This is a genomic window from Nonomuraea sp. NPDC003709 (assembly GCF_040610775.1).
GTDB classification, from domain to species: Bacteria; Actinomycetota; Actinomycetes; order Streptosporangiales; family Streptosporangiaceae; genus Nonomuraea; species Nonomuraea angiospora_A.
In genome coordinates this window covers 1-57,671 of sequence record NZ_JBEXMW010000007.1, presented here as the reverse complement: position 1 = coordinate 57,671, position 57,671 = coordinate 1, and the positions used below count along the sequence as shown (strand labels likewise).

50 protein-coding genes and 2 tRNA genes are annotated in these 57,671 nt (G+C 70.0%); 32 read left to right on the top strand and 20 right to left on the bottom strand.

Translation table 11 applies throughout. The annotated features are described in order from the left end of the window. Window positions 1–245: 245 nt before the first annotated feature. The gene (locus tag ABZX61_RS22085; protein ID WP_355197145.1) at window positions 246–584 is read left to right on the top strand and encodes a hypothetical protein; all 339 of its coding nucleotides are present in this window, start codon (window positions 246–248) and stop codon (window positions 582–584) included. A 341-nt stretch (window positions 585–925) separates the two neighbouring features. After that, window positions 926–1,282 carry a hypothetical protein gene (locus ABZX61_RS22080; protein ID WP_355197143.1) on the top strand — a complete coding sequence of 119 codons (357 nt, stop codon included), beginning with the start codon at window positions 926–928 and terminating at the stop codon, window positions 1,280–1,282. Between the two features lie 497 nt (window positions 1,283–1,779). Here the strand turns inward: ABZX61_RS22080 and ABZX61_RS22075 are convergent, their stop codons facing one another. Continuing rightward, window positions 1,780–2,118, bottom strand: coding sequence for a hypothetical protein (locus ABZX61_RS22075; RefSeq protein WP_350725434.1), 339 nt, complete (start codon window positions 2,116–2,118; stop codon window positions 1,780–1,782). A gap of 394 nt (window positions 2,119–2,512) precedes the next feature. Next, window positions 2,513–2,899 carry a hypothetical protein gene (locus ABZX61_RS22070; RefSeq protein WP_355197141.1) on the bottom strand — a complete coding sequence of 129 codons (387 nt, stop codon included), beginning with the start codon at window positions 2,897–2,899 and terminating at the stop codon, window positions 2,513–2,515. A gap of 884 nt (window positions 2,900–3,783) precedes the next feature. Between ABZX61_RS22070 and ABZX61_RS22065 the strand changes: the two genes are divergently transcribed. The 9 genes from ABZX61_RS22065 (at window position 3,784) to ABZX61_RS22025 (ending at window position 13,702) form a co-directional block, all read left to right on the top strand. Then, window positions 3,784–4,689, top strand: a complete 906-nt coding sequence (locus ABZX61_RS22065; RefSeq protein WP_350725430.1) for an alpha/beta hydrolase — start codon at window positions 3,784–3,786, stop codon at window positions 4,687–4,689. 43 nt (window positions 4,690–4,732) lie between these two features. Further along, window positions 4,733–5,914: an adenylyltransferase/sulfurtransferase MoeZ gene (gene moeZ, locus ABZX61_RS22060; protein ID WP_350725428.1), complete on the top strand. Its 1,182-nt coding sequence runs from the start codon at window positions 4,733–4,735 to the stop codon at window positions 5,912–5,914. A gap of 45 nt (window positions 5,915–5,959) precedes the next feature. Further along, the gene (locus ABZX61_RS22055) at window positions 5,960–6,676 is read left to right on the top strand and encodes a hypothetical protein (protein WP_355197139.1); all 717 of its coding nucleotides are present in this window, start codon (window positions 5,960–5,962) and stop codon (window positions 6,674–6,676) included. Continuing rightward, window positions 6,670–7,905, top strand: coding sequence for a S8 family serine peptidase (locus tag ABZX61_RS22050; RefSeq protein ID WP_355197137.1), 1,236 nt, complete (start codon window positions 6,670–6,672; stop codon window positions 7,903–7,905). The genes ABZX61_RS22055 and ABZX61_RS22050 overlap by 7 nt, the downstream gene beginning before the upstream one ends. Window positions 7,906–8,112: 207 nt before the next feature. Then, window positions 8,113–8,913, top strand: a complete 801-nt coding sequence (locus ABZX61_RS22045; RefSeq protein WP_350725422.1) for a hypothetical protein — start codon at window positions 8,113–8,115, stop codon at window positions 8,911–8,913. Then, complete coding sequence (locus ABZX61_RS22040) at window positions 8,907–10,061, top strand: S8 family serine peptidase (protein ID WP_355197135.1); 1,155 nt, start codon at window positions 8,907–8,909, stop codon at window positions 10,059–10,061. Before ABZX61_RS22045 ends, ABZX61_RS22040 begins: the two co-directional genes overlap by 7 nt. Window positions 10,062–10,083: 22 nt before the next feature. Further along, window positions 10,084–10,443 carry a hypothetical protein gene (locus ABZX61_RS22035; protein WP_350725418.1) on the top strand — a complete coding sequence of 120 codons (360 nt, stop codon included), beginning with the start codon at window positions 10,084–10,086 and terminating at the stop codon, window positions 10,441–10,443. Next, window positions 10,431–10,745, top strand: a complete 315-nt coding sequence (locus tag ABZX61_RS22030; protein WP_355197133.1) for an MGMT family protein — start codon at window positions 10,431–10,433, stop codon at window positions 10,743–10,745. Before ABZX61_RS22035 ends, ABZX61_RS22030 begins: the two co-directional genes overlap by 13 nt. 209 nt (window positions 10,746–10,954) lie before the next feature. Further along, window positions 10,955–13,702 carry a CDP-glycerol glycerophosphotransferase family protein gene (locus ABZX61_RS22025; RefSeq protein ID WP_355197131.1) on the top strand — a complete coding sequence of 916 codons (2,748 nt, stop codon included), beginning with the start codon at window positions 10,955–10,957 and terminating at the stop codon, window positions 13,700–13,702. A gap of 311 nt (window positions 13,703–14,013) precedes the next feature. Here ABZX61_RS22025 and ABZX61_RS22020 read toward each other — a convergent pair whose 3' ends face one another. Then, window positions 14,014–14,631, bottom strand: a complete 618-nt coding sequence (locus tag ABZX61_RS22020; protein WP_355197129.1) for an NUDIX domain-containing protein — start codon at window positions 14,629–14,631, stop codon at window positions 14,014–14,016. A gap of 76 nt (window positions 14,632–14,707) precedes the next feature. Continuing rightward, on the bottom strand, window positions 14,708–15,364 hold the full coding sequence (locus ABZX61_RS22015) for a class I SAM-dependent methyltransferase (RefSeq protein WP_350725409.1): 657 nt from the start codon (window positions 15,362–15,364) through the stop codon (window positions 14,708–14,710). 242 nt (window positions 15,365–15,606) lie between these two features. On the opposite strand from ABZX61_RS22015, the gene ABZX61_RS22010 reads away from it, so the two are divergent. Both ABZX61_RS22010 and ABZX61_RS22005 read left to right on the top strand, forming a co-directional pair. Then, the gene (locus ABZX61_RS22010; RefSeq protein WP_355197127.1) at window positions 15,607–18,714 is read left to right on the top strand and encodes an ATP-dependent DNA helicase; all 3,108 of its coding nucleotides are present in this window, start codon (window positions 15,607–15,609) and stop codon (window positions 18,712–18,714) included. After that, window positions 18,708–21,995, top strand: coding sequence for an ATP-dependent DNA helicase (locus tag ABZX61_RS22005; protein WP_355197125.1), 3,288 nt, complete (start codon window positions 18,708–18,710; stop codon window positions 21,993–21,995). The genes ABZX61_RS22010 and ABZX61_RS22005 overlap by 7 nt, the downstream gene beginning before the upstream one ends. Here ABZX61_RS22005 and ABZX61_RS22000 read toward each other — a convergent pair. The 4 genes from ABZX61_RS22000 to ABZX61_RS21985 are packed head-to-tail and all read right to left on the bottom strand — an operon-like array spanning window position 21,955 to window position 27,187. Then, window positions 21,955–23,025 carry a type III PLP-dependent enzyme gene (locus ABZX61_RS22000; protein ID WP_355197123.1) on the bottom strand — a complete coding sequence of 357 codons (1,071 nt, stop codon included), beginning with the start codon at window positions 23,023–23,025 and terminating at the stop codon, window positions 21,955–21,957. The genes ABZX61_RS22005 and ABZX61_RS22000 overlap by 41 nt on opposite strands. Continuing rightward, window positions 23,022–24,566, bottom strand: a complete 1,545-nt coding sequence (locus tag ABZX61_RS21995) for an IucA/IucC family protein (RefSeq protein ID WP_355197121.1) — start codon at window positions 24,564–24,566, stop codon at window positions 23,022–23,024. The genes ABZX61_RS22000 and ABZX61_RS21995 overlap by 4 nt, the downstream gene beginning before the upstream one ends. Then, entirely contained in the window at window positions 24,567–26,051 is a 1,485-nt protein-coding gene (locus ABZX61_RS21990) for an IucA/IucC family protein (protein WP_355197119.1), read from the bottom strand. It abuts the gene before it with no gap. Then, window positions 26,048–27,187, bottom strand: coding sequence for a siderophore biosynthesis protein (locus tag ABZX61_RS21985; RefSeq protein ID WP_355197117.1), 1,140 nt, complete (start codon window positions 27,185–27,187; stop codon window positions 26,048–26,050). Before ABZX61_RS21985 ends, ABZX61_RS21990 begins: the two co-directional genes overlap by 4 nt. Window positions 27,188–27,333: 146 nt before the next feature. Here ABZX61_RS21985 and nudC point away from each other — a divergent pair, with 146 nt between their 5' ends. Continuing rightward, window positions 27,334–28,308, top strand: coding sequence for an NAD(+) diphosphatase (nudC, locus tag ABZX61_RS21980; protein ID WP_350725396.1), 975 nt, complete (start codon window positions 27,334–27,336; stop codon window positions 28,306–28,308). On the opposite strand, the gene ABZX61_RS21975 is transcribed toward nudC, so the two are convergent. Together ABZX61_RS21975 and ABZX61_RS21970 are read right to left on the bottom strand one after the other, a co-directional pair. Beyond that, window positions 28,309–28,557: a mycoredoxin gene (locus tag ABZX61_RS21975; protein ID WP_185068413.1), complete on the bottom strand. Its 249-nt coding sequence runs from the start codon at window positions 28,555–28,557 to the stop codon at window positions 28,309–28,311. 99 nt (window positions 28,558–28,656) lie between these two features. Continuing rightward, window positions 28,657–29,553, bottom strand: coding sequence for an alpha/beta hydrolase (locus ABZX61_RS21970; RefSeq protein ID WP_350725394.1), 897 nt, complete (start codon window positions 29,551–29,553; stop codon window positions 28,657–28,659). Between the two features lie 151 nt (window positions 29,554–29,704). Here ABZX61_RS21970 and ABZX61_RS21965 point away from each other — a divergent pair, with 151 nt between their 5' ends. From ABZX61_RS21965 to ABZX61_RS21945, 5 genes are all read left to right on the top strand, one after another. Beyond that, entirely contained in the window at window positions 29,705–31,741 is a 2,037-nt protein-coding gene (locus tag ABZX61_RS21965) for an ATP-dependent DNA helicase UvrD2 (RefSeq protein ID WP_350726191.1), read from the top strand. Between the two features lie 76 nt (window positions 31,742–31,817). Beyond that, window positions 31,818–32,687, top strand: a complete 870-nt coding sequence (gene tesB / locus ABZX61_RS21960; protein WP_355197114.1) for an acyl-CoA thioesterase II — start codon at window positions 31,818–31,820, stop codon at window positions 32,685–32,687. 159 nt (window positions 32,688–32,846) lie between these two features. Further along, window positions 32,847–33,110, top strand: a complete 264-nt coding sequence (locus ABZX61_RS21955; protein ID WP_355197112.1) for a hypothetical protein — start codon at window positions 32,847–32,849, stop codon at window positions 33,108–33,110. Between the two features lie 130 nt (window positions 33,111–33,240). Then, window positions 33,241–33,510, top strand: a complete 270-nt coding sequence (locus tag ABZX61_RS21950) for a WhiB family transcriptional regulator (RefSeq protein WP_350725390.1) — start codon at window positions 33,241–33,243, stop codon at window positions 33,508–33,510. Window positions 33,511–33,574: 64 nt separating this feature from the next. Continuing rightward, entirely contained in the window at window positions 33,575–33,739 is a 165-nt protein-coding gene (locus tag ABZX61_RS21945; RefSeq protein ID WP_350725388.1) for a hypothetical protein, read from the top strand. A gap of 329 nt (window positions 33,740–34,068) precedes the next feature. Here ABZX61_RS21945 and ABZX61_RS21940 read toward each other — a convergent pair whose 3' ends face one another. Further along, window positions 34,069–34,668 (bottom strand): hypothetical protein, encoded by a 600-nt coding sequence (locus ABZX61_RS21940; protein WP_350725386.1) that lies wholly within the window; start codon window positions 34,666–34,668, stop codon window positions 34,069–34,071. Between the two features lie 78 nt (window positions 34,669–34,746). Between ABZX61_RS21940 and ABZX61_RS21935 the strand changes: the two genes are divergently transcribed. Then, entirely contained in the window at window positions 34,747–35,376 is a 630-nt protein-coding gene (locus ABZX61_RS21935) for a TetR/AcrR family transcriptional regulator (protein ID WP_355197109.1), read from the top strand. A 95-nt stretch (window positions 35,377–35,471) separates the two neighbouring features. Here the strand turns inward: ABZX61_RS21935 and ABZX61_RS21930 are convergent, their stop codons facing one another. Both ABZX61_RS21930 and ABZX61_RS21925 read right to left on the bottom strand, forming a co-directional pair. Continuing rightward, window positions 35,472–36,395, bottom strand: a complete 924-nt coding sequence (locus tag ABZX61_RS21930) for an RNA polymerase sigma-70 factor (RefSeq protein WP_355197107.1) — start codon at window positions 36,393–36,395, stop codon at window positions 35,472–35,474. Between the two features lie 310 nt (window positions 36,396–36,705). Then, on the bottom strand, window positions 36,706–37,089 hold the full coding sequence (locus ABZX61_RS21925) for a DoxX family protein (protein ID WP_355197105.1): 384 nt from the start codon (window positions 37,087–37,089) through the stop codon (window positions 36,706–36,708). A 227-nt stretch (window positions 37,090–37,316) separates the two neighbouring features. Between ABZX61_RS21925 and ABZX61_RS21920 the strand changes: the two genes are divergently transcribed. Next, window positions 37,317–38,036 carry an SDR family oxidoreductase gene (locus tag ABZX61_RS21920; RefSeq protein WP_355197103.1) on the top strand — a complete coding sequence of 240 codons (720 nt, stop codon included), beginning with the start codon at window positions 37,317–37,319 and terminating at the stop codon, window positions 38,034–38,036. A gap of 755 nt (window positions 38,037–38,791) precedes the next feature. On the opposite strand, the gene ABZX61_RS21915 is transcribed toward ABZX61_RS21920, so the two are convergent. Continuing rightward, on the bottom strand, window positions 38,792–40,126 hold the full coding sequence (locus ABZX61_RS21915; protein WP_355197821.1) for an AarF/ABC1/UbiB kinase family protein: 1,335 nt from the start codon (window positions 40,124–40,126) through the stop codon (window positions 38,792–38,794). 62 nt (window positions 40,127–40,188) lie between these two features. Continuing rightward, window positions 40,189–41,724, bottom strand: a complete 1,536-nt coding sequence (locus tag ABZX61_RS21910; protein ID WP_355197101.1) for a thiamine biosynthesis protein ThiF — start codon at window positions 41,722–41,724, stop codon at window positions 40,189–40,191. A gap of 827 nt (window positions 41,725–42,551) precedes the next feature. Between ABZX61_RS21910 and ABZX61_RS21905 the strand changes: the two genes are divergently transcribed. Together ABZX61_RS21905 and ABZX61_RS21900 are read left to right on the top strand one after the other, a co-directional pair. Next, window positions 42,552–43,067, top strand: a complete 516-nt coding sequence (locus tag ABZX61_RS21905) for a M48 family metallopeptidase (protein WP_350725375.1) — start codon at window positions 42,552–42,554, stop codon at window positions 43,065–43,067. After that, window positions 43,064–43,648, top strand: coding sequence for a hypothetical protein (locus ABZX61_RS21900; protein ID WP_355197099.1), 585 nt, complete (start codon window positions 43,064–43,066; stop codon window positions 43,646–43,648). Before ABZX61_RS21905 ends, ABZX61_RS21900 begins: the two co-directional genes overlap by 4 nt. Here the strand turns inward: ABZX61_RS21900 and ABZX61_RS21895 are convergent. The 3 genes from ABZX61_RS21895 to ABZX61_RS21885 are packed head-to-tail and all read right to left on the bottom strand — an operon-like array spanning window position 43,635 to window position 46,434. Beyond that, window positions 43,635–44,621 carry an endonuclease/exonuclease/phosphatase family protein gene (locus ABZX61_RS21895; RefSeq protein ID WP_350725371.1) on the bottom strand — a complete coding sequence of 329 codons (987 nt, stop codon included), beginning with the start codon at window positions 44,619–44,621 and terminating at the stop codon, window positions 43,635–43,637. The two genes, ABZX61_RS21900 and ABZX61_RS21895, sit on opposite strands and share 14 nt — an antisense overlap. Window positions 44,622–44,653: 32 nt before the next feature. Then, the gene (locus ABZX61_RS21890) at window positions 44,654–45,214 is read right to left on the bottom strand and encodes an NUDIX domain-containing protein (RefSeq protein ID WP_355197097.1); all 561 of its coding nucleotides are present in this window, start codon (window positions 45,212–45,214) and stop codon (window positions 44,654–44,656) included. Beyond that, the gene (locus ABZX61_RS21885) at window positions 45,211–46,434 is read right to left on the bottom strand and encodes a zinc-dependent metalloprotease (protein WP_355197819.1); all 1,224 of its coding nucleotides are present in this window, start codon (window positions 46,432–46,434) and stop codon (window positions 45,211–45,213) included. Before ABZX61_RS21885 ends, ABZX61_RS21890 begins: the two co-directional genes overlap by 4 nt. Window positions 46,435–46,564: 130 nt before the next feature. Between ABZX61_RS21885 and ABZX61_RS21880 the strand changes: the two genes are divergently transcribed. From ABZX61_RS21880 to ABZX61_RS21840, 9 genes are all read left to right on the top strand, one after another. Further along, window positions 46,565–47,638 carry an NAD-dependent epimerase/dehydratase family protein gene (locus ABZX61_RS21880; RefSeq protein ID WP_355197817.1) on the top strand — a complete coding sequence of 358 codons (1,074 nt, stop codon included), beginning with the start codon at window positions 46,565–46,567 and terminating at the stop codon, window positions 47,636–47,638. A gap of 86 nt (window positions 47,639–47,724) precedes the next feature. After that, complete coding sequence (locus tag ABZX61_RS21875; RefSeq protein ID WP_350725367.1) at window positions 47,725–48,150, top strand: molybdenum cofactor biosynthesis protein MoaE; 426 nt, start codon at window positions 47,725–47,727, stop codon at window positions 48,148–48,150. 10 nt (window positions 48,151–48,160) lie between these two features. Continuing rightward, window positions 48,161–49,207 (top strand): PDZ domain-containing protein, encoded by a 1,047-nt coding sequence (locus tag ABZX61_RS21870; protein ID WP_355197094.1) that lies wholly within the window; start codon window positions 48,161–48,163, stop codon window positions 49,205–49,207. 129 nt (window positions 49,208–49,336) lie between these two features. Next, window positions 49,337–52,285, top strand: coding sequence for a UPF0182 family protein (locus ABZX61_RS21865; RefSeq protein WP_355197092.1), 2,949 nt, complete (start codon window positions 49,337–49,339; stop codon window positions 52,283–52,285). A 58-nt stretch (window positions 52,286–52,343) separates the two neighbouring features. Beyond that, window positions 52,344–52,420, top strand: a tRNA-Met gene (locus ABZX61_RS21860). Between the two features lie 211 nt (window positions 52,421–52,631). Then, window positions 52,632–52,708: transfer RNA gene (locus ABZX61_RS21855), tRNA-Met, on the top strand. A 96-nt stretch (window positions 52,709–52,804) separates the two neighbouring features. Next, entirely contained in the window at window positions 52,805–53,263 is a 459-nt protein-coding gene (locus tag ABZX61_RS21850) for a group II truncated hemoglobin (protein WP_350725362.1), read from the top strand. Between the two features lie 9 nt (window positions 53,264–53,272). Beyond that, complete coding sequence (locus tag ABZX61_RS21845; protein WP_355197090.1) at window positions 53,273–55,768, top strand: DUF4118 domain-containing protein; 2,496 nt, start codon at window positions 53,273–53,275, stop codon at window positions 55,766–55,768. Beyond that, window positions 55,765–56,448, top strand: a complete 684-nt coding sequence (locus ABZX61_RS21840) for a response regulator (RefSeq protein ID WP_355197088.1) — start codon at window positions 55,765–55,767, stop codon at window positions 56,446–56,448. Before ABZX61_RS21845 ends, ABZX61_RS21840 begins: the two co-directional genes overlap by 4 nt. Here ABZX61_RS21840 and ABZX61_RS21835 read toward each other — a convergent pair. Together ABZX61_RS21835 and ABZX61_RS21830 are read right to left on the bottom strand one after the other, a co-directional pair. Then, window positions 56,415–56,588, bottom strand: a complete 174-nt coding sequence (locus tag ABZX61_RS21835; protein ID WP_355197086.1) for a hypothetical protein — start codon at window positions 56,586–56,588, stop codon at window positions 56,415–56,417. The two genes, ABZX61_RS21840 and ABZX61_RS21835, sit on opposite strands and share 34 nt — an antisense overlap. 121 nt (window positions 56,589–56,709) lie before the next feature. Beyond that, window positions 56,710–57,108 carry a hypothetical protein gene (locus ABZX61_RS21830; protein ID WP_355197084.1) on the bottom strand — a complete coding sequence of 133 codons (399 nt, stop codon included), beginning with the start codon at window positions 57,106–57,108 and terminating at the stop codon, window positions 56,710–56,712. Window positions 57,109–57,671: the final 563 nt, after the last annotated feature.

Below are 57,671 nucleotides of genomic sequence, written 5' to 3'. Positions count from 1 at the left end.
GGGTCTCCTCGGCGCCATCACCGAATAGGACATATCCGGATAAGTCGTGTCATTTCGCTCTATAAATCTTTAATGCAAGCAATAAGATTGTTAATGCATAGCAAAACCGGCTAGGTGCCGTTTGTTGGGCTGCTGTCTGGAAATGACACATCATGGATGGCTCTTCGGCAGGCGTCCAAGACCTCTTTCCGGGATAACCGGAAATGTCGAGAACGGGGCAATCGATCCTTTAGGGGGAAAACGCAATGCCCAAGCTCAAGACTGTTTTCGCGGGTCTCGCCGTCAGCACGGCGCTGACCGGTGGCGTGGTAGCCGCGGGCGCGGCCACGACTTCGGCCAGCGCCGGCGCCGCCGCTCAGGTCAAGTCCGCCGCCTCCGTCCTCGCCAATGGCTGCGGCGGCGGGGGCTGGCGCCGCTGCGGCTGGGGCGGCGGCGGCTGGGGCGGCGGCTGGGGCTGGCGTCGTCACCACCAGAACAGCCGCGTGCGGGTCAACGTCCACAACCGGAACATCAACATCAACCGGTTCGAGCGCGAGCGCGAGCGCGAGCACCACCACCACAACAACGGCGACAACTGGTCATAGCCGTGTGCTGACGGCGCGGGGATGACCGCGTTCTCGCGGTTGGGGGATTTTCCCCCGCGCCTCCACGGCGGCCTTTCGACAAGGGCTCCCCAGACCTCAGGGCTGGGGAGCCCTGCTGTGTCCGGATCTATGTGAGGTGCGGCGTTTGCGCAGAATCATGGGGATGTCTGTGGTGGGCCAAATGACGGCAATTCCAGTTTGCTTGCTGTTTCAGCCGGAAATATGCATGATGCGGATGATTCGTTAAGGATCATCCGGGGCGTTTCCTAGTCGATCGGGTTTTTGGGGATTGGCCGGGGACGTGAGGAACGGGGCAATCGAACCTGTAGGGGGAAAACGCAATGCCCAAGCTCAAAAGTGTTATGGCCGGCCTCGCCCTGAGCACGGCCTTCTCCGGCGGCGTGGTCGGCGTGGGCGCGGCCATGTCCGCGGCCGACGCGGCGACCCAGGTCGGCACCGCCACCTCCGTCCTGGCCGGGGGCTGCGGCGGCGGGGGCTGGGGCCGCGGGGGCTGGGGCCGCTGTGGCTGGGGCGGCGGCTGGGGCGGCGGACGCTGGGCCAACTGGCGCCACCACCGCATGCCCCGCATCAAGATCATCATCATCAACACGAACCGCAACCGCAACGTGCAGCAGCGCATGGACGAGCGCCACGAGATGGACCACCACGAGGACAACAACCAGCCCACGTGGCAGTAGGGCTCACCGCACAGGCGAACCGGTGGCGCGGGCCGCGCCACACCAGGAGTCCCCTGAGCGATGAAGCTCCGGCCACGCCGATCGAGTGCCCGTATTCACCGGGTCCCGACGTCTGCCCCGACAGCGACGACGTCGACCCACCGAATACGGGCACTCGACGTGTCTCCTACCGCCGGCGCCCGAAGACGGGCCCAGTCCGGGGCGACCCCGAAGAGGGTCGGGACCGCCCTCTTCTCGGGGAACGGACGGTCCATGGCGATGACGGCCGCGCCGGGGGACAGGGGCGCTCGGCTTGTGGGGGCCGCTTGAGACGGAGCGACGACCGTAGAAAACAGAAGTGAGTGCCCGTATTCGCTTGGGCGGCGCCGGTCGGAGGGTGGCGCCGGTCCCGATGAATACGGACACTCGTTTGGCGTGGGTGGAGTGTTATCGCTCGGGGACTCCGCCCGCTACGGCGGCCTCAGAGGCGCGCCAATGCTCAGCTCAGCGTCTGAGTCCTACCACTCCTCGCCACGGTGGCCACCGTTGATGTTGTGGTTCTGGTTGACGATGACGATCCGGACCCGGGCGCCCCTGTTGTGACGGCCCCAGCCGCCGCCCCAGCCGCGACCGCCCCAGGCCCAGGGGCCGCCCCAGGGGCCGCCCCAGCGGCCGCCCCAGCCCCCGCCGCACCGGCGCCAGCCCCCGCCGCGGCAGTTGCCGGCGAGGACGGGGGCGGCGGACTTGACCTGGACGGCCGCGCCGGCCGGCGACGTGGCCGCGCCCGCGGCTACCACGCCACCGGTCAGCGCCGAACTGACGGCGAGACCCGCGATAACACTCTTGAGCTTGGGCATTGTTTTCCCCCTAAAGGTTCGATTGCCCTGTTTCACGCCCCCCGGCACAGGCGGATACAGATCCGGCCGCATCGGGGAAACGCTACGGACGATTCCTAGGAATCTCCCGCACGCTGCATATTTCCGGACAAATCACCAGCAAACCGGAACTGCCTTGATTTGGTGGACCACGGACCCCCTCATGGTCGAAACAAAAGATTCCACCCCGCTTAGCCCCGTTCCCTGCCGTACTGGTATAAGTCCGCCGGCACTGCCACCTCGCCGTACAACGCAGTGAGGGCTCCCCCGGCCAAAGGCCGGGAGAGCCCTCACTAAACCCCCCGCGGAAGACGAGAAGATTGGACCTACCCGAAGGTGCGGACGTTCATCCTCCCGCCATTAACACAAGGCTTTGTTACCAGGTACGCCGGCGGCGCTCCGGCCTGTTGTCGTTGACGTTGTCGTTGCGGATGACGACGCAGACCTCGCCGCCACGGCGGTGGCGACCCCACCAGCCGCCGCCCCAGCCGCCGCCCCAGCCGCCGTGGTGACGGCGGCACTGCCGGCGGTGACGGTCACGGTCGCGACGGTCGATGACGATGTTGCGGCCGAGGTCGTCATCGAGAAGGCCGTCGTCGATGCCCTCGTCGAAGTCGTCGTCGGTGCCGGTGAGGATGGATGAGGTGTTGAGCTTGATGGCGTCGGCGCTGACCGCAGTGGTGGCCGCGCCCGCGCTGACCATGCCGCCGGTCAGCGCCGTGCTGACGGCGAGGCCTGCGATAACACTCTTGAGCTTGGGCATTGCGTTTTCCCCCTAAAGGATCGATTGCCCCGTTCTCGACGTTTCCGGGTACCTGAAAACAGGTCTTGGACGGCTGCTGAAGAGTCATCCATTGAATGTCATTTCCGGGGCGACGGGCGGGCAAACTGGAGAGACCCTATTTTGCTATGCATTAACAATCTTATTGCTCGCATTAAAGATCTATCCAATGAAATGGCATGATATGTCCGATTGTGGCGCAATTGATAGGGCGGCCACGCATGGCAATGCTCGCGCGCCGGCCTGGCCTGTCGTCATCGGCCCTGCCGGTTCTGCGAGTGGTGATTTGCCTGCTGCGGTGCCGCCCTCGGACCGATGAAAGTCCGCGAACATATCGATGGCCATTACCCCGGACGCTTCGCCGACGCCCGGCGTCATTGTTCGGCGGGCGCCATTGTGCGCCCTCCGAAAATGTCTCCCGCTTTTTGCGGCACCCGGCGGTGGTGCGTTCGAGGCTGGTCTGTCCCGCCATTAACGGTGCGTTCCTCAACCGTCACGCTAAGTGCTGCTGGTTGTCATGCTTTCCGACCTTGGTGCGCCATAAACGATGAACGGTGCCTTTTGCCACACTCTTGGCATGCGATGAGATCGATTAGACCTCTAAGCCGCGATATATGGCGATATGTCCGAACACGGCGATGATCGCCACCGATCCGCCCGCCGGCCCGGATCCGGGTGCCGCGCCGGGCCCCGAGACGCCACCACCCTCGCTGGGGATCGCATCAGCGGGGTGTTTGAGGCATGTGTGACGGTGTGTACCTGATGCCGGAAAAGGTGATGTAAGCGGGCTTCTGTACGGAATCCAGACCCCACCCAGACGGGGTGGTTATCGTTGAGAGAACGAGAAGGAACGGCGGGGAGGACGCATGATGGCGAAGCCGGTCCCGGACTGGCCGGGTCGCATGATCGGCTCGGTGCACGTCCGATCGACGAGTGACCACCGGGGGCAACGTGAGCAGGCCGTCTTCGTGCACGGCCTGGCCGGGTCGGCCACCAACTGGACCGACCTCATGGACGAGCTCAAGGACACGGTCACCGGCCACGCCCTCGACCTCCCGGGCGCGGGCTTCTCGCCCGCCCCGGCCGACGGCGACTACACCGTCGCCGGCCACGCCAGAGCCGTGGCCGAGCTGATGGAGCACACGGGCCCGGCCCACCTGTTCGGCAACTCGCTCGGGGGCGCGGTCGCCGTCCGGGTGGCCGCCACCCGGCCCGACCTGGTCCGCTCGCTCACCCTCGTCTCCCCGGCCCTGCCCGACCTGCTCCCCAGGTACGGCCCCGTCCGGGTGGCCGCCGCCGCGGTGCCCGTACTGGGCGAATGGGTGGCGAGCAGGCTCCGCCTGGTGCCCGCCGAGCATCGCGTCAACGCCTCCGTGGCCATGGTCTGGGCCAACACCGACTCCGTCCATCCCGTACGCCTGCGCGACGCGATCGACGAGCTCCGCAGGCGCGACGACCTCCCCTACTCCGGCGAGGCCATGATCGGGTCGGCCAGGGGCATCGTGGCCGAATACTTCCGCCGCGGCGAGGACAACCTGTGGCGCCAGGCGGCCAACGTCAAGGCCCCGACCCTGATCGTGCACGGCAGGCATGACCGGCTGGTCCGGCCCGCCATGGCCGCGAAGGCATACCGTACGTTCCCGCAGGTCCGGCTCGTCTTGCTGCCGACGGCGGGCCACGTGGCGATGATGGAGATGCCGCAGGTCGTGGCGGCGGAAGCACGCCGTCTGATCCGTGAGACTCGATTGGGGAATGCCCCACTCGCCAGCTAGGTTTCAAGGTGAGATAGGACCCCCTGGAACGGGAGCGTAGAAAGTGTCGTTGCCACCGCTGGTCGAGCCGGCCGCAGAGCTGACCGTCGACGAAGTGCGCCGCTACTCGCGCCACCTGATCATCCCCGATGTGGGTATGGCGGGGCAGAAGCGGCTGAAGAACGCCAAGGTGCTGTGTGTGGGCGCCGGGGGCCTGGGCTCGCCCGCGCTGATGTACCTCGCGGCGGCGGGCGTCGGCACCCTCGGCATCATCGACTTCGACGTGGTCGATGAGTCCAACCTGCAGCGCCAGATCATCCACGGCCAGTCCGACGTGGGCAGGCTGAAGGCCGAGAGCGCCGCGGCGTCCGTCCGCGAGATCAACCCCCTGGTCGACGTCGTCATCCACAACACGGCGCTGACCACGGAAAACGTCATGGAGATCTTCTCCGGCTACGACCTCATCGTCGACGGCACCGACAACTTCGCCACGCGCTACATGGTGAACGACGCCGCGGTGCTGCTCGGCAAGCCGTACGTCTGGGGCTCGATCTACCGGTTCGACGGCCAGGCCAGCGTGTTCTGGGCCGAGCACGGGCCCTGCTACCGCTGCCTCTACCCGGAGCCCCCGCCTCCCGGCATGGTGCCGTCGTGCGCCGAGGGCGGCGTGCTCGGCGTGCTGTGCGCGTCGATCGGCTCCATCCAGGTCAACGAGGCCATCAAGCTGCTGACGGGCATCGGCGACCCGCTGGTCGGGCGGCTGATGATCTACGACGCCCTGGAGATGAAGTACCGCGACGTCAAGGTCCGCAAGGACCCCGAGTGCGTCCTGTGCGGCAAGAACCCGACGGTCACGCAGCTCCTCGACGACTACGAGGCCTTCTGCGGCGCCATCTCGGACGAGGCCGCCGAGGCGGCCAGCGGCTCCACGATCACCGCGGCGGAGCTCAAGGGCATGCAGGACCGCGGCGAGAGCATCTTCCTCGTCGACGTCCGCGAGCCCAACGAGTACGAGATCGTCTCGATCCCCGGCGCCACGCTGATCCCCAAGGGTGAGTTCCTCAACGGCTCCGCCCTGGAGAAGCTGCCGCAGGACAAGCGCATCGTGCTCCACTGCAAGTCCGGCGCGCGCTCGGCCGAGGCCCTGGCCATCGTCAAGAACGCCGGGTTCTCCGACGCCGTGCACGTCGGCGGCGGCGTTCTGAGCTGGGTCAAGACCGTGGACCCGAGCCTGCCCTCCTACTGATGGTTTCCGGAGTGTTATCCGGAAGGCCCGGTTAAGGTCGGTGGCGTGAACACTGCCCGTCCGTGGCCGACGCTCGTGGTGGCCTCCGCGCTGACCCTGGTCTGCGCGGTGGCCGCCGGGGTGTCGGGCAGCGCGGCGGGCACGGAGCTCACCCGGGGCCCCAGCGCCGCCGAGCTCCAGGCGGCGGCCAGACGCGAGGTCGCCGAGCGCTGGCGCACCTGGCCCAGCGGACGTATCTTCCCCGCCACATTGCCGTACTCCGCCGAGCAGGGCGGCCGGGAACGTGCCAGCCGGATCGGCATCTCGCCCGGGACCGCCTGCGACCCGGTCGACCCCAAGGCGGTCAAGGCCCTGCGCAAGGCGGGCTGCAAGGGCCTGCTGCGGGCCACCTACATCGACGCGCTGCGCGGCGTGCTCGTCACGATCGGCGTGGTCGCGCTACGTGACGAGCCGGACGCCGTACGCGCGAAAGCCGCCTTCTCCGACAGCGGCAAACCTGTGCCGGGCCTGTATCCGCTGGCCTTCAGCGGCACGGTCGCCGACCGCTTCACCCCCGGCGTTCGCCAGGCCGGCTCGGTGCGGCAGGCGGGGCCGTACCTGGTGCTGACCACGGCGGGCCAGGTGGACGGCCGGCCCGCGGACGCGGCGGACGAGCAGCGGCCCTCGATCTTCGCCTTCGCGACCGAGATCTCCGAGCGGGTGCTGACCGACCTGAGCACGCCACGGATGCCCGATTGCGCGGCCGAGGAGTGGCGGTGCTGAGCCGGGGCAGTACGGGGGTCATGCTCAGGCGGGGAACGGCGGCCGTGGCGGCCGGGATGCTGCTGTACGCCGCCGCGCCGGCGTGGGCGGACGACGTACGCGGCGGGCAGCGGCCGGTCATCAAGACGCTCGCACTGACCCAGGCGTGGCGCACCAGCAAGGGCGGCGGCGTGACGGTGGCGGTGCTCGACTCCGGCGTCGATCCGCACCATCGCGACCTGGCCGGCTCGGTGCGGGTGGGCAAGGACTTCACCGAGGGCGCGAACCCGCCGGGGGTCGCCCCGAGCCGCCTGCACGGCACGTACATGGCCTCTCTGATCGCCGGACACGGCCATGGCGATGGGGGAAATCTGGGGATCATCGGCGTTGCGCCCGAAGCGGACGTACTGTCAGTAAGGGTCATCCTTGAGGATGAGGAGCCGGGTTTCCGGGAGTTCAACTCGGCGGAGCGCTTCGAGGACGTGGTGGCCCAAGGCATTCGCTACGCGGTGGACGAGGGTGCGGACGTGATCAACATGTCGATCTCCAAAGAGCTGGCGACCAGGGAGGAGCGGGCGGCCATCCGCTACGCCATCTCCAAGGGCGTCGTGCTCGTGGCCGCCGCCGGCAACGACGGCGACCGGAAGATCGACGGCGACTTCGCCCCCTACTCCTATCCGGCCGCGTTCCCCGGGGTGGTCTCGGTGGGGGCGACGGACCGGCGGCTGCGGCGGGCCACGTTCTCCAACTGGAACTCCTCCGTGCTGGTGGCCGCCCCGGGCGTGGACATCATGGGCGCGGGCCCGGGCGACGAGTACTGGGTCGGCAGGGGCACCTCGCAGGCGACCGCGCTGGTCTCGGGCATAGCCGCCCTCATCAAAGCCAAATATCCGGGCATGTCGCCGCCGCTCGTGGCCCGCGCCCTGACGGCCAGCGCCACCGACAGGCCCCCGGGCGGGTACGACACCGGCACCGGCTTCGGCGTCGTGAATGCGGCCAGAGCCCTTTCCGAGGCCCGCAAGCTGGCCGGCTACACCGAGACCGCCGCGGGCGACCAGGCCCACGACCCGGCCGCGCCGCTGGCCGGCGGCCGGACGGCCCCCATCCAGGTCATCGTCAGGGACGAGAGGCGCGTCACCGTCTACGCGGCCGTCGCCGCCGCGGCGGCCGTCGGCGCGTTCGCTTCCCTGGGCGTCATATTCATCCTGGTCAGGCGCGTACGTCGGGTGTACAGCTCACAAGACGCATGATCCGCCTACTAAGGGGGACGAAATAGACACGGGACGCCAACGGCTCCCCAGCCCGCCCCACGCAGTGAGGCAACGGGCAGGGAGGACGGCGAGGATGAGGCGGTGGTGAGGGCTCGTAGGTCGACTTCAGGGCTACCGCGTTCCGAGGGCGGGGCCACGCCGGAACGGAGGAATCCGCTCGGCGCCACCACCGGCCGGCGGTCGCGTGTGCGTACGTGGCCGGCCGCGGGTTCACGCACGCGTGCGGCCGCCAGGGACCGCGTCGAGAGGGAGGCGCTCCAGCAGGGCGTCCGGTATCGGCGCATCTTCGTGATGCTGCTGAGCGTCATCGTGGTCGTGTCGTCCGTGGTCGTGCTGCTCGGCACGGTCGGCCTGTTCGCCGAGACCCGCTCGCGCCCCCTGACCCCCTCAGAGCAGAACCAGTACAAACAGGAGGAGATCGCCAGGCGCTGGCAGGCGTGGCCGGCGACGGGCGTCTTCCCGGAAGAGGTCAAGTACCTCGGGCTCGACCGGGCCCAGCAGTACGCCAGGCGCGTCGGCATCGCCCCCGAGACCGAGTGCGGCAAGGGAGTGGACGCCTCCGTGGCCGGGGTCCTGGAGAATCACGGCTGCGTCACGGTGCTGCGGGCCACGTACGTCGACCAGACGGCCTCGTTCGTGATCACGGTCGGGGTGGCCGTGCTGAAGGACGAGGCGTCCAGGGTCTCGGCGAGCGAGGAGCTCACCCAGGACGACCGCGTGGGCGTGCTGCCCGTCGCCTTCCCCGGCACGGTGACCGAACGCTTCGGCCCCGACCAGCGCCAGCGCACCGGCTGGGTGGGCGCCGGGCCGTACATCGTGTTCTCCACGGCCGGCTACGCCGACGGCCGGACCAGGGCCGCGATCCCGCCGGAGGAGATCCTGCACTCCGAGCTGTGGCCGGCCGCGAAGTCCGTCGGCAACCAGATCGCCTACTTCCTCGCGGACCCGCCCAAGGTGCCGCCCTGTACCCAGGGGAACGTGTGCTAGCGACCGTACGCGCGCTCACCGCGGTCCTCCTCGTACTGGTCGGACCCACCGCCGACCCCGTGCGGGAGCAGCAGCAGTGGGTGCTCGACGCCCTCAACGTCGAACAGGCCTGGACCGTCACCAAGGGTGAGGGCGTCACCGTCGCCGTCGTGGACAGCGGCGTGGATGACCAGGTCAAGGAGCTGAAGGGCCGGGTGACCGCGGGCCCCGACATGACCGCGGGCGCGGTGGCCAAGGAGACGGCGCCGGGCCGGCACGGCACCGCCATGGCCGGGCTGATCGCGGCATCGGGGCAGGACGACGGGCTGGTCGGCGTCGCCCCCGAGGCACGCATCCTGTCGCTGCCCATGGTCACCGACGACAACCCCGAGGTGGGGGTCCCGCCGCTGGACGACGAGGAGCAGACCTCGGAGAGCCCCCTCGCGCGGGCCCTGCGGTACGCGGCCAACCACGGCGCCAAGGTCATCAGCATGTCCATCGGCTCCTACGGCCCGCTCAGGTCCGAGCGCGAGGCCGTCTCGTACGCGCTCGGCAAGGGCGTCGTCCTGGTCGCCGCCGTGGGCAACGACGGCCTGACCAACTACGCCAGGGAGAACGGCACCTCCTACTGGAGCTTCCCGGCCGGCTATCCGGGGGTCATCGGCGTGGCGGCCACCGACAAGCAGGGCAAACGGGCCACGTTCAGCAGCGACAACCTCTCCGTGCTGGTCGCCGCGCCCGGCGTGGGCGTGCCGGTGGTCAAGCGCAAGAGCGGCTACGAGCTCTCCGAGGGCACCAGCTCGGCCGCCGCGCTCGTGGCGGGCGTGGCCGCGCTCGTCAAGTCGCGCTATCCGGACCTGCCGCCCGAGCAGGTCGCCCAGGCGCTGGCCTCCAGCGCGCGGGGCCGGCCCGCCCCGGGATACGACGACCAGACCGGGTTCGGGGTGGTCGACGCGGCCGCGGCGCTCAACGCCGCCGAGCGGCTGACCGGTGAGCAGCGCAGCGTCATGTCAGGTCAGGACCACTTCGGGCAGGGCGAGGACTCACCCGTGCCGACCAGGCCGGGGCCCGATCCGCTGCGGCTGTGGTTGTACGGGGGAGGCGTGCTGGTCGCGCTGGTCATGTTCTGCGGCGCGATCATCGTGCTCAATCAGCGCAAGGAACAGTAAAGATCCGCTATGGTCCCGCGTCATGGGATACGAGCTGCGGGTGGTGCGCGAGTCGCCACTCGCCTTCGCGGAGCTCGCGAGGGCCATCGCACCGGCCGGTTTCGGGCTGCGCGGAGATGATGAGATCGTGGCCGCGCACAGGGGCGGCACGCACGCGGTGGCGCGCTGGCAGGGCCACCTGGTCGGCGAGCCCGGCTCCGACTGGCAGGTCGCGCAACTCGTCCGGCTCTCGGCCGCGCTCGGCGCCCGGCTCGTGGGCGAGGACGGCGAGGTCTACGCGCTGCGCGACGGCGTCATCGAGGTCGTGACGGGCGGCAGCGCGATGGAGATCGGCAAGTTCGAAGAGATCATCGAAGCGGGCCCGGCGGCATGGACCCCCTGAACCCCTTCGCCGAGCGGGTGCTCGACCTCGTCGAGCGCATCCCGCCCGGCAAGGTCATGGCCTACGGCGACATCGCCGAATACCTCGGCGAGGGCGGCCCTCGCCAGGTCGGCAAGGTGATGTCGACGTGGGGCGGCGGCGTGCCGTGGTGGCGCGTCGTCCACGCCGACGGCACCTGCGCGGCCCCTGACCACCTGCAACGCTGCCTGGCCCATTGGCGCGAGGAAGGCACCCCGTTACGGGGCGAACGGGTGAACATGAGAGAAGGTCGCTGGGACGGGCCTTCAGCGGATTTTCAGTAAGGGTCATGACCTGCCGTTTTGCCGAACCGGCGAATTTGTGACATGTGACTCGCATTACCATGGGCAGAACACTGAATGGCGGCCCGAAAGGCGGTGCCACCCCAATGGCCACCGGCGTCACAGCCCAGAGCCAGGGCGGCGATTCGCTCGCCGACCGCCTCAAGGCTGTCCAGGATCTTTGCGATCGTGGAGAGCCCCTCGAAGCGGTCATGCGAGCCGTCGGCCCCGGCGGTCGCGACGCGGCGTACGACACCGAGGTGCTGAGCGGCCCACTCGGGTCCCGCATGGACCTCGCGGTCAAGCGCGGCGCGGCACGGCGGCGCGAGATGCTCGACCTCGTCCGGCCCTACCTCGCGGCCGTGGACGCGCGCGTCAAGCACGACCTGCCGGTCGCGCGGCGTGTCATATGTCACCTGATCGAGCACCGGCCCGACGAGGAACTCGTCGAGGGCGAGACGCTCGCCAAGGTCGTGACGGCCGCCGCCGAACCGTCCAAGCGCATCCGCAAGGGCCTGCGCTGGTACGCGGACCTGCCCTTCCGCGACGAGCTCTCACCCGACCTCTACCGGCTGCGGCGCGCCGACATGGTGCCGGTGACCCACATCGACGACATCGTCTGGGTCGACGGCAAGCTGCGCGTCACCGGGTTCGCGTACCTGGCGGGGCTCTCCGTCCGCAGCCGCAGGTTCAACTGGGCGACCGTGGTGCTGCGCGGGCCGCGCTGGCTGCCGCCCATCCGCATGCGCACGCGGCGCGTGCTCGCGCCCGAGGCCACCCATGGCGCGCGCGAGCCCGGCTGCAACTACGACTGGTCCGGGTTCAGCGCCGAGCTGAGCCCGTGGCCGCTGCGCTGGCGCGGCGCCGTACGCGATGTGGTGTCCGCCGTGCGGCGGCGGATGCGGCACCGCCCGTCCGTGCCCGACACGACCACCTGGCGGGCCGAGATCGTGTTCTGGAGCCGGGGCGCGCGGGCCACGGGCCTGCTGCGCGGCTCCTCGGTCGGCCGTCCCGAGCGTCCCACCGGGCTCAAGCTGAAGCCGGGCCTGTGGATCCGGCCGGTGTGGACGTCCGACCGGGCGCTGCAGATCGTGCTCCAGCCCAACCGGGCCGAGCTGAAGGGCGTGTCCGTCGAGGGCGAGCGCCTGGAGCTGAAGATCTCCCTGCCCGGCCGCACGGTGACCAAGGGTCACGCCCGCCTGGGCGGCCACCGCATCGCCGCCGACTTCACCCCGGCCGGCGACGGCACGGAGGTCACGGTGGGGCTGGCCGTGCCCACCCTGCTGCAGGAGAAGGACGGGCGGCGGCTCTGGGTCGAGCCCAAGGGCGATCCGGCGGCCTCCGTCATGCTCGCCGACCTCGTGGAGACCCGCACGCCCGTGGGCGACCGCGAGATCACCGTGCTCGGCGACCGCCGTGACCGCGTGGTCGTCTCCGCCCACCGCATCCGGCCGGTGATCACCTCGGCCGTCTGGGAGGGCTCCGCGCTCCTGCTGCGCGGCCACTATCCCGACGCCCCGGGCCCCCGCACGCTGACGCTGCGGCACCGCTCCGGGCTGTCCTATTGGCTTCCTATGGAGCGCTCCGGCGAGGAGTTCTCCGTACGCGTCGAGCCCTCGGCCATGGACCGCTTCGGCGAGCCCGTGCCGCTCGCCTCCGGCACCTGGAACATGTCGATCCGGCACCCGTCGGGCGAGATCGTGCCGTTGCGCATGGACCACGCGGCCCTGCCGGGGCTCGACGAGGAGCCGCGCACGCTCGACGGGCACACGTACCGGATGATCTCCACCCGGTTCGACGTGCCGGTCGTGACGGTCGAGGAGGCCCGGCCCGCCGACGAGCGGGGCGTGGCCGGCACCCACGTGCTGCGCCGCGTGTTCTACCCGGCCCAGCGCAGCGAGCCGCTGAACGACGCGACCGTCTACGTCGTCAACGACGGCCGCCTCTACGCCGACAGCGTCCGCGCCATCTACGAGGAGCGGCTGCGGCGGGGCGACGACCGCGAGCACATCTGGGTCGTCAAGGACGGCGCCTTCGTGCCGCCCGGCGGCGCGACCGTCATCCGCGCGGGCAGCCGCGAGCACCACGCCGCGCTGGCCAGGTCCCGCCACATCGTGACCAACTCGTTCCTGCCGGTCTGGTTCAGGGCCCGCGAGGACCAGGTCGTGCTGCAGACCTGGCACGGCACCCCGGCCAAGCACATCGGCAACGACCAGTCCCACATGGCGCGCGACCCGAGGCCGCCGATCTGGCACCGCCAGGCGGCGGAGGTGCGCGGCTGGGACCTGCTGCTGTCGCAGTCGCCGTGGGCCACGCCGGTGCTGCGCAAGGCGTTCGGCTACAAGGGCGAGATCCTGGAGAGCGGGCTGCCGCGCAACGACGTCCTCAACTCGCCCGACCGCGAGGCGCTGGCCGCCGCCGTGCGCGAGCGGCTGGGGCTCGTGGAGGGCAAGCGGGTGATCCTGTACGCGCCCACGTGGCGGGACTACGACCGCAAGAACGCCATGGTCAAGCTCGACCTCGCCAAGGCGCGCGAGGACCTCGGGGCCGATCACGAGATCCTGGTGCGGGCGCATCCGATGCAGGCGGTGCCGGCCGTCCCGGACATTGCCCACGACGTCACCACTTATCCCGATATTGCCGACTTGCTGTTGGTGGCGGATGTGCTGGTGACGGACTACTCGTCGGTCATGTTCGACTTCGTGTGCACCGGCCGGCCGATCGTGTTCTACGGCTACGACCTGGCCAAATACTCGACCAAGCGAGGGCTCTACCTGGACCTGGCCGAGCAGGCGCCGGGGCCGGTGCTGTCGACGTCGGCCGACGTGATCGAGGCCCTGCGCGACATCGACTCCGTGTCGGCGGCCCACGCCGACCGCTACGAAGCCTTCCGCGCCACCTTCGCCCCCCGCGACGACGGCAAGGCCACGGCGCGCGTCGTCGATCACCTCTTCTCCTAGTCGCCGCTTAACGGGCGGGTCGCTTCCCCGCCCGTCAAGCCCTTCGTTCTTTACGGCTGCGCCCGGTGGGCCGCACGCGCCGACGTCGGTGGCCGTCCGTCATGGCCGGTCGTGAAGGCTCCCGGGCTGCTCGCCGTGACGACGCGCATCCTTGACCGGCTCCATGGTCAAGGACGCGCCACTCCCCGCCCCCACCCACCCGCCCGGGGACCGTCCCCGTCAGCGCCCGTTCGCCGTACGACGTCCAGCCCCTTCAACGCGAGCTCTCCGTACGGCGCCTCACCCTGTCCTGGCCGTCCTGAGCGGTGGCGTTAGAAGAGGTTTGGGAGGTCGGGGAGGAGGAAGCGGCGGTTGGGGTCGTAGTCGGAGGTGAGGTCTTCGGTGCGGTGGAATCCGCCGTTCGGGAGGTTCTCCACCAGGAGGTAGAGAAGGGATGACATGGTGGTGCCGCAGACGATCTCGCCGTTCTCGATGAGCTTGCGGAGGCGCGAGGCGTGCACCCACTCCACCCGCTCCGCCTCGTACGGGTCCGACGGAGGGCCGATGCGGGTGGCCGAGTCGGCGCGGTAGATGTGGTGCAGGCTGTCGGTGAAGCCGTTGGTCGGCTGGATCGACAGCAGCGGGCGCAGGGGGCCGGGACGCCAGCCCGTCTCCTCCTCGACCTCGCGCGCGGCCGCCGCCTGAGGCATCTCGCCCTCGTCCACCTGGCCCAGCGGGATCTCCCAGCCCCACGTGTCGGTGATGAAGCGATGCCGCCAGATCAGCAGCACCCGGTCCTGGTCGTCGGTGACGACCGCCCCCGCGCCGGGTGCGATACGTATGAGCCGGTGGTCGAGGCGGCGCCCGTCGGGCAGCTCCACATCCGCCACCCGGATGTCCAGCCACGGGTCCGCGTACAGCGACCTCTCGGAGTGGACCTGCCACCGCATGCGATCAACCCCCACACCGAGGCGAAATGTTGACCCTACGTTACAAGCCGGAACGCTCCGTGGGCGAGGTTGTCGATCACTTCCGCAGTTCGATGTCGAGCGCCAGGGGCGACGTGTGGATGTCGTACGTACGGAAGCGCGTCCGCGCGATGAAGTCCTCGAACTCCGGCTTGGTGTACGCCCGCCGAGGCAGGAAGGACCGCAGGGCGAACTTCGTGAAGAGTCTGGACAGGCCGCTCATCCCCATCCGGGCCACGTCGGCGTCCACGGCCTCCTTGGACACGTCCCTGCGCAGATCGATGACGAGAGCGTGGCCGCCGGGCCGCAGCACCCGGTGCATCTCGTGGAGAGCCCCGACGGGGTCGGAGAAGTTCTTGAACGCGGCGCAGCAGACGACGAAGTCGAAGCTCCCGTCCTCGAACGGCATCGCGGAGGCGTTCCCGCGGCGGAAGTCCACCCGGACCCCGGACTCGGCGGCCTTCGCGCGGGCGATCTCGACGAACGTCTGGCTGATGTCGAGCCCCGTGACCGTGTAGTCGCCGGTCCCGGCCAGGGCGATCGACAGGTTGCCGGGCCCGGGGGCCACCTCTAACACCTCGCTGCCCGGCTCGGCCAGCTCGCGCACCCGTTCGACCTGGTCGGAGAACCGGTCGGGCGACCTGTCGTTGCTCGCGGCGTACCAGCGGGCGATCGCGCCCTCCATGCCGACGCCCTTGTATCCCTTGTCAGTCATAGAAACACGATATGTCGCGTCTGAGAGAAGTCAAGATATATCGCGGCAACGCCGTCGGCGAACATGAGGGCGGCGTGTCGCGCGAGAAAGTGGAGATTCGCCCCGATACGGTAGGCGGATCGCGTGGGGAGACCGGGCAAGTCGGCACGATCTGTCCCTGTGGTCTGGTGGAATCTAGTGCTGTGAGTGGTCAGACCTGGCGGTTGGTGCGACGCGGCAACAGTGGACCTGTTGCGCCCCCTGTGCTCGATGAGCACCAGCGTGCCGTGGTCGCCCACCGGAGCGGCCCGCTGCTCGTCCTCGCAGGTCCGGGCACCGGCAAGACCACCACGATAGTCGAGAGCATCGTCGACAGGATCGAGCGCCGCGGCGTCGACCCCGAGCGCGTGCTCATCCTCACCTTCAGCCGCAAGGCCGCCGAGGAGCTGCGCCAGCGGGTCACCGCCCGCCTGCGCCGCACCACCCGCACGCCGCTGGCCCTCACCTTCCACTCCTACGCGTACGCGCTCCTGCGCCGCGAGGCCGTGCTCGAGGGCAAGGCCCCGCCGCGCCTGCTGACCGGCCCCGAGCAGCTCCTGGAGATCCGGCGGCTGCTCCACGGCGAGCTGGAGAGCGGCGCGCTCGACTGGCCGGTGTCGCTGCGCGAGCCGCTCAAGACGCGGGGTTTCGCCGAGGAGCTGCGCGACTTCCTGTCCAGGGCCGGCGAGCGCGGGCTCGACCCCGAGCGGCTGATCGCCCTCGGCAGGCTGCACGGCAGGGGCGACTGGGCGGCGGCGGGCAGGTTCGCCGAGCGCTACCAGGACAGGTTCGACCTCGACCCGGAGGAGACCTACGACTACGCCGAGCTGATCGGGGCCGCCTCGGCGTTACTGGCCCGGCCGGAGGTGCGCGAGCGGGAGCGGGCGGCGCACGACGTGGTGTTCGTGGACGAATACCAGGACACCGACCCGGCACAGGAGTTCCTGCTGGCCCAGCTCGCCGGCGACGGGGCCGACCTGGTCGCCGTCGGCGACCCCGACCAGTCGATCTACGGCTTCAGGGGCGCCGACGTGCAGGGCATCATGAAGTTCCCCGAGCGGTTCAAGACCAGGGACGGCCGCGAGGCGCCGGTGCTGGCGCTGCGGGTGTGCCGCAGGAGCGGGGCCGACCTGCTGGAGGCCTCCCGCCGGTTGGCGGCCAGGCTGCCGGTGGCGCCCATGCCCGACCACACGTACGGGCACGAGCACGACCACCGCGACCTGGCGCCGCTGCCCGACGCGGACGCCGGCGACGCGCGGGTGCTGCTGGCCGACAGCACCAGCCAGGAGGCGGCGATCGTGGCCGACACGCTGCGGCGCGCGCACCTGATCGACGGGGTGCCGTGGCACCGGATGGCGGTGCTGGTCCGCTCGGCCAAGCGCCAGGTGCCGCTGCTGCGCCGGGCGCTGGTCAACGCGGGCGTGCCGACGATGATCGCGGGCGACGAGGTGCCGATCGCGCAGGAGCCCGGCGTGCGGCCGCTGCTCACCATGCTCCGCGTGGCCATGGACCCCGCCCAGCTCGACGAGGGCGTGGCCGAGGAGCTGCTGACGGGGCCGCTCGGCGGCACGGACATGATCGGCGTACGCCGCCTCCGCCGCGCACTCAAGATCGCCGAGAACGAGGCGGAGGGCACGCGCTCGTCCGGCGAGCTGCTGGTCGCGGCCGTGCAGGACGTCAGGGAGCTCATCCGCGTCGAAGATCACGTCGCCGTCCCCGCCGAGCGCGTGGCCAAGCTCCTTGCCGCCGCCCGCCAGGCCGCGCAGGAGGAGGGGACGGCGGAGGACCTCCTGTGGGCCGTCTGGCACGCCAGCGGCCTGGCCGGGCGCTGGACCGAGCAGAGCCTGCAGGGCGGCCCCAGGGGCGCGCAGGCCGACCGCGATCTCGACGCCGTGGTGGCCCTGTTCGACCACGCGGCCCGGTTCGTGGACCGGATGCCCAAGGCGGGCCCCGAGGTGTTCATCGACGATCTGGCCGCCCAGGAGATCCCCGGCGACACGCTGGCCGACCGGGCCCCCGACGGCGACGCCGTACGCGTGCTGACCGCCCACCGCTCCAAGGGCCTCGAATGGGACGTCGTGGTCGTCGCGGGCGTGCAGGAGGGCGTCTGGCCGGACCTGCGGCTGCGCGGGTCGCTGCTCGGCGTGGAAGACCTCGTCGAGGTGGTCGAGGGCACCAAGCCCAACGCCGCCTCGCTGGTCTCCAAGCTGCTGGCCGAGGAGCGCAGGCTGTTCTACGTGGCCGCCACCAGGGCCAGGCGCAGGCTGGTGGTGACCGCGGTGGGCGGCGAGGACACCGACGAGCGCCCGTCCAGGTTCCTGTCGGAGCTGATGCCGGGAGCGGTGGAGTCGGCCACGGTGGACGACCGGGCCCGCTGGCTGAACATGTCCGCCCTGGTGGCCGACCTGCGCAGCGCGGTGACCGACCCCACCAAGCCCAGGAAGATGCGGCAGAAGGCGGCCAGGCAGCTCGCCCGCCTCGCCGCCGCGGGCGTCCAGGGGGCCCACCCCAACGACTGGTACGCCCTCACGCCCATCTCCGACGACCGCCCGCTGAGCTGGCCCGACGACGTCGTCAGCATCTCGCCCTCGGCGGTCGAGAGCTTCACCAAGTGCGGCCTGCGCTGGCTGCTGGAGACGGCCGTCGGCGCCGCGGGCACCAGCACCGCCCAGGGCCTGGGCAACATCATCCACGCACTGGCCGTCCTGGCGGCCACCGACCTGCCCAGCGAGGACCTCCTGGGCGACCGCCTCAACCAGGTCTGGGACGACCTCGACTTCGGCGGCGTCTGGTACAACCGCAAGCAGCGCCAGGTCGCCGAGCAGATGATCGGCAAGTTCCTGCGCTGGCACAAGGAAAATCCGCGCGAGCTGGTGGCCATGGAGGAGGCGTTCACGGCGATGGTCACCGAGGGTGTCCAGATCAAGGGCCGCGTCGACCGGGTCGAGCGCGACTCCGACAACCGCGCCGTGATCATCGACCTCAAGACCGGTGGCTCCAAGCCCAAGGCCGGCGACCTCGACCGCCACCCCCAGCTCGGCGTCTACCAGCTCGCCGCGCTGCTCGGGGCCTTCGCGCGCCACGGCATGACCGAGCCGGGCGGTGCCGCGCTCGTCCAGGTCGGCAAGGCGGCGGGCAAGAATGACGCGCTGGAGCAGGCGCAGCCCCCGCTGGCCGACGACAAGGACCCGGGCTGGGCCGCGGACCTGGTCGACACGGTGGCGACCGGCATGTCGGGCCCGTTCTTCCAGGCCAAGGTCAACGACGGCTGCCGCACGTGCGCGGCCAGGGCGAGCTGCCCGGTCAACGACAACGGGGGCCAGGTGTGCTGACCCCCGCCGAACTCGCCGGCAAGCTCGGCATCCTGCCCCCCACCCGTGAGCAGGCCACGGTCATCGAGTCCCCGCTGGAGCCCATGGTCGTCATGGCCGGCGCGGGCTCGGGCAAGAGCGAGACCATGGCCGGGCGCGTGGTCTGGCTGGTCGCCAACGGCCTGGTCAAACCGGAAAACGTGCTGGGCCTGACCTTCACCCGCAAGGCCGCCGCCGAGCTGGCCAACCGGGTCAGGGAGCGGCTGAACGGCCTGGCCGAGGCGGGCCTCGTGGAGCCGGGCGCGCTCGACAACGAGCCGACCGTGTCCACCTACCACGCCTACGCCGCCCGCCTGGTCACCGACCACGCCCTGCGCGAAGGGCTGGAGCCCACCATGCGCCTGGTCACGCCGGCAGTGTCGTGGCAGCTCGCGTCGCGGGTGGTGGCGATGTACGACGGGCCGATGGACCGGATCGAGCTGGGCCCGCCGTCGGTCACCGCCGCGGTGCTGGAGCTGGCCGGCGAGCTGTCGGAGCACCTGCGCTCGGCCGGCGACGTGCGGCGGATGGGGGAGTGGCTGCGGGGCAGGCTCGACCTCCTGCCCGGCAGGACGACCGTGGCCCAGCGCAAGCCGCTCGTCGTCCAGTCCGCCAGGGAGCAGCTGCTGCCGATGGTGGAGGCGTACGAACGGCTCAAGCGCGGCCGGGAGGTCATCGACTACGGCGACCAGATGTCGCTGGCCGCCAGGATCGCCGCCAACCACAAGGAGGTCGGCGAGATCGAGCGAGGCCGCTACTCCGTGGTCCTGCTCGACGAATACCAGGACACCAGCCACGCCCAGCTCGTCCTGCTGCGCTCCCTTTACGGCGGCGGCCATCCGGTCACCGCCGTTGGCGACCCCTGCCAGTCCATCTACGGCTGGCGCGGCGCCTCCGCGGGCAACCTGCGCCGCTTCCCCCAGGACTTCCGCGACAGCTCCGGCGACGCCGCCGAGGTCCGCCAGCTCAGCGTCAGCTTCCGCAACGGCGACCGGGTGCTCGACGTCGCCGCCCGCGTCCAGCTCCCGCTGCGCATGGAGGCCCGCGAGGTGCCGGTCCTGGTCCCGGGCCCCAACCGGGTCGACCGCGGCCGGGTCACCTGCGCCTTCCACGAGACGGCAGAGGACGAGGCGAAGTGGGTCGCCGACGGCATCGCCAGGATCCTCGGCACGGAGACGGCGCCCGACGGCCTGCCCTGGGGCGAGAAGGAGCGCAAGAAGACGCTCGCCGTGCAGCCCCAGGACGTCGCGATCCTGGCGCGCAAGCGCTCGCAGTTCCCCGCGCTGCGCAGGGCGCTGGAGGAGCGCGACATCCCGGTCGAGGTGGTCGGTCTCGGCGGCCTGCTGACCGTGCCCGAGGTGACCGACATCGTGGCCACCCTGCGCGTCCTGTACGACGCGACGGCCGGCGACGCGCTGGCCAGGCTGCTGGCCGGGCCCCGCTGGCGGATCGGGCCCGCCGACCTGCGGGTGCTGGGCGAGCACGCCAGGCTGCTGGCCCGCGAGCTGAGCGAGAGCGGCCGCGAGGAGGACCCGCTCGACCAGGTGGTGGCCGATCTGGCCGAGGAGCGCGGGAGCCTGGTGGACGCGCTGGACGAGCTGCCCGACCGGGAGGAGTGGCTGGAGGCGTTCTCGCCGCTGGCCCGCACCAGGCTGGTGGCGCTCGCCCAGGAGCTGCGCCGGCTCAGGGCGCACACCGCGCAGCCGCTGCCCGACCTGATCAGCGAGGTCGAGCGCACGATCGGCCTCGACGTCGAGGTGGCCGCGCGCAGCGGCACGACGAGCACGTTCGCGGCGCGGGCCGACCTCGACGCGTTCCTCGACGCCGCGTCCAGGTTCGCGGGCGACGCGGAAGACCCGACGCTGGGCGCCTTCCTGGCCTACCTCCAGGCGGCGGAGAGCGAGGAGTTCGGGCTGGAGGCGGGCCGGGTCGGCGACAGCAACAGCGTCAAGCTCATGACCGTGCACGCCTCCAAGGGTTTGGAGTGGCCGATCGTGGTCGTGCCGGGCCTGTCGCAGCTCGTCAGCTCGAAGGGGACGATCGCGACGGGCAGCATCTTCCCCGCCACGCCGGTCATGAACAGCCGCTGGACCGAAAACCCGCGCAAGCTCCCCTACCCGCTCCGCGGCGACGCCGCCGACCTGCCGAGGCTGAGCGGGCTGAGCAAGGAGGAGTTGGGCGCGTTCGACGAGCACTGCCGCGAGCGCGACCTGATGGAGGAGCGCAGGCTGGCGTACGTGGCCGTGACCCGCGCCCATTACCACCTGATCGCCTCCGGCTACCGCTGGGGGAGCGCCACCAAGCCGCTGGAGCCGTCCGACTTCCTGCTGGAGATCCGCGACACCGCCGACCGCGTCTCGGTCTGGGCCGGCGACCTGGCCGACGGCGCCACCAACCCGCTGCTCGCCGAGCCCGCCGAGGCCATCTGGCCGGTCACGCCCGAGGGCCTGCGCTACGAGTCCGTGCTCGACGGCGCCCGCCTGGTCGAGGACGCCCTGGCCGGGGCGCTCGCCGACGACGAGGAGGACGACGAGCAGCTGCGGGCGTTCGAGGAGGAGCGGCTGCGGGCCTGGGAGCGCGACACCGACCTGCTGCTGCGCGAGCGGGAGCTGCACCGGCGCCGGCCCGCCACGATCGTCGAGCTGCCGGTCAAGCTGACCGTGTCGTCGCTGGTCACGCTGGCCGGCGACCCGCGCGAGCTGGCCCGCAGGATCCGCCGCCCCGTCCCGGTCAAGCCTGCGCCGCTGGCGCGCCGGGGCACGTCGTTCCACAAGTGGCTGGAGACGCGGTGGGACCAGCAGCGGCTGATCGACGATCTGGAGCTGTACGACGAGGAGCTCGAAGAGGCGGATGTGCGCCTCGCCGAGCTGCAGGAGCGGTTCGAGCAGAGCGAGTGGGCCGATCGTCGGCCGGTCGATCTGGAGGTGCCGTTCGAGACCATGATCGCCGACCGGCTCGTGCGCGGGCGGATGGACGCGGTCTTCGAGCTGCCCGACGGCGGCTACGAGGTCGTCGACTGGAAGACCGGCGAGCCGCCCAGGGGGAAGAAGGCCACCCGGGTGGCGGCGGTGCAGCTCGCGGCGTACCGGCTGGCCTGGTCGCACCTGGCGGGGGTGCCGCTGGAGAAGGTGCGGGCGGCCTTCCACTTCGTACGCGCCAACCGCACCGTGCGCCCGGTCGACCTGCTCGACGCCGACGGCCTGGTCGCGCTCATCGAGGGGGTCAGGCTCGTAGATGGTGGAAAGCCGGCTTCGGATGCATGAGGAAGTCGTGGTGGGAGATGTTCCAGGCGTAGGCGCCGGCCATCTCGAAGACCACGGTGTCCCCGACCCGAGCCGAGGTCACGATTTTTCGGGAAAAAACGTCCTTTGGGGTGCATAGCTGGCCGACGAACGTGATCGGCTCGTCCGCCAGGCCCGGCCCCTTGCCCGTGGGCAGGATCGTGAACGGCTGGTCGTGGCCCTTGGTCGCCGGCGTCCGCAGGTGGTGGGTGCCGCCCAGCAGGATCGCGTACGCCTCGCCGCGCACCCGCTTCACGTCCACGACCCTGGTCACGTAGGAGCCGCAGTACGCCGTCAGCGCCCGGCCGGGCTCGATCCGCAGGCGTTTCCCGCCCCGGACGGCCGCGAGGCCCGCCCCGTACGCCGCCCAGTCGAACCTGGACTCCGGCGCCGCGTACGACACCGCCATGCCGCCGCCCAGGTTGACCTCCTCGTGGCCGTTGTCCAGCAGGGCCTTGGCGAGGGTCAGGAGCTGAGGGGCGTCCAGGCCGCTGGCCAGGTGGGTGTGCAGGCCGCGCAGGCGTACCCGCTCGGTGAACAGCGGCAGGCACTCCGCCACGCCCTGCTCGTCCATGCCGAACGGCCCGCTCATCGTGAGCGCGGCGCCCTCGACCGGCAGGTCGGGGTTGAGCCTGAGCAGCACGTCGGCCTCCAGGCCGGTGGCGAGGAGGCGGCGCAGCTCGTTCGGGGACTCGACGTGGATGCGGTGGTGCGGCAGGCGCAGCTCGGCGTCGGTCTTGCCGGGGCCCCCGAGCGCGACCGGCTTGCCCGGGAACAGCGTCGTGACGTGCGCGTGCTCGCCCGCCGACGACGCCTCGAACCCGTCCACGTGCCCGGCCAGCACGCGCAGCAGCTCGGCGTCCGGATTGGCCTTGACGGCGTAGTAGAGCTCGACCCCGCCGAGCGCCCGCCGTACGGAGGCGGCGTGCTCGTCCAGCGCGGGCAGGTCGTACAGGTAGGCGGGGGCCGCACCGAGGCGCAGCGCGGCGTCCTGGACGCGGTCGGTGATCATGCGAGCGGGTTCGCGATCGGGACGTAACCGGCGGCGCGGTCGGCCGCCCGCGCCCAGCGGACGCCCAGGTTCGCCTTGGCGGGCAGTGGCGCGCCGGCCAGCAGGTCCGACAGGGGCAGCGGCCGGCCGAGCTCGTCCGCCTGGCCGGCGAGCAGGTCGCGGGCGATCCGCCACAGCTCGCGCAGCAGCCCGTCGTCCAATCCCGCGACGGTGGCGGCGATCTCGGTGAGGTGGTTGACGAGCAGGCAGTACACCACGCGGGCCCAGCCGCGCTCGGCGTCGTAGGTGAGGGCCGCGGCCACCTTGGGGTGCAGGCCGGCGAGGTCGTGGCGGCCGGCGACGAGCTTGGTGCCCTCCAGGTCACGGAAGACGGCCTCCGCGGGGAGCCCGTCCGCGTCCAGGCCGACCAGGACGTTCTGCAGGTGGGGCTCCAGAACGACGCCGTACGCGAAATACAGCTCCAGGACGGGCAGCGCGACCGCCGCCACGTACGCCCGCCACCAGGCGAGCGGGTCCTTGACCGGCGCGCCGAGGGCGAGCGCGGCGGCCAGCACCGGGGTCACGCCGGGGGAGCAGGCGGCCCAGGGGCTCTGCCGGACGATCACGCCCAGGCCCTCGTGGAGCCGGGTGCCGAGGGCCGCGGAGCGGTAGCCGGGCTCGGGGAGCCAGCGGGTGGCGGGGTGCCTGTTGGCGACCTCCTTGAGGATCGGGCCCAGGCGGGAGGTGAGCTCCACGGCGCCGGCCAGCTCGTACCAGGCGTTCTTGCGCACGCAGTTCGTGATCCGGACGTCCAGGGAGAACTTCAGGCACGCCTCCGCCCCGGGCGCGTACACGGTCCGCACGGACGAGGTCGGCAGGACCACCGGCCCCGGTCCCAGGTCGATCAGCTCGGCCCCGAACGCGGGCCTCAGCAGCTCCACCTGCCACGGGTGCGCCGGAAGCAGCCGGTAGCCGCGCGGTGCCTCGCCCATCGTGTCGAGCACCGACGCGTCGCCGCCCTCGGCCAGCACGTCCTCGCGCACGCCGAGCAGCCGGACGGGGAACTCGGCGTGCGCCTCGGGCGCGTAGCGCAGCCAGCCGTCCCCGCCGCGCGCCTTGGGGCTGGGGTGGAAGGGATGGCCGAACACCAGCGACTGCTCCGAGGCCAGCCACGGATCGGCGGGCGGGACGGCGTCCTCCCGCGCGCGCAGGATCATGGCCACCGCCTCGCGGCTGGCCGCCACCTGCTCGGCGAACTCGCCGTTCGCCCCGTGGAGGTCGGACTCGACCATCCGTACCAGCTCGCCGGTCGTCAGCGGCTGCCAGGCGCCCTCCTCCAGGCGCTCAGGCCGGCCGTCGAAGCGCAGCGCCGCACCGCCGTGGGTGCGGACCCGCAGCAGCGTGCCCGCCACCCGCAGCAGCAGGTACGGCGGCGCGGGCCAGACCAGACCGCGCGGCCCGGCCACCTCCCGCACGCAGCAGCGCAGCAGGGCCGCCAGCGTCGCCTCCTCGGCTGTTTCCTCAGCCGGCGCAGAGGGTGCGTCGAGGGCCGGAGCGTGCATTCAAGCTCTCCTCAGGTAGTTGGGCCCGCTGGTGCCGTAGAACTTGTTGACGTCGCGGGCGCCGGAGCGTTCCTTCGCGACGAGCGTCCCAGCGGTGATCATGGACTTGCCGGTGAGCCTGGCCGCGTCCAGAGTCCTGGCGCGCAGGATCCTGGCCATGGGGTCCGCGCCGTACTCGTCGAGGGCCTCGGCCAGCGTGCCGCGCAGCAGCGCCACGGCCTCGGCGTGCGGCATCGCCCCGAACGCCACGGCGGCGGCGGCCAGATGCAGTGTGATGGTCACGAACACGTCGGCCAGCGCGTGCGGGTCGTCGTTCAGCATCCGCTCGTCGGCGAACGCGGGCACGTCGATCCCGGCCGCCCGCAGCCTCGCGGGTGAGGCCAGCAGCCCGTCGTTGTCCTTGACGAGCAGCCGCGTCCGGTCGCCTTGGAAGACGAGGGCGAGGTTCTGCTGGTGGGCTTCGAGGGCGACGCCGTAGCGCACGAAGAGCCGTACGTTCCAGCGCAGCAGCAGCCGCAGGTAGGCGGGGACGACGTCGCCCACCTCGTCGAGCACCCCGGGCGCGCCCAGCGCGGCCACCGGCACGATCTTGCCCTCGGGCAGCCGCCTGACCATCCAGGCCAGGTACTCGTGCCCGGCGTGCGCGTGGACCTGCTCGTCGGCCGGCACCACGTCCGGGCCGGCCAGCTCCCGGAGCAGCAGCTCGGCCTTCGCCCCGTCGCCGAGCGTGCCCGGCTTGATCGACCGCCTGTTCCGGGCGCCCAGGGTGCTGATGGGGAGGGGCAGCTTGAGATGGGTACGGGGGTCGATCTCGACGGTCCGCATGGACAGGGTGGGCCGCACGGTCAACCGCGTCTCGTCGAGCAGCCGTACCCCGTCGATCTTCCGCACCTCGCCGACTGTCAGCGGGTGGACGGGGAACAGCACCTCGTCCGGCCCCACCTCCCACCCGCCCGCGTCGGCGGGGAAACGCTCGGCGGAGCCCGGCGCGAGCGCCCGGCGGGGCACGGCAGCCCACCGTAGCTCGAACGAGGGCGCGAACTCCGGCGCGTACGCCAGCAACTCCTCCTCCGACAGCCCCACCCGCGCCCGGGACGTCGGATAGACGGGATGGTCCACGAAGGCGGCCAGCGCCTCATAGGACGGCCCTCGCGCGAGCACCTCGCCGGCATGGGAGTCGTGCAGCTCCAGAGCGGTCAGCGCCGCCAGGCACTCCTCGAAGAAGGCCGCGACCCCCTCCGAGTCCGCCGGGTCCGCCACCTCGACCAGCGTCTCCAGCACCTGCTCCAGCCCGAGCCGCTCCTCCGAGGCCACCACGAAGTCCTGGAACAGCGCGCCGGGCTCCAGGCGCACCCACCGGCCGTCCGCCAGAAGCAGCCCCGCGCCGTCCTTGGTGCGGCTGATCCGGGAGGACAGCCCGCCGTAGTCCTCGCGCAGCAACGCGTTCAGGACCCGGGCGGCCAGATAGGCCTCCCGATCGCTCATTCGACCACCCACGGCCGCGCGGCCCGGTAGGCCTCGACTGCCGCGTCCACGGCGGCCCGGGAGGGCCCGACGGCACGTACGACGCCCAGATAGTCCCGGTTCGTGTGAGTGAGCGAGATGACGTCCCCGACGGCCCGCAGCGGCCGGTGCCACAGCCGGACGTCCCCTTCGACGAAGGTCTCGGCCCCGGGGGCGTCCTTGACGGTCCCGGCCCGGTCGGCGACGAGGCTGACCGCACTCCCGTACGACGAAATTTCCGGAATGTCGGGCACGGCCTCCCCGAGATGCACCCGCAGGATCCACTCGAACAGCGGCACCCCGAGCACATCGCCGAGCAGGAAGTCGCAATGGTCGCCGATCACCCGGTAGTTCACCTCGACGATCCGGGGCCCTCGCGGAGTGACCACGTACTCGGTGTGGCACGCCCCGAACCCGACCCCCAGCGCCCGCAGCGCCGCCAGCACGTGCTCGTGCGTCCCGTCCCGCGGCGCCCAGTCGAGCCGTTCCTCGATGAAGTACGGCAGCGCCCCCAGCGTCGTCTCGAACCCGCCGAGCACCCGCGTCCCGGACGCGTCCCCCAGCGTCTCCAGCGTCCGCAGCGGCCCTTCCAGGTACTCCTCGACGACCAGCGTCTCGCCCGGCCGCCGCTTCCTGACCAGGGCCACCGCGCCGGCCAGGTCGCGTTCGACGAGCATGACGTCCTCACTGGCCACGCCCTCTCGCGGTTTCAGCACGACCGGGTAGGGGAGGCGCTCGGGCACCGGATCGCCGGGGGCGAGCCGGATTGACCACACCTGCTCGACCCCGGCCTCGAGGAGCCTGCGACGCGTCAGGAACTTGTTCTTGGCGGCCACGCAGGCCCGCCAGTCCTTCCCGGGCAGCCCGAAGTAGGCCGCCGCGAGCGCCGTCTCCGCCTGCAGGTGGTCCGAGTTGGTGAAGATCGCGTCCGGCCTGCCGAGGCTCTCGACGGCGTCGATGAGGGCCCGCGGGTCGCGCACGTCGCACGCCACCGCGTACGGATGCCGCTCCGGCCGATCCGTCAGGACCGTGACCTCCAGCCCCAGCGCCTCGGCCGCGGGCAGGAAGCCGTCCGTCACGGAATCGGTTGTTTTGAGCGCGGTCAGGTAGAGCCGCAACGCGAAGGCACCCCCGAAGGATCAGGTAAGGCTAACCTAACTCGTCGATCTTAGCCCGAGAGAGATCACCCCGGGGCCCGGATACCGTAATCGCCGGCTAACTGCGAGGTCATAGGATGACAGGGGATTTCGGGAGGGGACGGCCTGTGGAGACGACCGCGGAAGAGCAACTCATCGGGCCTCTGCTTCTGGCACGCGGCACCATCGACAGATCCTCGGCGCTGCGGGCCAACGAGCAGTGGCTGGAGCAGGCGTGGACCGATCCGTCGACCAGGGTGCTGGTGATCGACGACGGTCACACGCTGGTGCGGCGGTCGGGAGACGCGGTGCAGGCGGTGCTCTACGCGCCGGCCGACGCGCCGCCGGGCGAGCGCTACCTGCTCGGGGTCGAGGACGGTGTCGCCTACTTCGCGGTGGCGGCGCCGCTGCCCAGCGGCCCCGGAGGCGACGTCAACGGGCGTGTGACGGTGCCCATGAGCCTGCGCGACACGCCCGAGGGCGAGGCGGTGGCGGCCGGGCTGCGCCAGGTCGGGGGCCTGCTCGGCGACCGCGACGCCGGCCTGCTGGTCTACGCCGTGGCGCTGGAGGCCTGGCACACGACCCACGAATACTGTCCGCGCTGCGGCACCCGCACCGACGTGCGGGCCGGCGGGCACATCCGCGTCTGCCCGCAGGACGGCAGCCAGCACTTCCCCCGCGTCGACCCCGCGGTGATCATGCTGGTCCGCGACGAGGACGACCGCTGCCTGCTCGCCCGCGGCCCGCAGTGGCCGGAGGGGCGGCTGTCGATCCTGGCGGGGTTCGTGGAGCCGGGGGAGTCGCTGGAGCACGCCGTCGCCCGTGAGGTGGCGGAGGAGGTCGGCGTCACCGTCGTCCGCCCGCGCTATCTCGGCAGCCAGCCCTGGCCGTTCCCGCGCAGCCTCATGCTGGGCTTCTTCGCCGAGGCGATCTCGACCGAGCTCACGCCGGACGCCGAGGAGATCGCCGAGGCCCGCTGGTTCTCGCGCGAGGAGCTGGCGCGAGCGCTGGAGTCCGGCGAGCTGCGCCTGCCCCCGCCGGTGTCGATCGCCCGCCGCCTGATCGAGACCTGGTACGGCGGCGAGCTGACCGGCGACTGGTGATCAGGCTGCCCCGAGCAGGGCCTTGACCTCGAGAGCTGAAGGGTTCGTACGCACGACGCGGCCGTCGGGGGTGTCGATCACCACGGTCGGCACCACCTGGTTGCCGTTGTTGACGCTCATCACGAACTCGGCCGCCGACGGGTCGCGCTCGATGTCGATGTCCTTGAAGCTGATGCCCTCGCGGGTGAGCTGGGACTTGAGCCGCTTGCAGGGGCCGCACCAGGTGGTGCTGTAGACGGTGAGCGCCATGTCGGGAGATCCCTCCGGAGATCGGGAAAATAGGCGCTCCTTGCAACAACCGGACTGTGCAAGTTCATTCCTGAGGCGGGGGTGTCCCGCCTCGGGCGCTCAGCCGATGCGCTCGGCGATCCAGGCCTGCACCTGCTCGGCCACCCCGGGCTCGCGATAGAGCGGGTTGCTGTGGTTGATGCCCGGCTGGGTGATCACCGTCACGGGCACGCCGACCTGCCCCAGCATCGTCTTGAGCACCTGGCTCTGCAGCGGCGGCACGAACTCGTCCTTGGAGTGCACGGTCAGCATCGGCGCGTCCTTGCGGCTGGCGTGCCAGGCCACCTCCATGCTGGCCCAGACCCGCGAGCACTTGCCCTTGGGCGCGCAGCCCCCGGCCAGGCGGATGGCGGCCGTACGGAGCTTGCGCTTGTTGGGGTCGTCGGACTTCTCGCCGTCGGAGTAGGCGCGCAGCGGCGAGATGATCGGCGACAGGCCCACGACGCCCTTGAGGCCGGAGATGCCGTCGCCGTACGTGCCCACGGCCGCCGCGATGTGGCCGCCGGCGGAGAAGCCCACCACCACGTAGTTGCTCGGGTCGAACGCCCACCGCTCGGCGTGCTTGCGGGCCAGCGCGATGGCGGCCAGCGCGTCCGAGCGCTGCGCGGGCCACACCGCGTCGCCGGAGAGCCGGTAGTTGAGGTTGAAGACCGTGTAGCCCAGCTCGGCGTACTGGCGGACGATCTCCTTCATGTAGCGCTTGTCGCCGCCTGACCACCAGCCGCCGTGGATCAGGAACACACCGGGGCGCTGCTGGCCGTCGGGCGTCCACCAGACGTCCATGGCTTGACGTGCCTGGGGGCCGTACGAGACGGTCTCGGAGGCGAAGTCGCCGAGCCCGTACTGGTCGACCACGTCGGTGGGGCCGGGCGTCGGCTCCTTGTTGGCGCTGGCGGCCACGGGTGTGAGCACGACGGCAGCGAGCGCGAGCACGCCCGCGAAAACCGCAGTTCGCACGGCCTTCCTTTCCCCCATGCAGATGGTCGGACCCATTGTGAGGGAAGAGACCGGTTCTTTGCATCTGGTGGCTATGAACATACGTCGGCCCGCATGTTGCCAGATTAAAGAGGCTGTCCGCTACACCTGCGAGGATGTACGGGTGAACAATATGGATGACGTCCTGGCCGGTCTCGACCCCGAGCAGCGCGCGGTGGCCGAGGCGGTGCGCGGTCCGGTGTGTGTGCTGGCCGGCGCGGGCACCGGCAAGACCAGGGCGATCACCCATCGCATCGCGCACGCGGTCCGCAGCGGGGTGGTAGACGCGCAGAGCGTGCTCGCTGTGACGTTCACCACTCGGGCGGCGGGGGAGCTGCGCCAGCGGCTGCGCGCGCTCGGGGCGCCCGGCGTGCAGGCCCGCACGTTCCACGCGGCGGCGCTGCGGCAGCTCACCTACTTCTGGCCGAGGGTCATCGGCGGCGCGGCGCCCTCGGTGATCGAATCCAAGCTCCCGGTGCTGGCGGAGGCCTGCCGCCAGGTCCGGAAAACTCCGGACCGGTCCGAGCTGCGGGACATCGCGGCCGAGCTCGAATGGGCCAAGGTCACCCAGATCGGGCCGGAGGACTACGTGACGGCCGCGGCGAAATACCACCGCACGCCCCCGGTCCCGCCGGAGGAGGTCGCTCGCCTTTATGAGGCGTACGAGCAGATCCGGCGCGAACGCCACCTGGTCGACTTCGAGACCATCCTCGAGCTGACCGCCGCCGTGATGACCGAGCACAAGGAGGTCGCGGGGCAGATCCGCCAGCAGTACCGCTACTTCGTGGTGGACGAGTACCAGGACGTCAACCCGCTGCAGAAGCTCCTGCTCGACACCTGGCTCGGGGGCCGCGACGACCTCTGCGTGGTCGGCGACCCCAACCAGACGATTTACTCCTTCACCGGCGCCACCCCGCGCTACCTGACGGGCTTCGCGGTCGAGCACCCCGACGCCGCCGTCATCAAGCTGGTGCGCGACTACCGCTCGACCCCGCAGGTGGTCGAGCTGGCCAACCGGCTGATCGTCAGATCCCCGCACCGGCTCGACCTGGTGGCCCAGCGCCCCGACGGCCCCAAGCCGTCGATCTCCGACTACGACGACGAGCCCGCCGAGGCAGCGGGGGCGGCCCGCGCGATCAGGAAGCTGCTGGACAAGGGCGTGCCCTCGCGGGAGATCGCGATCCTGTTCCGCGTCAACTCGCAGTCGGAGGCGTACGAGGAGGCCCTGTCCAAGGCCGAGATCCCGTACGTGCTGCGCGGCGCCGAGCGCTTCTTCGACCGCCCGGAGGTCCGGCAGGCGGTCGTCCTCCTACGCGGCGCGGCCCGCGCCTATGCCGGGGAGCCGCTGGCCGCCGAGGTCCACCACATCCTGACCGGCATCGGCCTGACCCCGTCCCCGCCGGGCGGCGGCAAGGCCAGGGAGAAGTGGGAGTCCCTGAAGGCGCTGGCGGACCTGGCGGAGGACATGGCGGCCGAGGGCGCCGACCTGCCCGCGTTCGTGGCCGAGCTGGAGCGCCGGGCCTCCGAGCAGCACGCCCCGCCCGTGGAGGGCGTCACCCTGGCCTCGCTCCACGCCGCCAAGGGCCTGGAGTGGGACGCCGTCTTCCTGGTCGGCCTGACCGACGGCATGCTCCCGATCATCTACGCCGAGTCCCCTGAGCAGATCGAGGAGGAGCGCCGCCTCCTCTACGTGGGTGTCACCCGCGCCCGGGAGCACCTCTCCCTCTCCTGGGCCGGCGCCCGCGCCCCCGGCGCCCGCAGGACCCGCCGTCCCTCCCGTTTCCTCGACGGTCTCGGCTCCCGCGCCTCCTCCGCGTCCCCGCCCCGCGTCTCGACCGCCCCCCGCGAACGGCGTGCGGTGGCGGCGCCGGTGAGCTGCCGGGTGTGCGCGAAGACGCTGGTGGCGGCCGCCGAGCAGAAGCTGGGGCGGTGCTCCACGTGCCCGGCGGACTACGACGAGGCCCTCCTCGAACGCCTGAAGGCCTGGCGCACCGCCACCGCCAAGGAGGCCAAGGTCCCGCCGTACGTCGTCTTCACGGACGTGACCCTCCAGGCCATCGCGGAGCGCGCGCCTTCCACGGAGCAGGAGCTGCTGTCGATAGCGGGCATCGGCAAGATCAAGGTGGACCGGTACGGCGAGGCCGTCCTGTCTCTCTGTCGCGCCGACTGACAGCCCCGCTTTAGTCCCATATAAGGGGCACGTCAGACTTGTCCCCAACACCCGAGAGCCCAAGGGGGACGGACACGTGAACGAGGCGCTGAAGGAGCTGCTGGATCTGCTCGACCTGGAGCAGATCGAGCTCGACATCTTCCGGGGACGGAGCCCGGAGGAACGCATCCAGCGCGTCTTCGGTGGTCAGGTGGCGGCCCAGGCCCTCGTGGCAGCCGGCCGTACGGTGCCGAAGGATCGTCACGTCCACTCTCTGCACGCCTACTTCATCCGCCCGGGCGACCCCTCCATCCCGATCATCTACAACGTCGACCGCCTCCGCGACGGCCGTTCGTTCACCACCCGCAGGATCGTCGCCGTCCAGCACGGCAAGGCGATCTTCACGATGTCGGCGTCGTTCCACATCGCCGAGGAGGGCGTGACGCATCAGGCGTCCGTCATGCCGCAGGTGCCCGACCCCGAGACGCTTCCCGCGTTCCGGGAGCGGATGGTCGAGGCGGTCGGCGACCACCCCGAGCTCCGCGAGTGGTTCTCGCGCCCCCGCCCGGTGGACGCCAGGTACGTCTCGCCGCTCACCTGGGAGGCGTTCAAGAACCCCGACCTGCGCAGCGCCGAGACCAACGTGTGGTTCCGCTACCACGCCGACCTGCCGGACGACCCGCTCCTGCACGTGGTGCTGGCCGCGTACGCGTCCGACTTCACGCTGGTCGACACGATCCTGCTGACCCACGGCATGGCCTGGGGCGCCTCCAACGTCTCCGGCGCCTCGCTGGACCACGCCATGTGGTTCCACCGCCCCTTCAGGGCCGACGACTGGTTGCTCTATGCTCAGGAATCCCCCTGGTCGGGGGGAGCTCGGGGACTCGCACGCGGCGAGATGTTCACTGCCTCGGGCGAGCTCGTGGTCTCGGTCGTCCAAGAGGCCATGATCCGCCTGACGAAATAGTGCCGACACGCCGCGTGCAATAGGCCGCCAGGCGCGGTCAATGTAACAAAATCGCAGGTAGAAAATATGTTGCCCCTTCCCGGGTTCCCGGTTTAGGGTCATGGTCAAGCGAGTCGGACACTACTGTTCCGACGATCCAGAGAGTGGAGGTGAGTCACCGTGATCAGCATCCAGATGCCAGCCACGCAATGGCTCGCTTCCGCATGCCGTAACTCGGTGAGACTCGTCGATGGTCCCACCAAGCTGCGGCAGGAGAAGTCTGCCCGTAGCCAGGCTGCCGCCTACGGCGCGCGCGCCCACTTCGGCGCTGCCACGCCAGCTGCTCCCGTCTACACCGCACGTATCGAACTGCCGGCTTACCAGCTCACCAATGGTGGACTGTGGGGTCCGCAACCCTGGAGGGATACACCGGTCATAACCTGACCGGCGTATACAGCCCCCAGGCCGCGGATCCTGCAGACGGATCCGCGGCCTTACTTATTTGTCCGTGATTCCCGACCACCTACGAGGTGTCCGACCAAGATCAAAAAGATCTGACAAAAGGAGAAAGCAGATGGGGGCGAAGACGATCATGGACCTGATCGACGAAGCCAAGATCCCCTGCCGTACCGACCCTGACCTGTGGTTCGCCGAGTCGCCGGAGGACGTCGAGTTCGCCAAGGCTCTCTGCGGCGGCTGCCCGATCCAGAAGGCCTGCCTGGCCCGCGCGCTCGAGCGCGAGGAGCCGTGGGGCGTCTGGGGCGGCGAACTCATCCTCAGGGGAGCGATCGTTCCCCGTAAGCGTCCGCGCGGGCGTCCCCGCAAGCACCCGGTCGCTGCCTGAACACCGCACCTTCAACCAGAAAGCGAACAAACCAATGAGCACTCAGATCACGAGGAGCCGAGCAGTGCCGGATCTCATCCATGACCTGGTGAATGACCGAATACAAACCCTCCACCGCGAGGCGGAGGAGCAACGCCTCATCGCGCGCGTCACCCGTGTGCAGCGTGCGCGGCGCAAGGTCCAGCGGGCGAACGACCGCCTCCGCGAAGCCCTGAGCCGCCAGGTCTGACCGGGGAGATCCTGCCGCCGGCGCAGGATCTCCCCGCAGATCCCTTTTCAGAGAGCCGGGCGCCCGAAGCGCCCGGCTCTCCGCGTATAGCTACGCCCCCGAACCTCGCCGCCCAGGCCCCGGGCCCCGCACTGTGGGCCCCGCACCCCGGGCCCTAGACCCTGGACCCTGGACCCCGGACCCTAGACCCTGGACCCTGGACCCGGACCCCGGACCCCGGACCCCGGACCCCCGCACCCTGGACCCCGCAGGCCGCGCCCGCAGTGCGGGGCCCGTCGGACGCCGTCGCCTTCGGGCGTCGCATCCCCGGAGCCGCCACCGGTGATCGCTCAGGCCGTCGGCCGGACACCCGTCGTCCGTGACGGATGCGCGACGAACTCCTCCTCCGCCCGCCACAGCCGGGCCGCCATCCAGGCGACCCCGATCGCCGCCACCACGAGCCCGGCCAGGTACACCGGCACCGGCACCACGTTCCGCAACGACCCCGGAACCATCCCCACCGCATAGAGCACCACCCCGACCGCAGGCATGGCCCCGCTCCTGATCGCCGCCACGCTGAAGGTCAGCACCCCCGCCAACAGCACGGCCGACGTGACGAGGAATGCCCGCCCCGTGCTCCCCGCCAGCAGTTCGCTGACCGTGCCCCCGCCGAGGTAGGGGAAGACGAAGTGCAGGATGTACTCGATGGCGAACGCCCCGGCCAGCCCGGCCGAGTTGAGCACGTACCCGATGAGTCCGAGACCGCCTGCCGTACCCCGAACGATCAGGTAGATGCCGGTGATCGCGAGGAGACCCGTCAGCGCCCCGAACGGCGCGATGGCGTGCGTGAAGGCCGTCTCAGGCAGCAGCCCGGCGCGCCGGGCCGAGTTCACCACGAGCAGGACGGCGCACACGAACCCGGCCGCCGCCGTGACCCGGTAGACACCCATCTCTGGAGCCCTTTCTCTCGGTGATATCAAGCGATAACGATCGTTATGATGCGCGTTATCGCCGGATATGGTGAGAGCGTGCCGAGAGACGTAAGCACCCCGAAAGAACTCGGCGCGCTGCGCCAGGGCCTGCTCGACGCGGCCATGCGTGTTCTCCGCGAACAGGGCGCCCTCCACCTCACCCTCCGCCGTGTCGCGGACGTCGCGGGCACCTCCACCATGGGCATCTACACCTGCTTCGGCAGCCGCTCCGGCCTCTTGGAAGCGATCTACGAGTACGGCTTCAGCCTCCTCCACGACGCCATGACCTCGTCACTGAACGGCCACGCCGACCCGCTGGCCCGGATCATGGCGGTGGCACGCGGCTACCGGGAGTTCGCGCTGGGGGATCCCGCTCTCTATGCGCTGATGTTCGAGCGCCCGCTTCCCGACTTCGACCCGTCACCCCAGCGCCGGAACGACGCCCTCAAGCTCACCTTCGACCTCCTCACCCAAGCCACCTCGGCCGCGGCCCAGGCCGGGCTCATCCAGTCGAACGACCCGATACGTGCGGCATACCTGGTGTGGACCACGATCCACGGCATCGTCAGCATCGAGCTGACCTGCTCACTCCGCAGCCCGCTACCGGGCTGGTTCCTGAACTCGCGCGAGGAAGGCGAGCGCGTACTCACCGAAGGCGTCCACGCCCTCCTCGCGGGCCTCACCTGAACAACCCCCGGCACCGACTCCAACCGGCCGGTCAAGACTCAGACCGCCACAGCCAAGAAATCCACAGCGGGCTGACGTGCAGTCGGTAGTCGCGGCTATTCCGTGGGCCGGCGTGCCTGTCTTACTTCCCGGTCGACTGCCCAGGCGTCCGCCACCGTGCCCAGGTGCCCGAGCTTGTCGGGGTTGATCACCGCGCGGATCGTCTGGATCTGCCCGTCGAGTACGTCGAGTGTCAGGGTGTGGAGCACCTTGCCGTCCCGGTCGCGGAAGATCGCCCCCGGCTGGCCGTTGACCTCGTGAGGCTCGCCCGTCACGCCGATCAGAGCCATCCGAGGGAAGGCGGAGGCGAGCAGCCGGGCCACGTTCTGGGCGCCGATGACGGCCCTGGCCAGCTGCGGGGCCTTTCCGCCGCCGTCGCCGACCATCGACACGTCGGCAGCCAGCAGGTTCTGCAGGCCGACGACGTCGCCTTCGCGGAGGGCGTCGAAGAACCGCGACGCGAGCTCGTCCCGCTCTTTGCGGTCCGCCTCGAAGCGGGGCCGGCCTGCGGCCATATGGCGCCGCGCCCGTACCGCGAGCTGGCGGCACGCCGCCTCCGAGCGCCCCACGGCCGACGCGACCTCGGGAAAGCCGAAGTCGAACACCTCCCGCAGCACGAAGACCGCCCGCTCAAGCGGGGACAGCCGCTCCAGCAGCAGCAAGGCCGCCATCGACAACGAGTCGGCCAGCTCCGCCGACCGTTCCGGGTCCTGGTACGGGTCGGCGAGCAGCGGCTCGGGAAGCCACGGCCCGACGTACTCCTCCCGCCGGACGCGGGCCGAGCGCAGCACGTCGATGGAGATCCGGGTCACCGTGGCCGACAGGAACGCCTTGGTCGACCTGGGCTCGGTCGGGGTGGCCTCGAAGCGCAGCCAGGTCTCCTGAACCGCGTCCTCGGCCTCGCTCACGCTGCCCAGAATCCGGTAGGCGAGCGAGAACAACAGCGGCCGCAGCTCCTGAAATTCCTCGGCCCTGCTCATGCCAACTCCTCCTTGAAACCCTGCCGCCACGAGGGGCAGCGCAACTGCCGATGGCCGAGCTCCCGTTTGGCCTAGCCGTCGGACAAGCCGCGCCCCTCGCCCATCATCGTCACCACCACCTGCCCGCCCAGCAGCCGGGTCGGCCATACGGGCACCCACTTCGGCCACTTCGCTCCCGCGCGCTCCGCCAGATGGGGCAGCTCCGCTCCCGCCTGCCACGAACACTCGCATGATCATCTCCCTCCGTGAACGACCACCGGCCCCTCTGCGGACCGGGGTCAGAAGATCGGAAACTGTGCGTCGTCGCCTGTCAGCCGGTGAAGGCCCCAGGACCGAAGCGGCCCCACGCGACGAACGCCGCAACCGCGAGATAGATCAGATTCAGCACCACGAACGCGGCTTCCCCACGTCGGCCGTGGGTGATCACCGCGCCGACCATCAGCAGGATCCAGCACACCGCGGTCACCGCCACCAGAACCGGCGCGATGCCGAGCACGGCGGGCACGATCAAGCCCACCGCGGCCAGGAGCTCAAGGACCCCCAGGGTCCTGACGAAGCCGGCACTGGCGTCCGCGGTCCATCCCCCACCACGGAGCACAGCCAGCTTCTCCCTGGGCACGAACGTCTTGCTGATCCCGCCGCTCACCGCCACCACGGCCAGCAGCCCGGCAGCGATCCACAACGCGAGGTTCATCGTCCACTCCTTGACAGAGAATTGCCTGCACCCCCTAGACGAGACAGCAACCCCCGCCAGTGACATCGCGTGCTTACGGCCATCTCGGGAACGTCCTCACCCCGCCGGCACGCTGATACCCGCTACCAGCCCGCAAAGGGCTCCCGATCGTGAGGACGCTCACACCGTGTCACAGCTCAGCAGGGTGTCTCGTCTCAGAGGGCATGACGAACTCGGAACAGACCACAGTGCTGATCACCGGCGCCAACAAGGGGCTCGGTTTTGAGGCGGCCAGGCGGCTCGGGGAGCAGGGCTGGACGATCTTCCTCGGCTCGCGCGACGAAGAGCGAGGGCGGGCGGCCGCCGCCAAGCTGACCGACGGCGGCGCGAACGTGGTCATGGTCCCCCTGGACGTGACCTCGGACGAGTCGGTGAAGGACGCGGTACGGCTCGTTCGCGAGCACACCGACCGACTGGATGTGCTGATCAACAACGCCGGCGCGCCGGGAAGCGTCGTCGCGCCTGCGGACGCGACGGCTGACGAGATTCACTCCGTCTACGACACCAACGTGTACGGACCGATCAGGGTCACGCACGCGTTCCTTCCCCTGCTGCAGGCGGCGGACAATCCGCGGGTGGTGATGGTGTCCAGCGCCATCGGTGCCTTCGCGGTCGTGACCGATCCGGAGCAGCCCGCCTCGAAGATGCACGAGCTCGCCTACAGCTCGTCGAAGGCAGCACTGAACATGATCACCGTCCGGTACGCCCAGGCGCTCCCAGAGATCAAATTCAACCTGGTCACTCCCGGAGAAGTCGCCAACCGCAAGTTCGCCGCCACCGACATGAACCATCACACCGGCCAGCTGACGGTCACCGAGGGCACCGACCCGATCGTCAAGCTCGCGATGATCGACGCCGACGGGCCAACCGGCACCTTCATCGACCGCCTTGGCCCCGTTGCCTGGTGACTGACCGGGCCTCGGGCACCGGTCGCGTGGTGACTGGCCAGGGCTCGGGTAACGGCTGTGTGGTGAGCGTCGGCACGGGTCCGGCATCGTCGGCCGATGTGCCCCGCTGCTGGCCGTCCACTGATCCTTATGTCGGCACCGAAAGACGGGGACGTGCCTTGGTGCTCGGCTCCTGGCCTCGGCTCGGCGCTGCCGGAAGGCGTGTCCTGGTGCGTGGCTCCTGGCCTCAGTTCGACGCTGCCGGAAGATGTGTCCTGGTGCTCGGCTCTCGGCGTCGGTTCGACACTGCCGGGGGATGTGCCGTGTTGCTCACCCACCGGCGCCGGCTCAGCACCCTGGAGGGGGTGTGCTGACCATCAGCGCCGGTGGGATCACCGAGCATGCCACGGGCACATGCACGGGCCTTGTGGACCGAGCCGGCCGGAGGTCACGGACCCGGACGGGCAGTTCCGGAAGCCGGATCGGTCACGGACATCGGGGCGCCGCACTCACTTCAGGCACCATGACGCCGAACCGTGCGCGAGCTCATGCCGGCCTGACCGCGTTCGTGCTACCCGCGCCATGGGGGGTGGGGGAGCGAGTGGGTCCGCGGAGGTGGTGAGCAGGCGCGCGGATCGGCGCATGTGGATCCTTTCGCGTTGGTAACGGCTTGCACTCGTATCATTACACAGCGGAGTCGGAAGTTAACCTGATGTTCAGTAAAATCCCTGCGGCCCGCCAACAAGCCGCCGGATCAGCCCCAACGGCCGGGACGATCAACCGATGGCCAGGGCCTCGTCGTTGGGGTCGTCAGCGAAGCCGGGAACCCAGCGGATCACCTCGTCGCGGAAGCGCGCCGTGGTGCCCAGCTGGCACAGGACGCCGATGCCCGCCGCGTGGACCCGGTGGATGAGCACGTACGAGACAGGCAGGTTGAGCTGGCGGACCACGTTGGTGGGCCGCAGATCCGTCACGCTCGCGGCCTGGGCCTGCAGCCACTCCCGGCTGAACGTGAACTCCTCCACCGCCGTGGGCTCCACGTACGGCGCGAGAAAGGCCCGCAGCGCGTCCGGATCGATCTCTATGTCGCTGCGGATGAAGCCTTCCCGGCGCAGGCCCGCCGTGACGGTCTCCATGTCGCCCTCGTTGAAGATCCGCGTCAGCCGCCCGAACGCCTTGGGGTAGCCCCCGGGCAGGCGATTGACCGCGCCGAAGTCGAGGACTCCGAGCTTGCCGTTGGCCAGCATGCGGAAGTTGCCCGGGTGCGGGTCGGCGTGGAGCATCCCGACCCGCGCGGGGGAGCAGAAGAGGAAGCGTACGAAGAGTAATCCCGCCCGGTCGCGCTGCTCCTTGGTGCCCTCGGTGATGACGCGGGACAGCGGGGTGCCGTCCATCCACTCACTGACCAGCACCAGCTCGTTGGCCGCGACCACATCGGGGACGTGGAAGTCGGGATCATCGTTGAACTCCAGCGCGAAGGCGTGCTGGGCCTCGGCCTCCCGGAGATAGTCGAGCTCCTCCGCGACCCGTTCGCGCAGCTCCGCCAGCACGGCCTTCACGTCGAGGCCGGGCAGCAGCACGCCGAACAGTTTGCCCAGCCGCGCCAGCTGCGCGAAGTCGCCGAGCAGGGCCTTGCCCGCCCCCGGATACTGGATCTTGACGGCCACCTCCCTGCCGTCGTGCCACACGGCCCTGTGCACCTGGCCGATGGACGCCGCGGCCGTCGGTTGGTCGTCGAACGACAGGAAGTTTTCTCGCCAGTCGTCACCCAACTGCTCGGTGAGCACCTTGTGGACGGTGGACACGGGCAGCGGGGGAGCGGCGTCCTGAAGCTTGGTCAGCGTGGCTCGATAGGGACCGACGATCTCCTGCGGCAGCGCCGCCTCGAAGATGGACAGCGCCTGCCCGAGCTTCATCGCGCCGCCCTTGAGCTCGCCGAGCACCTTGAAGATCTGCTCGGCCGTACGCTGCTGAACCTCCTGAGCCACGATCTCCGCAGACTTGCCACCGAGCCGCTTGCCCAGCCCGAGAGCGGCGCGGCCGGCGAAACCGAGTGGAAGGGCGGCCAGCTTGGCGGAACGCGTGACAGCACGGCGCGGAAGATCGCTCACCCTCATGCGCGGAACCTCGACGAGATACCGCTTCCCCCCTTCATGGTCATCCTCTGAGCACGTCAGTCGCGGTTAGGAGACATGACCATTCTTAGCGAATATGGATTGTTTCGCATACAACGACATTGCGGATGTATGGTCCACGACCGTCTTTTCCAGCGCCAATCAGGTGTTACGTCCATTGTGCCGTTGGTCACAGCCGACTCTCTGCCATCAAGGTAGGCGAGCGCATGGCCCGCCACCGCCGCCGCGACCAGCGCAGCCAGGGTGACGTCGCAGGCGATCTCGCCCGGCGGATATCCGCCCAACCGGGCGGTGACGATCGGCCACATCGGGTCGCGATCCCGCCGCGTCAGGTCCAGGCAGTGCAGGCACGCCGTCTTCCCCGGGATGACCAGCGGGCCCACGGTCCCGTGCCCTTCGAAGGCCGAGGCCAGGAGGTGCGGGATCCCGAGCAAGGTCAACTCGTTGACCAGCACCCCGTCGAGAGGGGCGACGGGTGTGAGTATGACGAGGTCGGGGCGGTCCGACTGATCCCCGAGATAGGGGCCTCCCGCCATCGCATTGACGGACGGCCGGGGCCCGCTCTCGTCTTCCTCGGTTTGGGGGATGCGGGTGCCTTGCGTAGCTCGGGTGGTGCGAGGACCTTTCCCGGCTTGCGGGCGTTGGGGCTGGGCGGTCGGGGCTCCTTCGGCGCGGGGGCCGTTTGCGGTGGCGCGGGGGTTGTCGCTTGAGCGGGTGGAACTGGGGCTGGCGATGGCGATGGGCTTGCCTGGGTTGGTGCCGGTGGTGCCGGTGGTGGCGATGGGTTTGGCCGTGGCGGTGCCGGTGGTGGCGATGGTCTGGGGTGGGACAGTGCCGGTGGTGGCGATGGGCTGGGCCGTGGCGGTGTCGACGGTGGGTTGGGATGGGGTGGTGGCAGTGGGCTGAGGTGTGGCGGTGTGGAAAGGGGCGGGAGGTGCGGTGTCGGTGGAGGCGGCCGGACTGCGCCGCGCCGTGGGGGTGTGGCCGCCTGAAGTGAGTCGCCGGGCGACCATCGCGGCGCCGACCTCACGGGGGAGGCCCACCTCCGCCCACGTCAGGCCGCCCGGTGTGATGTCGCACGGGCGTGCCGTGGCCGGGTCGAGGATCCGGATGGTGCCGACTCCGGAGGCGGCGAGCAGGGCGGCCACCTGGGCGCCCACCCGGCCCGCCCCATAGACGCGCACCCGCCGCTCGCGGCGGCGGGCGATGAGGCCGATCGCGCCGTCGGGGGCGGTCGAAGCGAGGTCGAGGGCGTCGAGCTCCGGTCGCAGGCGGTCCCGTTCGGCCAGGGAGAGGTCGGCGATCGGCGCGGGGCTGGTGGCGGCGTCGTGGAGAGCGCCTTGGGCGGCGAGCTGATCCAGCAGGGATCGGGCGCGGATCTCGTCCAGGCCGGCGGCGGCCGCGTCGCTCAGGACGCACTCCAGGTCGCGGGTGCCGTCGAGGCCCTCTATCCATCGACGGACGGCCTCGGTCAGGCCGCTCAGCATGACGGCCCGGAGAGGGTGCGCGCCGTACTGGAGTGTGTGCTTGTCGCGGATGATGCGCCGGAGGGCGGGCTTCACACGTGGCCTCATGGCGGGAAGGGTTCCATGCCGGAGCAAGATCCCGAGGGGGTTCGGTGATGGCTGTGGATAACTACGGGTCGTGAAGGCGCCTGTGGAAGCAAGCAGGTCAGAGCACCGATGGGCGGCATATCCGGTTGATGAGGGGCAAGGCCCGCCTCCGGTTGGCCAGGGAGGGCTGGGGCGGTTGCGGGTGAGCCGTGTGGAGGGGGTCGGAACGTGGTCTCGGGCGGTGGCTGTCGGGTGGTGTGGTGGGGGTGGTTGGGGTGAGGGAGTGGCCTTTGGGGGTTGGAATGTGGCGTCGGGCGGTGGCTGTCGGGTGGTGTGGTGGGGGTGGTTGGGGTGAGGGAGTGGCCTTTGGGGGTCGGAACGTGGTCTCGGACGGTGGCTGCCGGATGGTGTGGTGTGGGTGGCTGAGGTGTGGGAGGGGCCCTTGGGGCACGAAAGGGTGGCCTCGGGGTTCCAAACGCAGGGGCGTGACGCGGCCAAGGAGGGCGGCTGAGGGGGATCGCTAGATAAAGGTCTGGTAAATCAAGCTTTCCCGAAAAATGACCGAATGTCGGAAGCTCGAGGGGCCGGAATGAAGATCATTTAGAACGCTCCCATCACCACAAGACCCCGCAAACTACCCCAGAACCAAGACCATCAAGGCTTGGAAGCCGTGCTGAGGTGGGAATCTTCCGTCTGGCCCGTGACCACGGCCTCCGCCCGCATGATCAGGCGCTCGACGCCCATCGGGAAACGCCGCATGCCCAAATTCACCGGCTCTTAATCATCTGACCAGCAGAAACAACGTCCACCCTCTGTGGAATTTCGCCAGGGTCGGCTACCGTGCATATGTGCCCCCCGAGACAGTCGAGGTTCGTCGCAGTTCTCGTCGCCGGCGTACGGTCTCCGCCTACCGCGACGGCGACAAGACGATCGTGCTCCTGCCCGCCTGGCTGAGTGGCGAAGACGCAGATGAATGGGTGAGCCGGATGCTGGATCGGCTGGCCGCGAAGGAACGCCGACGAAGGCCCACCGACGAGGCGCTGCTCGAACGAGCCAGAGAACTGTCGGCGAAATTCCTCAACGGCATGGCGGAGCCGGCGAGCGTGCGCTGGGTCGACAACCAGCAGCACCGATGGGGCTCGTGCACCCCTGAGAACGGCACGATCAGGATCTCGACCAGGCTCAAGGGCCTGCCCGAATGGGTCATCAACTACGTGATCATCCACGAGCTGGTGCATCTGCTGGTGCCCAGCCACGGTGCCAAGTTCTGGGCGCTGGTAGAACAGTATCCCAAGGCAGAACGCGCGCGCGGGTTTCTGGAGGGATTCTCGGCCGCGGCCCAGACGGCACCGGAGGAGTGTTGACGCGCATCGCCGCGGTCCTGGTACGACAGCGCATGGCACAGGCGGCGCCCCCGGGCGTGGATCCCGCACGCTTCCTCGAAGCGGTCGCGGAGGACACCTACGAGATGGTCGCGGGGCTGGAGCTCGTCACCCCGGTCCTGATCACCAGCGTTCCCGAGCTGGAGGAGATCGTCTGGCCGGGCACCGAAGTAATCACGATAAAAGACGACGACCCGCTAAAAATCATCCTTCAGCGCCTCAAGGCCGACCAGGTCGCTGTGATCAGCGCGGATGCGCCTGACCTGCCGCCCCTCCTCGTCGGCAAGCTGTTCAGGGAGCTCGGCAGGGCCGAGATCACCATCTGCCCGGCGGAGAACGGCGGCGCCGTGGCCATGGCCTGCGCGCTCCCCCCGCCCACCTGGGCGGACCCCGACCTCGACGACGAGCGGATCGTGGCCACCCTGCGCGCCCAGGCCCCGGGCTCCCGTAAGGTCGCCACCACCCCGGGCTGGCACCGCCTGCGCACCCCCGAAGACGTCGAACGCCTCGACCCCGGCCTGGAAGGCTGGGAAAGCACCAGGGCGCTGATCAGGGCACGGTGAGCTCGGCCAGCACCGCCCGGTGGTCGGTCTTCGGCACGTCGCGCACGCTGACCTCCTTCACCCCCACCCGCTCGTCCACCAGTACGTGGTCGATCGTGATGATCGGCGGCACCCGCTTGTTCGCCGGCCACGTCGGTATCAGCCCGGCCCCCACGGTGTCGGCCGCGTCCTTGTAGCCGCGAGCCAGCAGCCCGCGCAGGGCGGCGTGGTCGAGGGAGGCGTTGAAGTCACCCGCGATGATCCGGATCCGGTCGGGGGAAGTGGAGGGAAAGGCCGCCATGGCCTCGTTCCACTCGATGACCTGGGGCCCGAGCGGCGGGAACGGATGCGCGTCGATGAACTCGATCGGCTTCCCGCCCGGCAGCGAGATCAGCGCGGCGGGCATCTGGTGCCCGACCGGCGGCATCAGGTTCCACAGCGGCTCCACCGGATGCCTGGAGTAGAGCCCGCTCCCGCCGGCGCTCCACTCGTCCTGCAGCACGCGGTACGGCATCAGCTCCTTGAGCCCGGCCTCGTCGAGGTCGGTGACCGCCCCGGGGGTGAGCTCCTGCGTGCTCAGCACGTCGGGCTGGAACTCGTGTACCAGCTTCATGATCGTCGCAGTGTCGGCCCGGCCGAACAGCATGTTGATCGTCATGACCTTCAGCGGCCTGCCCGTGGTGGCCTCCGCCCTGCCCAGAGCCCTGGGCAGCACGCTGAAGCCGAGTGCGGTCGTGGCCAGCAGCGCGACGGCGGTCGCCGCCCGCTTACGCCCGACCGCGGCGATCAGGAGCGGGACCAGCGAGCCAGCCGCGGCGTACGGGGTGGCGGTCATGATCTGCGTGGGCAGCGACCCCCGCTCCAGACCGGCCACCCGCACCACGGCCCACGCCGCGAACGGGGTCACGGCCAGCCAGGTCAAAGTAGTCGCGGGGAACTTCCGGCGCTTGCGCCCGGGTGTCACGATCGTGCCGCCGACGGCAGAAGTCTCCACGCAGCCCCCTATTTGGAACGACGCAAAAGACTCTAGCCAAACGCGCGTGAGCCCGAGCTAAGAGCCGCCTGTCCACGTGCGGCCAGCCGCCGCGTCGCCTCGTCGGACAGCTCGGGGATCGCGTCCACGGGGAACCAGCGCAGGTCGAGCGACTCGTCGCTGATCACGGCCTCGGCGCCGGGCGGGGCCACGGCCGCGTACTCGACGTCGAGATGCCAGCTGTACGGGGGATGGCACCACACCTCGTGCCTGTCGACCGCGAGCGGCCCGGGCAGCAGCTCAAGCCCGGAAATTCCCGACTCCTCCCATGCTTCCCGCAGAGCAACGTCCACGAGCGACATGTCGGAAATCTCGCAGTGGCCACCCATGGGCAGCCACTTCTTGGCCTTCGGATGCAGCGTGAGCAGCACCTGCGTGCCGTCGTGCGACAGCACCGCCGTGGTGGCCGTCAGATGTCCCGGTACGCATTCCCGCAGCATCGCATCGTCATGCGCACGCAAATGCTCCAGGAACTCCAGGCGCAACGACTCTTCCTCGGGCGTGGGCGCGTTCCACGCGGACAGCACCGCCACCGCGTCGCCGTGCAGGCTCAACTCTCGTCGCCCTTGTCGCCCTTGTCACCTTCGTCGTCCGGCTTCGCCTCCAGCTGGGAGATGTCCCAGGCCGCCTCGCCTCGTACGAACGCGTCGGGATCATCGAGGTCGTCGGCCGTCGGCATGAGATCGGGGTGGCCCCACAGCGCGTCGCGCCCCTCGAGCCCGCGCTCGCTCTCCAGCGCGCGCCACAGCGCCGCCGCCTCACGCAGGCGCCGGGGCCGCAGCTCCAGCCCTACCAGCGTGCCGAACGTCAGCTCCGCGGGCCCACCGGTCGCGCGCCGCCGGCGTACGGTCTCCGCCAGCGCCACGGCGGAGGGCAGCTTGCCCTCGGCGGCCTGGTCGACCACGGTGGCCACCCACCCCTCGACCAGGGCGAGCATCGTCTCCAGCCGCGCCAGAGCGGCCTTCTGCCGCTCGGTCTCCTCGGGCTTGAGCAGGTTGCCCCCGCTCAGCGCCTCCTGGATCGCCTGAGGATTGTTGATGTCGAGACCGCGGATCTGCTCCTCGAGCGCCGAGGTGTCGACCGTGATGCCCTTGGCGTATTCCTCGACCGCGCCCAGCAGGTGGGAGCGCAGCCACGGAACGTGCTGGAACAGCCGGTGGTGCGCGGCCTCGCGCAGCGCCAGGTAGAGCCGGATCTCGTCGGCCGGGATCTCCAGGCCCTCGCTGAACGAGGCGATGCCCCCGGGCAGCAGCGCGGCCGTGTCGGACAGCGGCAGGCCGATGTCGGTGGTGCCGACCACCTCGCGGGCCAGCGAACTGATCGCCTGCCCGATCTGCTGGCCGACCATCATGCCGCCCATCTGCTTGAGCATGCCGAGCAGCGGGCCGGCCATCTGCTGGGCCTCGGGAGGCAGCCCGGATCCGCCGAGCGCGCCGCCCATGGTCTCGACCATGCGCTCCGCGATCGGCTCGCAGAGCTTGCGCCAGACCGGGATGGTGTTCTCGATCCACTCGGACCGGCTCCAGGCTCGCGGGTTGGACACGCCGCTCGGCAGCGTCGTCGCCTCGTTCAGCCACAGGTCGGCCAGGCTCAGCGCGTCGACGATCTGACGGCGCTCGCCTTCCATGACGCTCGGATCGCCTTGGGCGACCACGGCGTGCCGGGCGATGTTCTTCGCCATGTCCCAGTTGACAGGGCCTGAGCCCTGAGGCGCCGACAGCATGTCGGCGAACTGGCGCATCGCCTGAGCCATCTGCTCAGGGTTGCCGAACATGGCGAACGGGTTCTCGTTAGGGTCGTTTTCGCGACCTGGCAGGTCAGTCACCGCTCTACCTCGTGCAGGATGGAGGAGTCCACATCCGCCACGTTAGTCGTCCTACGGCGGATCAGTGCAAAGTGAGGACCTGGTGCCTACCTCGAAACGCCCGAGCCAGCCCGTAGTAGCCGTCACCGGAGCGGCCTCCGGCATAGGCCGAGAGCTGCTCGCGAGGCTCGTATCCTCCGCGGATTTCCGCAGGGTGGTGGCCATTGACGAGGAGCGCGGTGATGTCGGGGAAGCCACGTGGAGAGTGATCGACGTACGGGATCCGCTCTTGGCGAACCGGATCTCCGACATCGACGTCCTGGTCCATCTGGCCGGTGACTACGCCGTCGACTCCGACCCGTCCGAGCGGCGCGCGTACAACCTGCGGGCCGCCCAGACGGTGCTGACCGCCAGCGCGGCGGCGCGCGTGCGGCGTGTCGTGCTGGTCACGAGCGCCATGGTGTACGGCGCCGCGCCCGACAACGAGGTGCCCCTGCCCGAAGACGCCCCCGTGGCGGCCGAGCCCGACACCGGCGTCGTGGGCGACTACCTGGAGATCGAGTCCCTGGTACGCCGGTCGCTGCGCAGCCACCCCGGCCTGGAGGTCACCGTGCTGCGCCCGGCCGCGGTCGTCGGCCCGGGAGTGGACACCGTCATCACCCGTCACTTCGAGTCGCCCAGGCTCCTGACGGTCAAGGGCTGCAACCCGCGCTGGCAGTTCTGCCACATCGACGACCTGGTCTCGGCACTTGACCTGGCCGCCCGCGGTGTCGTCACGGGCGTGGTCGCCGTCGGCTCCGACGGATGGATGGAGCAGGAGCAGGTCGAGGAGCTGTCGAGCATCCGCAGGTTCGAGCTGCCCGCGGGGCTGACGTTCAGCACGGCCCAGCGCCTCCACCGGCTCGGCATCACCCCGGCCCCGGCGACCGACCTGCACTACGTCGTCTACCCGTGGGTCGTCGACTGCACGGCGCTGCGCGAGGCGGGCTGGAAGCCCTCGTGGACGAACGAGGCCGCGTTCGAGGAGCTCCTGGAGCTGCGCGAGAACAGGACGACCGTGGTCGGCCGGCGCCTGCCCGTCAAGGAGGCCACGCTCACCGCGGCCGGCGCCACCGTGGCCGTCATCGGCACCGCCGCGATCGTCCGCCAGGTGCGCAAGAAGCGGCGCGGCTGAGAAATCCGCCGTCAACCCGGCCTTGACCAGGTACGACGGCGTTTCGGGAGTCCAGCGGGCGGATTTCTTGTTGGTAGGCTCTTTGCGTGGACGTCATCCGGTTGCTCGGCATTCGTGATACCGCGCTCTCCGTCGACGAAGTGCTGGCCGCCGTGGGCGACCACGCCGCCGGCGGCACCGCCCTCTTCGTGGGCACCGTGCGCGAGCAGGACCACGGAAAACCGGTGACCGGGCTCTCCTACTCGGCCCACCCCTCGGCGGAGGCCGAGCTGCGGCAGGTCGCCGAGAAGGTGGCCGCCGACTTCCCCGTGACGGCGCTGGCCGCCGTCCACCGCGTGGGCGACCTGGAGCTGGGAGAGGCGGCCGTCATCGTCGCGGTGGCCGCACCCCACAGGGACGAGGCGTTCAAGGCTTCGAGACGGCTGATCGACGACCTGAAGGCAAACGTCCCCATCTGGAAACACCAGGTGTTCGCCGACGGTGAGACCGAATGGGTCGGCGCCGGCGAATAAGCTCATCGACATGTCACGACGCGCCCTGACCCTTCTGCTCGCGGGATTCCTTGTGCTCGCGCTCGGCGTGGTGGGCGCGTTCAGTCCGGTCCCGTACGTCGTGCTGAGCCCCGGCCCGACCGAGAACACGATCGGCGAGGTCGACAAGAAGCCCGTGATCTCGATCAAGGGGCGGGAGACCTACCCGACCGGCGGCGCGCTGAGCCTGGTCACGGTGGCCTACCAAGGCGGCCCGGCCGCCCAGATCGACCTGCTGACGGCTTTGCGCGGCTGGATCGACCCGACCGTGGCGGTGGTCCCGCAGGAGACCATCTTCGCTCCCAACCGCGACCCCAAGGAGGTCGAGGAGGAGAACACGGTCGAGATGACCAACTCCCAGGACTCCGCCAGGGCCGCCGCCCTCAGTGAGCTCAAGATCCCCTTCAACATGGTCGTGACCGTGGTCTCCACGGAAAAGGGCCGGCCTGCCGACGGCAAGCTGCTGAAGGGCGACGAGATCAACTCCGTGGACGGCAAGCCCGCGAAGGACGTCGACGTCGTGGGCGATGCGGTCAAGGCACACAAGCCGGGCGACAACGTGGCCTTCTCCGTCACCAGGGGAGGCCAGAAGCTCGACGTCACCGTGCCCACCGTGGCCGGGCCCAAGGGGCAGACCCTCGTGGGCGTGGTCATGCAGGCCAAGTACAAGTTCCCGTTCGACGTCGACATCAACGTCGGCGACGTCGGCGGGCCGAGCGCGGGGCTGATGTTCTCGCTCGGCATAGTCGACAAGCTGACGCCCGGTGAGATCACCGGCGGCAAGCGGATCGCCGGCACCGGCACGATCCAGCCGTCGGGAGAAGTCGGCGCGATCGGCGGTATCGCCCAGAAGATGGTGGGCGCGAAAGACTCCGGCGCGACGGTCTTCCTGACGCCCGCCGACAACTGCGCCGAGGCCATGCAAGCCGTGCCCGACGGGCTCCGGCTGGTCAGGGCCGACACGCTGCATGACGCGGTGCTCGCGCTCGACGCGCTGCGCACGGGCAAGGGAAACGTGCCCGCGTGCGAGGCCGGATGAAACTTCTGGAGCTCGCCGTGCGTTAGCCGTAGGGCTGGCACTGCGGTGTAAGTTGCCAGACACGGACCGTTTCTTCATCACGACGAGGGGTTGGCCTTGAGCTTCCGGACCCCAGGAGCCGGTAGGGCGATGCGCTTGCCCCGCCGTCCGAGACTGCTTCTGCCTGTGGCGATCGCTCTGGTGGCGATCGTGGCGCTATTTTTCCTATTTTCCGGTATTTATACCGACTATCTATGGTTTGACGCGGCCAGATACACGTCGATCTTCACCGGTGTCCTGCTGACCGAGATCGTGCTGTTCCTGGTCGGCGCGCTGCTGATGGTCGGCATCGCGGGCGGCAACATGCTGCTGGCCTTCCGGACGCGGCCGATGTTCGGGCCGGCGATGTTCGGCGGGGGCAGCGGCGCCGACCGCTACCGCATGGCGCTCGACCCCCACCGCAAGCTGATCTTCATCGTCGGCATGGGCCTGCTCGCCCTCTTCTCCGGCTCCTCCTTCGCCGGCCAGTGGGAGACGTGGCTGAAGTTCGTCAACGGCGAGTCGTTCGGCAAGCAGGACACGCTGTTCGGGCTGGACATCTCGTTCTACGTGTTCGACTATCCGTTCATCCGGATGGTGCTGAACTTCCTGTTCACCGCCGTGATCATCTCGATCGTGCTGGCGGCGATCACGCACTACCTGTACGGCGGGTTCCGGCTGCAGTCCCCGGGCGTGCACGCCTCCAGGGCGGCCCGCGTCCACCTCTCGGTGCTGCTCGGCGTCTTCGTCCTGCTGAAGGCCGTCGCCTACTGGGTCGACCGCTACGGCCTGGTCTTCTCCGACCGCGGGTTCGTCCACGGCGCGTCCTACACCGACGTCAACGCCGTCCTGCCGGCCAAGACCATCCTCGCGATCATCGCGTTGATCTGCGCCGCCCTGTTCTTCGCCGGGATCTTCCGGCCCGGCGGCATGCTCCCCGGCGTCTCGGCCGGCCTGCTCGTGCTCTCGGCCATCCTGATCGGCGGCGTCTACCCGGCGCTGGTCGAGCAGTTCCAGGTCAAGCCCAACCAGCAGGGCAAGGAAGCGGCCTACATCCAGCGCAACATCAACGCCACGCGCGAGGCGTACAACATCGACAAGACCGAGGTCGAAAACTACAACGCCGAGTCCGACCCGTCGAAGGTCCAGAAGGGGGGCGACGCCTCCGTCTCCGGTGTCCGGCTGCTCGACCCGGCGCTGCTGTCCTCGACGTACGAGCAGACGCAGCGCATCCGCGGTTTCTACAACTTCGGCGATACGCTCGACGTCGACCGCTATCCCGACAGCACCGGCAAGCTGGTCGACCATGTCGTCGGCGTGCGCGAGATGACCGGTCCGCCCGAGGGCCAGAACAACTGGATCAACCGGGCCCTGGTCTACACGCACGGCTACGGCTTCGTCGCCGCGCCGGGCAACCAGGTCGACGGCGGCGGCCTGCCCAACTACGACGCCAAGGACATGCCGGTCACCGGCCCCCTGGCGACCACCACCGGGCTGCGCCAGCCGCGCATCTACTTCGGCGAGGAGCCGGCCGCCGAGGAGTACATCATCGCGGGCGGCAACCCGAAGACGAAGGAGCTCGACTACCCGCAGACGGGCGGCACGGGCCAGGCCGACAACATCTACGACGGCAAGGGCGGCGTCCGCGTCGGCTCGTTCCTCAACAGGCTCGTCTACGCCGCCAAGTACGGCGAGGCGAACATCCTGCTGTCGGGCGACGTCAACGACAACTCCCAGATCCTGTACGTGCGTAACCCGCGCGACAGGGTCCAGAAGGTCGCGCCCTTCCTCACGCTCGACGGCAACCCCTACCCGGCGATCGTCAACGGGCGCATCACCTGGATCCTCGACGGCTACACCACGTCCAACGACTACCCGTACTCGCAGAGCGAGAGCCTCGGCGACATGACGCGGGACGCGTCCACCGACCGCCGCGTGATCGCCCAGCAGCCGAGCGACAAGGTCAACTACATCCGCAACTCCGTCAAGGCCACGGTCGACGCCTACGACGGCACGGTCACGCTCTACGGCTGGGACACCAACGACCCGCTGCTCAAGACCTGGAGCAAGGCGTTCCCGGGGGTCATCCGCCCGGCCTCGGAGATGAGCGCCGACCTGCGCAACCACGTCCGCTACCCCGAAGACCTGTTCAAGGTGCAGCGCTACACGCTGTCGCGCTACCACATCACCAACCCGGCCGCCTTCTACAACGGCCAGGACTTCTGGAACGTCCCGGGCGACCCCACGCAGAACGACAAGAACATCAAGCAGCCGCCCTACTACCTGACCACCACGATGCCGGGCGGCACGCCGACGTTCTCGCTGACGACGACGTTCGTGCCGCGGCAGGGGAGCGCCAACCTGTCGGCGTTCATGGCGGTCGACTCGTCAGCCGGCTCCGGCTACGGCCGGCTGCGCATCCTGCGCATGCCGTCCAACACTCCCATCCCGGGCCCCGGACAGGTGCAGAACGCCTTCCAGAGCCGCCTCGCCGGTCAGCTCAACGTGATGGGCGTGGGTAGCTCGTCGCTCCGGTACGGCAACCTGCTGACGCTGCCGTACGCGGGCGGCCTGCTCTACGTCGAGCCGGTGTATGTCCAGGTGGCCGCGGGCGGTGGCCAGGAGCCGTACCCGATCCTGCAGCGGGTCCTGGTGTCGTACGGCAACAAGATCGGCGTCGGGCCTGACCTGGAGAAGGCGCTCGCGGAGGTCTTCGGCGGCCAGCAACAGCAGCCGAACACGCCCACCGAGCAGAACGTCCCCAACCAGGCCAACACGGCGATCAACTCGGCGATCGCCAATGCCAAGAAGGCGTACGAGGACGCGCAGAAGGCCCTGCAGTCCAGTCCGCCCAACTGGGACGCCTACGGCGAGGCGCAGAAGAGGCTGGAGGAGGCGCTGAAGGCGCTGGAAGGGGCCAACGCCCAGCAGCCCAAGCCCTCGGCGACCCCGTCGGCCACTCCATCCGCCAGCCCGTCGGCGACCCCGTCGGGCGCGCCGTCGAGCACGCCTTCCGTCTCGCCATCGCCTACGGGATCGCAAGCGGCAGGCACGTCCTAGCCCAATCGGTTTGCGCCCACCCCTCGTCGCCCACTAGTCTTTAAAAGCAACAACGCGACGCGGGGTGGAGCAGTTCGGTAGCTCGCTGGGCTCATAACCCAGAGGTCGCAGGTTCAAATCCTGCCCCCGCTACCAGCCCAGAAGCCCGGGCTCCTTAATCGGAGTCCGGGCTTTTGCTATTGGCCCCACGGGGGTCCGGCGATGCGTTCCCCGTCAGCGGGGCCACCCGGGGACGGTCGCGCGTGGGCCGTCCGCGGCCCTCCCTCAAGGGACGGCGGGCGGTTCGGGGTCGGGGTTGGTCAAAGCACTGTCGCGGGCCCTGTATAGTTATATCCAGAGACACCGACGCGGGGTGGAGCAGTTCGGTAGCTCGCTGGGCTCATAACCCAGAGGTCGCAGGTTCAAATCCTGTCCCCGCTACCAAGCCAGAGTCCCTGGTCACCGGAGAGATCCGGAGACCAGGGACTTTGTCGTTTTCCGACCTTGCCGTCATTGTCCCGCAAATGATTACATCATTACATGAGTGAACCCACGCTGTACGACTGGGCAGGCGGCACTGAGGCGTTCGAGCGGCTGACCGAAGCGTTCTACCGCACGGTCGTCAAGGACGACCTGATCGGCCCGCTGTTCGCGCACATGGACCCCGATCACCCCAAATATGTGGCGATGTGGCTCAGCGAGGTCTTCGGCGGCCCCGATCGGTACACCAAGGAGCGCGGCGGCTACCCGAACATGCTCCGCCACCACCTCGGCAAGGCCATCACCGAGCCCCAGCGCCGCAGGTGGGTGAATCTCCTCATGGACGCGGCCGACGAAGTGGGACTGCCTGACGACCCCGAGTTCAGGGCGGCGTTCGCCGGCTACGTCGAATGGGGCACCAGGCTGGCCAGGCACAACTCCCAGCCGGACGCCACGCCTCCGCTTGAAGCTCCCGTGCCCCACTGGGGTTGGGGGGTCGCGCCGCCGTACCAGCCGTAACCTGGAGGAATGGGGAGCACGTCCCGCGGGAGGCTGCGCGTTCACCTGGGTGCGGCGCCCGGCGTGGGCAAGACGTACGACATGCTGAGCGAGGCGCACCGCGCCCGCGAACGTGGCAAGGACGTGGTCGTGGGCTTCGTCGAGACCCACGGCCGCGCCAGGACGGCCGGCCTGCTCGACGGACTCGAGGTCCTGCCGAGGCGGACGATGACCTACCGCGGCGCGACGTTCACCGAGCTGGACGTCGATGCCGTCATCGCCCGCGCCCCCACCGTGGCGCTGATCGACGAGCTCGCCCACACGAACGTTCCCGGCTCCCACAACGTCAAGCGCTGGCAGGACATCGACGCAGTGCTCGATGCCGGCATCGACGTCGTCTCCACCCTCAACATCCAGCACCTCGAATCCCTGAACGACGTGGTCGAGCAGATCACCGGCGTGTCGCAGCGGGAGACCGTACCCGACGAGGTGGTGCGGCGGGCCGACCAGATCGAGCTCGTCGACATGGCGCCCGAGGCGCTGCGCCGGCGGATGGCACACGGGAACGTCTACCCGCCCGATCGCGTCGACGCCGCGCTGGCCAACTACTTCCGCGTCGGCAACCTGACCGCCTTGAGGGAGATCGCCCTGATCTGGCTGGCGGACAAGGTGGACGAGCAACTCGACCAATATCGCGCCGAACATGCCATAGCGGGCACCTGGGAGGCTCGCGAGCGCGTGGTCGTCGCCCTCACCGGAGGCCCGGAAGGGGACACGCTCATCCGCCGGGCCGCGCGCATCGCGGCCAGGAGCAAGGGGGCCGATCTGCTGGCCGTGCACGTCACGAGCGCCGACGGCCTGACCTCCGGCGGCGACCCCGCGAACCTGGTGCACCAGCGGGCCCTCGTCGAGGCCCTCGGCGGGTCCTACCACCAGGTGGTCGGCGACGACATCCCGCACGCGCTGCTGGAGTTCGCCCGTGGCGTGAACGCCACCCAGCTCGTGCTGGGCGCGTCGCGAAGAGGACGGCTCGCGCAGATCGTCGCGCGCGGCGTGGGTGTGACGACGACGGCGCTGTCCGGGCCGATCGACGTGCACATGGTGACGCACGAGGCGACCAGGACGGGCCGCGGGCGGGCGCGGTCGAGCGCCGTGCTGACCCGCCGGCGGCGGCTGTCCGGCTGGGGGCTGGCGCTGCTCGGGCCGCCGCTGCTCACGGTCGCGCTCCAGCCGCTGGGCCTGTCGCTGCCCAGCGAGATCCCGCTCTTCCTGCTGCTGGTCGTCGGGGTGGCCCTGGTGGGCGGCATGTGGCCGGCGTTGACGGCGGCGGTGCTCGGGTTCGGACTGCTCAACTGGTTCTTCACGCCGCCGCTGCACACGTTGACGATCGCCGAGCCGCAGAACGTGCTCGCGCTGACCACGTTCGTGCTGGTGGCGGTCATGGTCAGCACGGTCGTCGACCTGGCGGCCAGGCGCAGCAGGGAAGCGGCGCGCTCGCGGGCGGACGCCGAGGTGCTGTCCACGCTGGCGGGCCACGTGCTGAGGGGCGACGCGGCGCTGCCGTCGCTGCTGGCCAGGACGCGGGAGACGTTCGGGTTCGGCTCGGTGACCCTGCTGGAGCGTACGGACGACTGGCACATCGTCGCGACCTCGGGCGGCGTGCCGTGCACGAGCCCGGGTACGGCCGACACCGACGTCGTGATCGACGAACGGCTCGTGCTCGCCGCCCGGGGGCGCCTGCTGGACGCGAGCGACCGGCGGGTGCTGGAGGCGTTCGCGGCGGAGGCGGCGGTCGCCCTGCGCGAGCAGCGGCTGCGCGAGGCGGCCGAGCAGGCCGAGCCGCTGGCCGAGGCCGACAGGATGCGCACCGCTCTGCTGGCCGCCGTCAGCCACGACCTGCGTACGCCGCTCGCCTCGGCCAAGGCTGCGGTCGAGAGCCTGCGCAGCACCGACGTGACCTGGTCGGACGAGGACCGCGGCGAGCTGCTGGCCACCGCCGACGAGTCGCTGATCAAGCTGGACCGGCTCGTCGCGAACCTCCTCGACATGAGCCGCCTCCAGGCAGGCGTCCTCGGCGTGAACCTGGAGCCCGTGGCGATCGAGGACGTGCTGCCGCACGCCATCGACGACCTTGGCCCGCTACGCGACCAGATCCGCAGCGACCTCCCGCCCATCGTCCCCGAAATCATGGCCGATCCCGCCCTGCTGGAGCGCGTGCTCGTCAACGTCATGTCGAACGCCGTCCGCTACAGCCCCGACGGCGAGCCCGTGGTCGTCAACGCCAGCTGGCACGGTGACAACGTGGAGATCCGCATCATCGACCGGGGCCCCGGCATTCCGCCGGAAGCGCATGAAAGGGTGTTCATGCCGTTCCAGCGGCTCGGCGACCGCGGCAGCCACACGGGCGTGGGGCTCGGCCTGGCGCTCTCGCGCGGCCTCACCGAGGCGATGGGCGGCACGCTCGTGCTGGAGGACACGCCCGGAGGGGGACTGACCATGACCGTCTCGCTGCGGAGACACACGTGACCCGCGTGCTGGTGGTGGACGACGAGCCGCAGATCCTGCGTGCGCTGCGCGTCAACCTGGCCGCCCGGCAGTACGAGGTGGCCGTCGCGGCCGACGGCGGCTCGGCGCTGCGCCAGGCCGCTGAATGGCATCCCGACCTGGTCATCCTCGATCTCGGGCTGCCCGATCTGGACGGCGTGGAGGTCATCGAGGGCCTGCGCGGCTGGACCGCCGTGCCGATCATCGTCCTCTCCGGGCGCGCGGACAGCACCGACAAGGTGGACGCGCTCGACGCCGGCGCCGACGACTACGTGACGAAGCCGTTCAGCGTCGACGAGCTGCTCGCCCGCGTCCGCGCGGTGACCCGCCGCACGGGCCAGCACGAGGAGGAGACCGCCACGGTGCGGCTGGGCGATCACGTGATCGACCTCTCCAGCAAGACGATCTCGGGAGGGGTACGGCTGACGCCTACGGAGTGGCACTTCCTGGAGATCCTGCTGCGTAACCCGGGCAAGCTGATCAGCCAGCGCCAGCTGCTGCGGGAGGTCTGGGGAGACTCCTACCTCAAGGAGACGCACTACCTGCGCCAGTACATGGCCCAGCTCCGGCGCAAGCTCGAACGGGATCCCGCCCGTCCGGTGCACCTGCTGACCGAGTCGGGGATGGGCTACCGGTTCCAGCCGTCGGCCTCCTCCGAGTAGCAGTGGGCTGACGGCCCGACGAGCATCACGACCGCTCGCTGTACGGCCCAGCCCAGGAGCAGGATCCCGAAGGCCACCTGCACGACCCGCATCCAGAGGGAAGAGCTCTGATCGGCATAAAGCACGACGCCGACCCACATAAGGCCGAATATCCCGACTAGTGCGACTGCCGCCCAGTTCAACCCGCGCTGCCACATATGCGAAGTCTTACAGCCGGTCAGCCAAGGCCGGGTATGGGCCGAGTGCTCATCGGGTCAGCGGCTAATGCGGGAGGGTCCGCCTCATGCCGATGCACCGGCGCAGGCGCATTCCGCGCGGGCGCTGGGGGACGGACTCCTCCAGGCAGGCGAGCAGCAGGGCCGCCGTACGGGCGTCCGCCAGGATGCGCTGCACGGCCTCGCCGTCCTCCGGCATCTGGCCGCGCTCGGACAGCTCGTGCTTGAGGAACGCCATGGGGTCGGGCGCGTCCGCGATGTCGGCCGCCACCGTCGCCCGCGCCGCCGTGAGCAGACGCAGGTAGTGGGTGCGGAGTACGGCCTCGCGCATACGGGCGTGTTCGAGGTCGTCGATCAGCGTCCTTGCGATCCTCAGCAGGTCTCCGGCATGGGTCGCCTCGTCGGCGAGGAAGGCACGGATGTCGTCGAACTCCGAGCGGGTCATAGCGGGCACCTCCGAGAGCGCAGTCTGCTCGTAGGTACTTCGTACCTGGCAGCGATTGCGGATGACTTGCCGACGGCTTGACAGCTGGGGCGCCGACCTGGGTGTCCTTGGTGAGGTTTGGGCGTTGCGTGGTGAGGGAACAACCACGTGATTACCTGAGTGGCGCGAAGTGGGTGCGTCGGGCTGCTAGAGTTGCTTCGCGCAGGGCGGCCGAGGGAGTCCACAGAGACTCCCGGAGACGCCCGGCAAATCCCACTTACTTCGAGGGTCGCCCTTCGGTGGATTCGCACCGGTTCGGATGGCCTGGTAAGTTAGAGGGGTTGTCCCGGAAACGGGGCGGGTCTTAATTCCAGCAGGTCGAGCAAGTCGGGTCAATTTGACAGGGACTTGAACGGCTGAAAGAATAAAGACACAACGAAATGAACGCCTCCGAGCGAAAGACCGGAACGGTTTTGAGCAAGGAAGTACGCGTCCGTTTCTTGAGAACTCAACAGTGTGTTAAAAGCCAGTGCATGAGATACACATGCATATCCCCGTCATTTATGACGGAAATTGCTTGGATT

Coding starts and splice junctions, on each gene's coding strand:
- ABZX61_RS21910 (WP_355197101.1), bottom strand. CDS start 41,724: ATGAGGCCACGTGTGAAGCCCGCCCTCCGGCGCATCATCCGCGACAAG.
- ABZX61_RS21990 (WP_355197119.1), bottom strand. CDS start 26,051: ATGAGCGATCGGGAGGCCTATCTGGCCGCCCGGGTCCTGAACGCGTTG.
- ABZX61_RS22015 (WP_350725409.1), bottom strand. CDS start 15,364: ATGACTGACAAGGGATACAAGGGCGTCGGCATGGAGGGCGCGATCGCC.
- ABZX61_RS21845 (WP_355197090.1), top strand. CDS start 53,273: ATGGGGAGCACGTCCCGCGGGAGGCTGCGCGTTCACCTGGGTGCGGCG.
- ABZX61_RS22080 (WP_355197143.1), top strand. CDS start 926: ATGCCCAAGCTCAAAAGTGTTATGGCCGGCCTCGCCCTGAGCACGGCC.
- ABZX61_RS22020 (WP_355197129.1), bottom strand. CDS start 14,631: ATGCGGTGGCAGGTCCACTCCGAGAGGTCGCTGTACGCGGACCCGTGG.
- ABZX61_RS22035 (WP_350725418.1), top strand. CDS start 10,084: ATGGGATACGAGCTGCGGGTGGTGCGCGAGTCGCCACTCGCCTTCGCG.
- ABZX61_RS21925 (WP_355197105.1), bottom strand. CDS start 37,089: ATGAACCTCGCGTTGTGGATCGCTGCCGGGCTGCTGGCCGTGGTGGCG.
- ABZX61_RS21885 (WP_355197819.1), bottom strand. CDS start 46,434: ATGTTCGGCAACCCTGAGCAGATGGCTCAGGCGATGCGCCAGTTCGCC.
- ABZX61_RS21830 (WP_355197084.1), bottom strand. CDS start 57,108: ATGACCCGCTCGGAGTTCGACGACATCCGTGCCTTCCTCGCCGACGAG.
- ABZX61_RS22025 (WP_355197131.1), top strand. CDS start 10,955: ATGCGAGCCGTCGGCCCCGGCGGTCGCGACGCGGCGTACGACACCGAG.
- ABZX61_RS22070 (WP_355197141.1), bottom strand. CDS start 2,899: ATGCCCAAGCTCAAGAGTGTTATCGCAGGCCTCGCCGTCAGCACGGCG.
- ABZX61_RS21965 (WP_350726191.1), top strand. CDS start 29,705: ATGGATGACGTCCTGGCCGGTCTCGACCCCGAGCAGCGCGCGGTGGCC.
- ABZX61_RS22065 (WP_350725430.1), top strand. CDS start 3,784: ATGATGGCGAAGCCGGTCCCGGACTGGCCGGGTCGCATGATCGGCTCG.
- ABZX61_RS21995 (WP_355197121.1), bottom strand. CDS start 24,566: ATGCACGCTCCGGCCCTCGACGCACCCTCTGCGCCGGCTGAGGAAACA.
- ABZX61_RS22030 (WP_355197133.1), top strand. CDS start 10,431: ATGGACCCCCTGAACCCCTTCGCCGAGCGGGTGCTCGACCTCGTCGAG.
- ABZX61_RS21870 (WP_355197094.1), top strand. CDS start 48,161: ATGTCACGACGCGCCCTGACCCTTCTGCTCGCGGGATTCCTTGTGCTC.
- ABZX61_RS21930 (WP_355197107.1), bottom strand. CDS start 36,395: ATGAGCAGGGCCGAGGAATTTCAGGAGCTGCGGCCGCTGTTGTTCTCG.
- ABZX61_RS21835 (WP_355197086.1), bottom strand. CDS start 56,588: ATGTGGGTCGGCGTCGTGCTTTATGCCGATCAGAGCTCTTCCCTCTGG.
- ABZX61_RS21975 (WP_185068413.1), bottom strand. CDS start 28,557: ATGGCGCTCACCGTCTACAGCACCACCTGGTGCGGCCCCTGCAAGCGG.
- ABZX61_RS22075 (WP_350725434.1), bottom strand. CDS start 2,118: ATGCCCAAGCTCAAGAGTGTTATCGCGGGTCTCGCCGTCAGTTCGGCG.
- ABZX61_RS21940 (WP_350725386.1), bottom strand. CDS start 34,668: ATGGGTGTCTACCGGGTCACGGCGGCGGCCGGGTTCGTGTGCGCCGTC.
- ABZX61_RS21850 (WP_350725362.1), top strand. CDS start 52,805: ATGAGTGAACCCACGCTGTACGACTGGGCAGGCGGCACTGAGGCGTTC.
- ABZX61_RS22000 (WP_355197123.1), bottom strand. CDS start 23,025: ATGATCACCGACCGCGTCCAGGACGCCGCGCTGCGCCTCGGTGCGGCC.
- ABZX61_RS21950 (WP_350725390.1), top strand. CDS start 33,241: ATGGGGGCGAAGACGATCATGGACCTGATCGACGAAGCCAAGATCCCC.
- ABZX61_RS22085 (WP_355197145.1), top strand. CDS start 246: ATGCCCAAGCTCAAGACTGTTTTCGCGGGTCTCGCCGTCAGCACGGCG.
- ABZX61_RS21865 (WP_355197092.1), top strand. CDS start 49,337: ATGCGCTTGCCCCGCCGTCCGAGACTGCTTCTGCCTGTGGCGATCGCT.